The 56,817-nt window shown below is 59.5% G+C and carries 56 protein-coding genes, 5 tRNA genes and 1 pseudogene (1 of these 62 only partly in view); 10 read left to right on the forward strand and 52 right to left on the reverse strand.

Annotated features, from left to right (window positions below; translation table 11 throughout):
- The first annotated feature begins 90 nt into the window (after positions 1-90).
- The 3 genes from GTO91_RS09040 to GTO91_RS09050 all read left to right on the forward strand — a co-directional run bounded on the left by GTO91_RS09040 (position 91) and on the right by GTO91_RS09050 (position 3,795).
- Positions 91-693, forward strand: a complete 603-nt coding sequence (locus GTO91_RS09040; RefSeq protein WP_161258088.1) for a hypothetical protein — start codon at positions 91-93, stop codon at positions 691-693.
- 52 nt (positions 694-745) lie between these two features.
- The gene (locus tag GTO91_RS09045) at positions 746-949 is read left to right on the forward strand and encodes a hypothetical protein (protein WP_161258091.1); all 204 of its coding nucleotides are present in this window, start codon (positions 746-748) and stop codon (positions 947-949) included.
- A 71-nt stretch (positions 950-1,020) separates the two neighbouring features.
- A complete protein-coding gene (locus tag GTO91_RS09050; RefSeq protein WP_161258094.1) occupies positions 1,021-3,795 on the forward strand; it encodes a putative amidoligase domain-containing protein in 2,775 nt (924 codons plus the stop codon).
- A 105-nt stretch (positions 3,796-3,900) separates the two neighbouring features.
- Here the strand turns inward: GTO91_RS09050 and GTO91_RS17830 are convergent, their stop codons facing one another.
- The 3 genes and pseudogenes from GTO91_RS17830 to GTO91_RS09070 all read right to left on the reverse strand — a co-directional run.
- A complete protein-coding gene (locus GTO91_RS17830) occupies positions 3,901-5,733 on the reverse strand; it encodes a LysM peptidoglycan-binding domain-containing protein (RefSeq protein ID WP_207708996.1) in 1,833 nt (610 codons plus the stop codon).
- A gap of 384 nt (positions 5,734-6,117) precedes the next feature.
- Entirely contained in the window at positions 6,118-6,759 is a 642-nt protein-coding gene (locus tag GTO91_RS09065) for a YigZ family protein (protein WP_161258097.1), read from the reverse strand.
- Positions 6,760-6,877: 118 nt separating this feature from the next.
- Positions 6,878-7,360, reverse strand: a pseudogene (locus tag GTO91_RS09070) (VanW family protein); the annotation flags it as partial.
- Between the two features lie 266 nt (positions 7,361-7,626).
- On the opposite strand from GTO91_RS09070, the gene GTO91_RS09075 reads away from it, so the two are divergent.
- A complete protein-coding gene (locus GTO91_RS09075; RefSeq protein WP_161258100.1) occupies positions 7,627-8,094 on the forward strand; it encodes a TspO/MBR family protein in 468 nt (155 codons plus the stop codon).
- A 395-nt stretch (positions 8,095-8,489) separates the two neighbouring features.
- Here GTO91_RS09075 and GTO91_RS09080 read toward each other — a convergent pair whose 3' ends face one another.
- The 4 genes from GTO91_RS09080 to GTO91_RS09095 form a co-directional block, all read right to left on the reverse strand.
- On the reverse strand, positions 8,490-9,050 hold the full coding sequence (locus tag GTO91_RS09080; protein WP_161258102.1) for a rubrerythrin family protein: 561 nt from the start codon (positions 9,048-9,050) through the stop codon (positions 8,490-8,492).
- Positions 9,051-9,371: 321 nt separating this feature from the next.
- A complete protein-coding gene (locus GTO91_RS09085) occupies positions 9,372-10,490 on the reverse strand; it encodes a two-component system sensor histidine kinase NtrB (protein ID WP_161258105.1) in 1,119 nt (372 codons plus the stop codon).
- Between the two features lie 167 nt (positions 10,491-10,657).
- Positions 10,658-10,744 (reverse strand) — tRNA-Leu (locus tag GTO91_RS09090).
- A gap of 18 nt (positions 10,745-10,762) precedes the next feature.
- Positions 10,763-10,837, reverse strand: a tRNA-Cys gene (locus GTO91_RS09095).
- 72 nt (positions 10,838-10,909) lie between these two features.
- Here GTO91_RS09095 and GTO91_RS09100 point away from each other — a divergent pair.
- Positions 10,910-11,149, forward strand: a complete 240-nt coding sequence (locus GTO91_RS09100; RefSeq protein ID WP_161258108.1) for a hypothetical protein — start codon at positions 10,910-10,912, stop codon at positions 11,147-11,149.
- A 93-nt stretch (positions 11,150-11,242) separates the two neighbouring features.
- Here GTO91_RS09100 and GTO91_RS09105 read toward each other — a convergent pair.
- From GTO91_RS09105 to GTO91_RS09195, 20 genes are all read right to left on the reverse strand, one after another.
- A tRNA-Gly gene (locus GTO91_RS09105) sits at positions 11,243-11,317 on the reverse strand.
- 3 nt (positions 11,318-11,320) lie between these two features.
- Positions 11,321-11,396, reverse strand: a tRNA-Phe gene (locus tag GTO91_RS09110).
- Between the two features lie 4 nt (positions 11,397-11,400).
- A tRNA-Asp gene (locus GTO91_RS09115) sits at positions 11,401-11,477 on the reverse strand.
- Between the two features lie 68 nt (positions 11,478-11,545).
- Positions 11,546-12,385 carry a polyamine aminopropyltransferase gene (gene speE / locus GTO91_RS09120; RefSeq protein ID WP_161258111.1) on the reverse strand — a complete coding sequence of 280 codons (840 nt, stop codon included), beginning with the start codon at positions 12,383-12,385 and terminating at the stop codon, positions 11,546-11,548.
- 106 nt (positions 12,386-12,491) lie between these two features.
- Positions 12,492-12,950, reverse strand: a complete 459-nt coding sequence (locus GTO91_RS09125; RefSeq protein WP_161258114.1) for a pyruvoyl-dependent arginine decarboxylase — start codon at positions 12,948-12,950, stop codon at positions 12,492-12,494.
- A 169-nt stretch (positions 12,951-13,119) separates the two neighbouring features.
- Positions 13,120-14,367, reverse strand: a complete 1,248-nt coding sequence (locus GTO91_RS09130; RefSeq protein WP_161258435.1) for a glycosyltransferase family 2 protein — start codon at positions 14,365-14,367, stop codon at positions 13,120-13,122.
- Positions 14,368-14,561: 194 nt separating this feature from the next.
- A complete protein-coding gene (locus tag GTO91_RS09135) occupies positions 14,562-15,290 on the reverse strand; it encodes a DUF421 domain-containing protein (protein ID WP_161258117.1) in 729 nt (242 codons plus the stop codon).
- Positions 15,291-15,430: 140 nt separating this feature from the next.
- Entirely contained in the window at positions 15,431-16,009 is a 579-nt protein-coding gene (locus tag GTO91_RS09140) for a lytic transglycosylase domain-containing protein (protein ID WP_161258120.1), read from the reverse strand.
- A complete protein-coding gene (gene coaE / locus GTO91_RS09145; RefSeq protein ID WP_161258123.1) occupies positions 15,996-16,598 on the reverse strand; it encodes a dephospho-CoA kinase in 603 nt (200 codons plus the stop codon). Before coaE ends, GTO91_RS09140 begins: the two co-directional genes overlap by 14 nt.
- 102 nt (positions 16,599-16,700) lie before the next feature.
- Complete coding sequence (locus GTO91_RS09150; RefSeq protein WP_161258126.1) at positions 16,701-17,405, reverse strand: manganese efflux pump; 705 nt, start codon at positions 17,403-17,405, stop codon at positions 16,701-16,703.
- A 135-nt stretch (positions 17,406-17,540) separates the two neighbouring features.
- Positions 17,541-19,529, reverse strand: coding sequence for an ABC-F family ATP-binding cassette domain-containing protein (locus tag GTO91_RS09155; protein WP_161258129.1), 1,989 nt, complete (start codon positions 19,527-19,529; stop codon positions 17,541-17,543).
- Positions 19,530-19,560: 31 nt separating this feature from the next.
- A complete protein-coding gene (gene mutM, locus GTO91_RS09160) occupies positions 19,561-20,394 on the reverse strand; it encodes a DNA-formamidopyrimidine glycosylase (RefSeq protein ID WP_161258132.1) in 834 nt (277 codons plus the stop codon).
- Positions 20,395-20,407: 13 nt separating this feature from the next.
- Positions 20,408-23,239, reverse strand: a complete 2,832-nt coding sequence (polA, locus tag GTO91_RS09165; RefSeq protein WP_161258136.1) for a DNA polymerase I — start codon at positions 23,237-23,239, stop codon at positions 20,408-20,410.
- A gap of 154 nt (positions 23,240-23,393) precedes the next feature.
- A complete protein-coding gene (locus GTO91_RS09170; RefSeq protein WP_161258138.1) occupies positions 23,394-24,491 on the reverse strand; it encodes a sialidase family protein in 1,098 nt (365 codons plus the stop codon).
- Between the two features lie 197 nt (positions 24,492-24,688).
- Complete coding sequence (gene fdhF, locus GTO91_RS09175) at positions 24,689-27,571, reverse strand: formate dehydrogenase subunit alpha (RefSeq protein WP_161258141.1); 2,883 nt, start codon at positions 27,569-27,571, stop codon at positions 24,689-24,691.
- 14 nt (positions 27,572-27,585) lie between these two features.
- The gene (nuoF, locus tag GTO91_RS09180; protein WP_161258143.1) at positions 27,586-29,565 is read right to left on the reverse strand and encodes an NADH-quinone oxidoreductase subunit NuoF; all 1,980 of its coding nucleotides are present in this window, start codon (positions 29,563-29,565) and stop codon (positions 27,586-27,588) included.
- A 14-nt stretch (positions 29,566-29,579) separates the two neighbouring features.
- The gene (gene nuoE, locus GTO91_RS09185; protein WP_235919411.1) at positions 29,580-30,008 is read right to left on the reverse strand and encodes an NADH-quinone oxidoreductase subunit NuoE; all 429 of its coding nucleotides are present in this window, start codon (positions 30,006-30,008) and stop codon (positions 29,580-29,582) included.
- Positions 29,972-30,136: a hypothetical protein gene (locus GTO91_RS18115; RefSeq protein ID WP_235919414.1), complete on the reverse strand. Its 165-nt coding sequence runs from the start codon at positions 30,134-30,136 to the stop codon at positions 29,972-29,974. Before GTO91_RS18115 ends, nuoE begins: the two co-directional genes overlap by 37 nt.
- Entirely contained in the window at positions 30,109-30,690 is a 582-nt protein-coding gene (locus GTO91_RS09190; RefSeq protein ID WP_161258149.1) for a 5-formyltetrahydrofolate cyclo-ligase, read from the reverse strand. Before GTO91_RS09190 ends, GTO91_RS18115 begins: the two co-directional genes overlap by 28 nt.
- A gap of 266 nt (positions 30,691-30,956) precedes the next feature.
- Positions 30,957-31,634: a redox-sensing transcriptional repressor Rex gene (locus GTO91_RS09195; RefSeq protein ID WP_161258151.1), complete on the reverse strand. Its 678-nt coding sequence runs from the start codon at positions 31,632-31,634 to the stop codon at positions 30,957-30,959.
- Positions 31,635-31,896: 262 nt separating this feature from the next.
- Here GTO91_RS09195 and GTO91_RS09200 point away from each other — a divergent pair, with 262 nt between their 5' ends.
- From GTO91_RS09200 to GTO91_RS09210, 3 genes are all read left to right on the forward strand, one after another.
- The gene (locus GTO91_RS09200; protein WP_170294170.1) at positions 31,897-32,319 is read left to right on the forward strand and encodes a PadR family transcriptional regulator; all 423 of its coding nucleotides are present in this window, start codon (positions 31,897-31,899) and stop codon (positions 32,317-32,319) included.
- A gap of 232 nt (positions 32,320-32,551) precedes the next feature.
- Positions 32,552-33,538, forward strand: coding sequence for a 4Fe-4S dicluster domain-containing protein (locus tag GTO91_RS09205; protein ID WP_161258154.1), 987 nt, complete (start codon positions 32,552-32,554; stop codon positions 33,536-33,538).
- A gap of 2 nt (positions 33,539-33,540) precedes the next feature.
- Positions 33,541-34,221, forward strand: coding sequence for a formate dehydrogenase subunit gamma (locus GTO91_RS09210; protein WP_161258156.1), 681 nt, complete (start codon positions 33,541-33,543; stop codon positions 34,219-34,221).
- Positions 34,222-34,387: 166 nt separating this feature from the next.
- Here GTO91_RS09210 and GTO91_RS09215 read toward each other — a convergent pair whose 3' ends face one another.
- From GTO91_RS09215 to GTO91_RS09335, 25 genes are all read right to left on the reverse strand, one after another.
- Complete coding sequence (locus GTO91_RS09215; protein ID WP_161258159.1) at positions 34,388-35,104, reverse strand: metal-dependent hydrolase; 717 nt, start codon at positions 35,102-35,104, stop codon at positions 34,388-34,390.
- A gap of 622 nt (positions 35,105-35,726) precedes the next feature.
- A complete protein-coding gene (locus GTO91_RS09220) occupies positions 35,727-36,371 on the reverse strand; it encodes a class II aldolase/adducin family protein (protein WP_161258162.1) in 645 nt (214 codons plus the stop codon).
- 120 nt (positions 36,372-36,491) lie between these two features.
- Positions 36,492-37,541, reverse strand: coding sequence for a tRNA (adenosine(37)-N6)-threonylcarbamoyltransferase complex transferase subunit TsaD (gene tsaD, locus GTO91_RS09225; protein ID WP_161258165.1), 1,050 nt, complete (start codon positions 37,539-37,541; stop codon positions 36,492-36,494).
- A 13-nt stretch (positions 37,542-37,554) separates the two neighbouring features.
- Entirely contained in the window at positions 37,555-37,857 is a 303-nt protein-coding gene (locus GTO91_RS09230; RefSeq protein ID WP_161258168.1) for a hypothetical protein, read from the reverse strand.
- A 72-nt stretch (positions 37,858-37,929) separates the two neighbouring features.
- A complete protein-coding gene (locus GTO91_RS09235; RefSeq protein WP_161258171.1) occupies positions 37,930-38,508 on the reverse strand; it encodes a class I SAM-dependent methyltransferase in 579 nt (192 codons plus the stop codon).
- A gap of 22 nt (positions 38,509-38,530) precedes the next feature.
- Complete coding sequence (locus tag GTO91_RS09240; RefSeq protein ID WP_161258174.1) at positions 38,531-39,325, reverse strand: methyltetrahydrofolate cobalamin methyltransferase; 795 nt, start codon at positions 39,323-39,325, stop codon at positions 38,531-38,533.
- Between the two features lie 109 nt (positions 39,326-39,434).
- Positions 39,435-39,824 carry a CBS domain-containing protein gene (locus tag GTO91_RS09245; protein WP_161258177.1) on the reverse strand — a complete coding sequence of 130 codons (390 nt, stop codon included), beginning with the start codon at positions 39,822-39,824 and terminating at the stop codon, positions 39,435-39,437.
- 77 nt (positions 39,825-39,901) lie between these two features.
- The gene (gene rimI / locus GTO91_RS09250; RefSeq protein WP_161258180.1) at positions 39,902-40,447 is read right to left on the reverse strand and encodes a ribosomal protein S18-alanine N-acetyltransferase; all 546 of its coding nucleotides are present in this window, start codon (positions 40,445-40,447) and stop codon (positions 39,902-39,904) included.
- A 2-nt stretch (positions 40,448-40,449) separates the two neighbouring features.
- Positions 40,450-41,253 carry a tRNA (adenosine(37)-N6)-threonylcarbamoyltransferase complex dimerization subunit type 1 TsaB gene (tsaB, locus tag GTO91_RS09255; RefSeq protein WP_161258183.1) on the reverse strand — a complete coding sequence of 268 codons (804 nt, stop codon included), beginning with the start codon at positions 41,251-41,253 and terminating at the stop codon, positions 40,450-40,452.
- A complete protein-coding gene (gene tsaE / locus GTO91_RS09260; protein ID WP_235919424.1) occupies positions 41,217-41,771 on the reverse strand; it encodes a tRNA (adenosine(37)-N6)-threonylcarbamoyltransferase complex ATPase subunit type 1 TsaE in 555 nt (184 codons plus the stop codon). The genes tsaB and tsaE overlap by 37 nt, the downstream gene beginning before the upstream one ends.
- Before the next feature lie 179 nt (positions 41,772-41,950).
- Complete coding sequence (locus GTO91_RS09265; protein ID WP_161258186.1) at positions 41,951-42,520, reverse strand: uracil-DNA glycosylase; 570 nt, start codon at positions 42,518-42,520, stop codon at positions 41,951-41,953.
- Between the two features lie 142 nt (positions 42,521-42,662).
- A complete protein-coding gene (locus GTO91_RS09270) occupies positions 42,663-43,469 on the reverse strand; it encodes a Dam family site-specific DNA-(adenine-N6)-methyltransferase (RefSeq protein WP_161258190.1) in 807 nt (268 codons plus the stop codon).
- 148 nt (positions 43,470-43,617) lie between these two features.
- Positions 43,618-44,052 (reverse strand): response regulator, encoded by a 435-nt coding sequence (locus tag GTO91_RS09275; protein ID WP_161258193.1) that lies wholly within the window; start codon positions 44,050-44,052, stop codon positions 43,618-43,620.
- A 254-nt stretch (positions 44,053-44,306) separates the two neighbouring features.
- Complete coding sequence (locus tag GTO91_RS09280) at positions 44,307-45,524, reverse strand: amidohydrolase (protein WP_161258195.1); 1,218 nt, start codon at positions 45,522-45,524, stop codon at positions 44,307-44,309.
- Positions 45,525-45,528: 4 nt separating this feature from the next.
- On the reverse strand, positions 45,529-46,530 hold the full coding sequence (locus GTO91_RS09285; protein WP_161258197.1) for an asparaginase: 1,002 nt from the start codon (positions 46,528-46,530) through the stop codon (positions 45,529-45,531).
- Positions 46,531-46,562: 32 nt separating this feature from the next.
- Entirely contained in the window at positions 46,563-47,723 is a 1,161-nt protein-coding gene (locus GTO91_RS09290; protein ID WP_161258199.1) for an HD-GYP domain-containing protein, read from the reverse strand.
- Positions 47,723-48,460 carry a gamma-glutamyl-gamma-aminobutyrate hydrolase family protein gene (locus GTO91_RS09295; RefSeq protein ID WP_161258201.1) on the reverse strand — a complete coding sequence of 246 codons (738 nt, stop codon included), beginning with the start codon at positions 48,458-48,460 and terminating at the stop codon, positions 47,723-47,725. The genes GTO91_RS09290 and GTO91_RS09295 overlap by 1 nt, the downstream gene beginning before the upstream one ends.
- A 76-nt stretch (positions 48,461-48,536) precedes the next feature.
- Positions 48,537-48,887 carry a type II toxin-antitoxin system PemK/MazF family toxin gene (locus tag GTO91_RS09300; RefSeq protein ID WP_012282784.1) on the reverse strand — a complete coding sequence of 117 codons (351 nt, stop codon included), beginning with the start codon at positions 48,885-48,887 and terminating at the stop codon, positions 48,537-48,539.
- A 5-nt stretch (positions 48,888-48,892) separates the two neighbouring features.
- Positions 48,893-49,162 carry a CopG family ribbon-helix-helix protein gene (locus GTO91_RS09305; RefSeq protein ID WP_012282783.1) on the reverse strand — a complete coding sequence of 90 codons (270 nt, stop codon included), beginning with the start codon at positions 49,160-49,162 and terminating at the stop codon, positions 48,893-48,895.
- Between the two features lie 97 nt (positions 49,163-49,259).
- The gene (gene alr, locus GTO91_RS09310) at positions 49,260-50,501 is read right to left on the reverse strand and encodes an alanine racemase (RefSeq protein ID WP_161258203.1); all 1,242 of its coding nucleotides are present in this window, start codon (positions 50,499-50,501) and stop codon (positions 49,260-49,262) included.
- Between the two features lie 10 nt (positions 50,502-50,511).
- Positions 50,512-50,982: a CBS domain-containing protein gene (locus GTO91_RS09315; protein WP_235919426.1), complete on the reverse strand. Its 471-nt coding sequence runs from the start codon at positions 50,980-50,982 to the stop codon at positions 50,512-50,514.
- Between the two features lie 36 nt (positions 50,983-51,018).
- Positions 51,019-52,566, reverse strand: coding sequence for an NAD(P)H-hydrate dehydratase (locus tag GTO91_RS09320; RefSeq protein WP_161258205.1), 1,548 nt, complete (start codon positions 52,564-52,566; stop codon positions 51,019-51,021).
- On the reverse strand, positions 52,554-52,949 hold the full coding sequence (gene acpS / locus GTO91_RS09325; RefSeq protein WP_161258448.1) for a holo-ACP synthase: 396 nt from the start codon (positions 52,947-52,949) through the stop codon (positions 52,554-52,556). Before acpS ends, GTO91_RS09320 begins: the two co-directional genes overlap by 13 nt.
- A gap of 98 nt (positions 52,950-53,047) precedes the next feature.
- Positions 53,048-53,524 (reverse strand): chemotaxis protein CheW, encoded by a 477-nt coding sequence (locus GTO91_RS09330; protein WP_161258207.1) that lies wholly within the window; start codon positions 53,522-53,524, stop codon positions 53,048-53,050.
- Positions 53,525-53,587: 63 nt separating this feature from the next.
- Positions 53,588-54,106: an ATP-binding protein gene (locus tag GTO91_RS09335; RefSeq protein ID WP_161258209.1), complete on the reverse strand. Its 519-nt coding sequence runs from the start codon at positions 54,104-54,106 to the stop codon at positions 53,588-53,590.
- 355 nt (positions 54,107-54,461) lie between these two features.
- On the opposite strand from GTO91_RS09335, the gene GTO91_RS09340 reads away from it, so the two are divergent.
- Both GTO91_RS09340 and GTO91_RS09345 read left to right on the forward strand, forming a co-directional pair.
- Positions 54,462-54,800, forward strand: a complete 339-nt coding sequence (locus tag GTO91_RS09340) for a metal-sensitive transcriptional regulator (protein WP_268894839.1) — start codon at positions 54,462-54,464, stop codon at positions 54,798-54,800.
- Between the two features lie 28 nt (positions 54,801-54,828).
- Positions 54,829-56,817: the 5' portion of a heavy metal translocating P-type ATPase gene (locus GTO91_RS09345; protein ID WP_161258212.1), read on the forward strand. The gene runs 468 nt beyond the window's last position; only the first 1,989 of its 2,457 coding nucleotides appear in the window; its start codon is at positions 54,829-54,831; its stop codon lies off the right edge, out of view.

The following is a 56,817-nucleotide window of genomic DNA, read 5'->3' on the forward strand; positions in this document are numbered from 1 at the left end:
GGGATAACGGCTCCTATTGAAAAGAAACCTGGCTAAGGGACATCCCACCCTTTTCACCGGCATATATGGTGAACAAAGGGGGAATGCCCAATGAAATCGCCCGATCATGGCAAATCATGTGATTCCGCATGCCATCAGGCATTCCGGGAACTCATAGTGGCTTTTGCCTCAGAAGAGAAATCCCTAGCGAGCCTGCTCGAAGCCGAAGCGGCCCGGGCGCAGGCTGCCGCCAAAAACGCCCATGTCGGCATCGACCAGTTCATCGAACTGAACCGGAGCATTCGCGAGATCCTCTCGGCACTCCTCAAAAGGGAGGTGCTGATGCAGTTGAAGCTTGACCTCCTGCTTCGCTGGAGCGCAGATACAGACAAACCGGAGGAACAAACGCCCCTTCTCCCGACATCACAGTCACCGCAGGCACCCACCGTCCCCTACGCTTCAGGCCACGTGGTTTCCACTGTCCCTTCCAAAAGCAAACCGCATGATGCCTCTTTTCCTGATGCTTCGTCTCCTGGCGCCTCGCTTTCTGATGCCTCGTTTCCCTATGCCTCATTTCCTTCCGGCGGATTTCCGCCCTCTCTCTTTGCGCAAAGGGCTGATTCTTCCCCGCCGATCGTTGTGCGCTTTTTAGTCGGAAAAAAACGGGTTCGTCTGGCAAAGAAGAAGGATTGGCGCCTTCCTGACAAAGAATAGGGCGGCTATAGCAACCGGGTCATCTCATCCTTTCGTCGAAAGGGGAACAGCCATGGACAAACATACATGGCAATCACTGCTCGATTCTCAACGTCGCCTCTGGGAATCTCTCGTCGAACTGGAGAACGCCCTCGATCAACTTCCTACCGGCGCCGGCGCCTCGGAAACGCAGGCCGAATCCAGCCACCTCCGTTTCCTCCTCGATATCCGCCATGAAAAAATTGCAGCCATTCTTTTCCCCTCCCGCCACGGATAAAGAGCGAACCATTAAATTCCATACGCCGTATCTTAACAGTAAGCAGTGTGGTATGGGAGGTATTATCGTTCATGGTTGCTGAACAACCGCCTCATGAAGGAGAATGCCCTTTCTCCTCTATTGTGAACCCACCCCAGGCCGTGCTCAACGCTCGGGATAAGGAAACGACCATTCGTCTGCTTCAACTCAACCGGCTCCCCTGCCCGGACGTGGTGGAACCGACGCCGGAAACACTGTTTCCGATCCTGGGGCGCACCTACGGCCATCATCAGGGGGAAGATATCCGGGTTGTCGAGGATTATGAGTCCACCCGGGAACAGCCAAGTGATTATTATGTCCAGTTGCTGAACATCAAAGAAGATTACAGGATTTGCATCATCGGTCTGGAAGCGGTGGAGGCCTTCAAGGCGGCGCCGAAGCGCATCCAGAACCTGGAGTATCCGATCCGAACACCCGCTTTCGGCTGGTCCTATGAGGCGATGACCGCTACGGAAGAGATGATCACCCTGGCGGTCCGTTCCATCTACGCCCTGGGGCTGCGCTGGGGGCAAGTCGATCTGGCGCTGAACAACGAGGATCGGCTCGTGGTGCTCGATGTCAACGCCGGCGAAACGCTCCCGGAGGACTGGATCACCCGATACCCCACAGCCGTGCAGCGCCTCGCCTTTGATCTCCAACACGCGCCGCTGTCGTCCGACTTCACCTTGGGCTGTGACGTGGAATTCATGCTCCGTCAGACGCAGACCATGCGCATGCTTCCTGCATCCTTCTTTTGGCCCATGGAGGGTCCCATCGGCTGTGATGACCGGAGCCTGGAGAACACCAACAAGATTTTCCCCCTGGGGGAGATCCGCCCGGAACCATCCAAAGACCCCGACGCCATCATCGCGTCGATGGAACGGATCATGCGGATGGGCACCCAGGCCTGCCCCTACCGGAATGTGCAATGGCTGGCTGGGAGCATGCCTTTTGCCGGATACCAGGTGGGCGGGCATATCCATTTCGGCATCGTGCCCACCCTGGAGATGATCCGGGTGCTCGACAACTACCTGAGCCTCCCCCTCCTCTTTGTCGAACATCCCCAACGTGGTCGCAGACGTCACCGGACCAGACACGGCCAATTGGGCGCTTTCCGCGTTGCACCCCATGGTTTCCAATACATGACGACACCCAGTTGGATCGTCAATCCCGCCACCGCCCGGGCTGTGCTTCATTGGGTCAAAATCATCATCAAAAACTACCGGCTCTGTCTCTCCCGCCCGCTCACTTCGCCTGCTTTGCAGGAGGCTTTCTACAAAGCGAAGACGGATCTTCTCTATGACGACGTGAAAGGGATCCTCGACGAGATCGTCCGCCTCGATGATTTCGCCGAGCACCAGAACATCCTGCTCCCGCTGTTTGAGCAGATCCTGGCCCGCCAGACCTGGGACGACAGTTCCGACCTGCGCGCCGCCTGGGGGATCGCCATCCCCGACAAGTTTTACGCATCACCGGCCTTGGCCTTTTTGAGCGGTCCCCTCCGCTCCTGGCTGGGTGTCGGCAGAGGCGAAGGGCTGACGCTCCGAGCCGGTTCCGCTGTGGCGGAGGCACAGGTGGAGCCGGCGGCAGATCAGGAGAGCATGTATGTGCAGATTTCCCCGGAAACGGCGGAACTGCTGCAACTCCCGTCTTTGGAAAATCAAAACTTCAGTATTCAACGGGACGGCGTCCAGGCGATCCGCCTCGGCCCCTTCCTCGGCATCCTCGGTCCTCGCGCCCAGCATGGCGAACTGTTTTTCGGCAAGCAGACGAAGATCTACCGGCGGATCATCCGCTTGGCCCGAAGCAAGGGGATCTGCGCCTATGTGTTCAACGTGGACAGCATCGTCCCTGGGAAGCGCACCGTCCGCGGGTATGTGTCCACCGGCAGCGAGAACGAACAGTGGATCCCCCATGATTTTCCCATGCCTGACGTGATCTACGACCGCATGTTCGCCGACGAATACGCCGAGGTGCACCGCGCCAACGCGCTGCGCGAACGCCTTCAGTACCACTACAAAATCCCCTTCATCAACCCGCCGTCGCTGTTCAAGATCTCCGGAGATAAGTTGGTCAGCCACCAGGTGTTGCAGCGTTCTCCTGAGATCGCGCCTTATCTTCCGGAGACACAGCCCTTGATCGACGCCGGCCAGGTCCTGGAGATGCTCTTCCGTCATGGCGTCGTCTTCATCAAGCCGGCTGCAGGCTTCAGAGGAAAAGACGTCATCAAACTGCAGTTCGAGCCCGACAACCGTCTCTGCGCCCGTGGTCGGCAACTGGATGAACGGACGGCCTGGAAAGAGGTGTTCAACCCCAACGAGAAAGAATTGGCCGCCTTCATCAAGGAGATCCCCCGCAGCAGCAAGGCCATCATTCAGCAGGGCATCCCGGCCCTGCTCTACCGAGACCGGCCGGTGGAGACGCGATTTTATTACGTCAAAAACAGCAAGGGCGTCTGGCTGCGCTCAGGCCTGGTCGCCCGGGTCGCGCCCGACAACCTCTTCCCGATGAACGCCAACGTGGAATGGGACCTCCTGGCCAGCCGCATCCTTAAAGCGTCCATGGGCGTCGAACGGCGAGAGGCCTTTAAAGAGCGCGCCGACGCCCTCTGCCGGAAAGCGCTCGCCCTTCTGGAAAGCGAGGTGGGCCCCTTCGGAGAACTGGCCATCGACATCATCCCCAGTCGCTCCGATGCGCCCATTATCGTGGAGATCAACGCCAAACCGGACAATTTGTTGCATATGACAGGGGCTTTCCGCCGGCGGAACCTGTGCATTATGCGGCTGTTGGGGTATGCCAAGCGGTTGGCGGGGTTTGGGGAGGAGTAGGCGGGGGGTTAACGTAGAAAAAGCATCCGCTTCAACCCGAGGTTAAGATGGGTTGTGCGGATGCTTTTTCATGTTGTTATCGCTGCGGCGTTCTTTTTTCATTTTTTATCGCGCGCTAATAAACTCCTGCACCCAAGCGCCTTGGTAGTAACCGACGCCAATGGTGTCAAAGTTGGGGCTCAGGATATTGGCGCGGTGACCGGAACTGTTCATCCAGTCGTTCATCACCTGCTGGGCCGTGGTCTGCCCTTTGGCGATGTTTTCGCCGGCATAGCCGTATTGGATGCCGTACTTGTCCATCATGGCGAAGGGAGAACCGTAGGTCGGCGAGGTGTGGCTGAAGTAGTTCTTCTGAATCATGTCGACAGCCTTGTCACGGGCCATCCGGTTCAGGGTGGCGTTGTCGGCGCGGAGCGGCTTCAGACCGGCTTTCGCCCGTTCAGCGTTCACCAGTTGGACAACCTGCTCCGTCACGCTCGACGGTGCAGGAGCAGGTTGGGGCGCCGGCTGAGGGGCCGGCGCTTGGCTGGTTTGGGGAACCTTTAGGACTTGACCGACATAAAGCTGGTTAGCATCCACTCCGGGGTTGGCCTGGAGCAGGCTGTTCAGGGAAACGCCCAGCTTACTGGCGATTTTCCACATGGTGTCCCCGGCAACGACACGGTACTGACCGGCAGACGAAGCGGGGATCTGCAGCGTCTGACCAGGATAAATGGCGCCGGAGGTAAGGTTGTTGGCTTTCATCAGGTCAGTGACCGAAACGCCTTGGCTGCTGGCGATGCGCCACAGGGTGTCGCCGGATTTCACCGTATAGGTGTTGGTGACGCCAGCCACCTGGGTAGCCGGGGTCAGCTTCACATAGGTGGGCGAGTTGGTGACATAGCCTTTCGTGCCACTGGCGGTTTGGACATAGATCCACCAGTTGGGGTTTTTGGTCTGGGAGATTACTTTGACGGTTGTACCCGCCGAAAGGTACTTGATCGAAGAAGCGGTGCTGCTGGCATCGCTCTTCAGATAAGCGCCCTTGATCAGCGTCAGGGTGTCGCCAGGCTGCGCGTAAATCCGTCCCTCAATGCCGCCGGGAGGCGTCGTCGGGGTCGGGGTCGGGGTGGGCGTAGGAGCAGGAGCAGGAGTCGGGGCCGGCGCAGGAGTCGTGGTGGTGCCGCTCGGCATCACGACAGGCTTCTGCGGAGGCAGCACATAGGAAGCGGGGATGACCGGCGGCTTGGCCGTGTGACCGGTGATGGTCTGGCCGGGGGTCCAGGAGCCGGCGGGCAGTACCCTTTGGACGGAGAAGAAGTTGCTGCCGTACCAGTAACGGAAGTCGTTCACGGTGCCGAGAGCCGTGGGCCGTTTGTCCATGGTGTTGATGATCAGCGGCTGACCGTTGACCATGCCCATGAAGATGGCTGCGTGGCTGATATACTTATTGCCGTTGGCGTCAGTGGCGTAGAAGGTGAAGAGGTCGCCGGGAAGGAGCTTTTCCGTCCCTTTGATCGTCCAGTAGCTGCCCTCTTTGGCGGCGTAGACGCCCTGGACCTTCGTCCCAACGGAGCCATACTCGCGAGAGGTCGTGGTGATGTTGAAGCCGAAATCGCTGTAGACCAGCGAGGTGAAGTTCGAGCAGTCAACGATGCCATAGTCCTTGTACCCCTTATAGAGGTGGCCATAGACCGTGTAGCCATGGTCCATGTACCAGACGGCCCGTTCGATCAGTTGGTCAGCTAGGCTGCCCTTGATGCTCTTGTACTGTTCCCGGTACTGGTTGACCCGGGGAACGTCCGTGTTGGTGTAGGTGCTCAGGTACTGGTTGTAGTTGGCGATCGCCTGTTCAGTAGTGAACTTCTGATAGAAGGCGGCTGCCGGGGAGATGGTTCCGGTGAAGAAAATCACGCCGGCCAGCAGGCTGGCGGCAATGGATGCAATCTTCCTTTTCATGTTGCGTCACTCCTTTCGCCAAAAAAATAAAGTCGCTATCGGGATAACGACTTGAAAAAGAAGACGTGTAGGAGTATAACGCACAATCAAGGATGAAGCAACCCATTTTTATTAATTACATAGAATTTCCGGACTTTCCTACATTCTGTAACGCGACAAATAAAGTTATACAGATAGTTTTAACACATCATAATTCTCTCTCAACACGATGAATACTTCTATTATCTCCATCTACTACAGCCGAAAATCTCTATTGCATCACTATCCATGTAATCATATTATTTCAGCACATTCTTGCAAGCAGTGCTCTTATGGCACATCCTAGGCCAACTCACCCTATCCCCGCGCCGTATCCAGCACCGTATCTAGCGTCGTTTCTAGCACCTATCCCCCGTTCACCCTGCTGTCCACATAGACAGCGCCCCGGCGCGACAGTTCGGCGCAGCCCGAGGACCAATCAGCAGCCATTCGTTCTAAGCGCTCCTCCTGCCCCGCCTCTTCCAGGGCGGTCAACGTCACAGCGGCGCCAAACTGGGTCTCCTGGATGCGGTAGCCCCGCAGACGCAATTCCTGTTCGAATTTGCCGTACAAGGCATAGTCGATCTCGATAGCAATAGGGGTGAAGAGCCGCCGTTCGATTACCCCGGCTGCCTCTAACCCCAGGCTAGCGCCCTTGCCGTAGGCGCGGATAAGACCGCCCGCCCCCAATTTGATCCCGCCGAAGTAGCGGGTCACGACAACAACGGTGTCTTTGAGCCCCGTCTTTTTAATCACCTCCAGGATCGGTTTGCCCGCCGTCCCTGAAGGTTCGCCGTCGTCATCGGCTTTCTGCGTTTCGTCTCGCTCTCCACAGACATAAGCGGCGCAGTTATGGGTGGCGTCCCAGTGTTTTTTCCGGATCGCGGCGATGAAAGCCTGGGCGGCTTCGGGCGTCTCTGCCCGATCGACGTAGGCGATAAACCGCGACTTCTCAATCTCATAAACGGCTTCTCCGTAACCGTTCACCGTTCGATATTGTTCCAACATGCTGTCATCCACCTCAAGTAAAAACATACCCTGCTTTGCTCCCCCAGCAAGGGCGAGGCAGCGGCAGAGACCAAGCGCGGACGGACGCCCACTGCCCCACTACCAACCAAGCGCTGGCTCAATACAAAACGCGGCAGCAGTTATGGGCCGCCAATTCCTCTTTACGCAAATCCCCATTAAGGTCTTTGACCATCCGGTAGATCCGGTTCTCCCGGTAGCGTTGCCCTCCTGCTTCGAAAAAGCGATGGTCCCGCTCGATCACCGAGACAGTAAAATCGAGGGGGCTGTCGGCATAGACCTCGCCGACCAGTTCCGTATCGGTCACAAAGATGCGGAAACAGTAGGTCCGGCGGTGGGGGTTTCGAAACTGGAAGTCGATATAGTTGTAGGCGATGGTGGCCCCGCAGGCAAAGGGGATCGTCCGGTTCACATCGGGGAAGTAATCGTAACTGTGGCGGTGACGCTCGACGATCTCCATGTCCAGATGCAGCGCGATCCAGTAGAGCAGGTTGGAAAACTGGCACATGCCTCCGCCGACGCCGGCTTCAACGCCCTGCTCCCGCAGGATCATCCCTTCCTTATATCCCTTGCGGCGTGTCGCCTTGCCGGCGAGAAACCAGCCAGCGGAGGTAGCGTTTCAGCCGGAGCAACCACACCTTGCATTGAAAAAGCAGATCCCCCATCAACGGCTCACTCACTTCGCTCTGGACTTTGGGTCAGGCATCATAATTATCATTTTTGACAGCAGTCGTTCTTTTCCTTTATTTGCTTCCCGATGAACCGCCATCAACGCAGGGATATCCAGAGAAGGGGTTGCGTAAGACTAAGGCAACCCCAAAAAATCACAAGGAAAGGGAGAATGGCACGATGGATCGGCTTTCACCGGTTGCCGTTTTCTTTCTCAACTACGTCGCCTTTACCGCCCTGAGTTGGATTTTTCCGATGGACCGCAAATGGCTCGCATCGCTAGAGAAGCCCTCCTGGTCCCCGCCGGGGATGGTCGTCGGCATGGCCTGGATGATCATCTTCGCCCTCATCTCCCTTGCCGTGGCGCTTCTCTGGGACAAGGTGGGCCTGCGCCGCATCGGCCTCTCCTGGAAGGCTGTCTTTCTCGCCAACTGGTTTTTCAACCAACTCTTCTACATCGGTCAGTCCTTCAGCAGGAACCTCTTCTATTCCTTCCTCGACACGGCGGCCATCGCTGTCACAGCGACCCTGCTGGTCTTTGTATCCTGGCCTTACTCCCGCGCGGCGGCGCTGCTTTTCGCCCCCTACGCCCTCTGGTCATCCTTTGCCACGGCCCTCGCCTGGGCGATTTACCGCCTGAACCGGTGACACAAAAAAAGAGAGGTTCCCCTACGGCGGAACCCTCATTGTTACATGATCATTGTTTTTATTGTCCGGTTTTTAGTCGGTTTCCAACCGTTCTTTCACCATTGTTTCGTCCAGATGCTTCATCTGGTTGTTCGTTCCTTTGTTTCTGCTACATGTTCCGGACCTTGTCTTACACCGCCGGCGTCAGCCATTCCTCCGATTGATGGAGGAGTGAAAGCAGATCGTCTATCTCGTCTTTGGTCAGCAGTTCAGCCCAGATTTTGGGCAATTCCGATGGATCCCAAGCCATCCAACATCCCCTCCAGAAACGAATCGTCACCTGCTACCCTTATTATCGTATCTATTCTATAAATTATTGATGCTTCCTGCTTCTGTCGGAAAAAAATTTTTTCGCTTCATGCGGCGAAGGTGCGGAACTGTTCCTTTTTTGCGCCGCAGATGGGACATACATCAGGGATCCCCTCGACGACGGTGTGACCGCAGATCTGACAGATATGCACCGGCCCCAGCGCCATGTCCATCCCTTTTTCGGCCGATTTTCGCGCCTCTTCAAACAGCCTGGCATGGATCTTCTCCGCCTCAAGGGCGTAGTGGAAGGAACGTTCAGCGCCTTTTTCGTTCTGAAACCGGGACGATTCGAGATAGACGGGATACATCTGCTCAATCTCATGCAACTCGCCGTTGCGGGCGCCGATCAGGTTGTCCACCGTTTTCCCCATTCCGAAGACCGCGCCGGCAGGAACGGTGAAGTCGCCTTTCTGTTCCCGCAATTCCTGAAAATGATTGCGCGCGTGGGCCCACTCGGCATAGGCGATCGCCCGAAAAAGCCGCCCGATGTTGGGCATGTTCTCTTTGTCAGCTACATCAGCCCAGATGGTGTATCGCATATGGGCCATGCTCTCGCCACCGTAGGCGGAGCGCAGGAAGTCGGCGGTCATGGCGTTTTCCAAAGGCATGGGCCATCTCTCCTTCAGCAGCGAAAGTACACCGTCAGTATGGCCCCGGCGAGCTTTTTTAAACAAAAAAACCCCCGACTCTTGAGTACAGAAAGAGCCGGGGATTGCTTTACCTTTGCGGCAAAGCAACTCATTATTGTGCCCACGTACATGTTACCACAATGTACGTTTCCGTACAATCAAAAGTGACAAAATACTGTCAAAATATTGTTTAAACAGCGGAGTCAAAAAAGCCCCGCCGGTCTTTTGGCATTTTTCCAAAAAACTAGCGAGGCCTTTTTTTATTAGCCGTTACATGCGGATAGACTACAAAACTGATTTTTACTGTACAGCCACGGCGCCGGATGAGACAGGACCAGGAAAAAGGACATAAAAGGTTGTTCCCTGAGCGCCTGTTTCAAACTCGATCTTGGCGTTGTGGCGTTCGGCGATGCTGAAGCAGACAGCCAGCCCCAGCCCGGTGCCGCCATCCTTGTTCGTGACGAAAGGCGTCCCCAACCTTTCCGCAATTTCCGGTGATATTCCTTTCCCTTGATCCCGGATTTCCAAGACAGCCTGACCGCTTGCCAGCGTATAGGTCCGAATGGTGAGGCTTTTCCGCTCCTCCATCGCCTCCAGTCCATTTTGTGCGAGGTTGAACAGCATCCGGCCGATCTCTCTTTCATCGACCATCACCATGGGAATATAGTCCAGGGATATTTCCAGATGTTTGTTCTGGCTGAAGGCGCGCGCGTGCAACAATGGGGCCATCTTGTGCACAATCAGATTCAGGTTCTTCAATTCCAACTTTGACGACCGCGTTCTTGCTAGGGAGAGGACCTCAGAAATAATGGCGTTGGCCTGATCCAACTCGTTGATCATCAATTCGAAATGCGGCCAGTCCTCCCGGTAGATCTCCTTCCGTTGGAACAGTTGAAGGAAACCCCGCACCGTTTGCAAGGGGTTCCGGATTTCATGACCGATCCCGCCGGCCATCTGACCGATCAGGCTCAAACGATCCAGCCGGGACAATTCTTTTTCCATCCGGCGTTGGTCAGTAATATCGACTAAGCTCGAAAAAAAACAGTCCTTTCCGTTCAATCTGATCATGGAACCTGAGACAAGACAGATCATTTCTTTTCCCTGCTTTGTCCGCAATCTCGTTTGCACATTCTTGAACGTTCCCTGGATGGAGACGGTTTCTCTTAGCTTCAACAACTCATGGGCATCGATCATCGCCATTTCTAACGGCCGATGGCCAATGACCTCTTCCCGCCGGTAGCCCATGGCTTCTAGCCAGGCATGGTTCACATCAATAAAGGCGCCGTCAACGCTCGATGTGATGGACAGCAACGCTGGGTTGCAATGAAAGGCTATGTTGTAACGCTCCTCCGACAACCCATCGCAACAGATATCGCTTTTTGCTTGCTCTCGCCGCAGTTTCCGCTGTCGAATAAGCATGTTTGATCCCGCCTTACGAAAGAGTACATGCCCATTTTACGGAAAACTGCAGTTTATGTCATGGTGAAAACTGTCGATAATTGCCAGGTAATTGAAATTATTTTTCGTTATTTTTTTATAAAAAACAACCCCAGGAGAGTGCTCCTGAGGTCGTTGCCGCTTACGTATGGTGCCGGTGGCCGGACTCGAACCGGCACGGTCTTGCGACCGAGGGATTTTAAGTCCCTTGCGTCTACCAATTCCGCCACACCGGCAGGTCAATGGCGTATGTCTGGAGGCGGCACCCGGATTCGAACCGGGGAATAAAGGTTTTGCAGACCTTTGCCTTACCACTTGGCGATGCCGCCATAGGTAACTTAAATTTTACCAGCTTCAATGGCCTTTCGTCAAGAGAGACTAAAGTGGAGGAGGTGATTTGCTTGGTCGACTTCTCCACCGACGTGGGTGATATCGTCTATCCCGACGATATCCACCGCCTGGACCGTTATGTGAACCAACTCCGCGACGGCGATGAACTGGTGATCTCCGTCGACGCCAATGACGCTCATCAGACCGATTCCATCCTGACCTTTCTGCGTAAAAACGGGATGAAATTCCACACCGAGGGCTCCCATGACGGAAAAGAGTATTACATCGTCGCCCGGCGCAAGCTTCACTGATTCGCTAGCCGCTGAGACAGCGCGCCGGCGGAGAAAAGCATTCCGGAGAATAGGAACGCCACCCTGCACCGGGGTGGCGATTTCTGATCAATCTGGAGCGGGAAACGAGATTCGAACTCGCGACCCTCGCCTTGGCAAGGCGATGCTCTACCGCTGAGCTATTCCCGCAGGTGGTGCCTCGGGGCGGAATCGAACCACCGACACGAGGATTTTCAGTCCTCTGCTCTACCGACTGAGCTACCGAGGCAAGATGGCGGAGCAGACGGGATTCGAACCCGCGATCTCCAGCGTGACAGGCTGGCATGTTAGGCCTCTACACCACTGCTCCGTGCCGACAAGGGATATTTTATCGTAAATCGCCCTTGCCGTCAATGCTTTTTTGTCTGGAATTTTGTTCTACTCTTTAATCAGGTCCTGCACAAACTTGGGCAGGCAGAAGGCGGCTTTGTGCAGCGCCGGCGTGTAGTAGCGCGTCTCCATTTCGGGGATGGCGCTCACATCAACCGCCTCAGGGTCATACTGCTTGGAACCCATGGTGAAGCTCCAGAGACCGGAAGGATAGGTCGGGATGGAGGCCAGGTATAACTTGGTAACGGGGAAGATGGAACGAATATCCTTAAAAACGCGGCTGATCAGGTCGGCGTTGACGAAGGGGGACTCGGTCTGAGCGACCATGATGCCATCGGGCTTGAGGGCGCGATAAACAGCCTGGTAGAACTCGGCGGCAAAGAGCCCTTCAGCAGGACCGACCGGTTCGGTCGAGTCGACCATGATCACGTCATACTCGTTCTCGTTCTCCTGGATATGTTTCACGCCGTCAGCGACGAGCACCTCGACCTTCGGATGACCGAAGAGAGCCGAGGCGATCTCGGGCAGATACTCCTTCGATGTCTCGATGACGCGGCCGTCGATCTCACAGAGCACAGCTTTTTCCACCTTCGCGTGTTTGACACACTCGCGGATAGCGCCGCCATCGCCGCCGCCGATGATCATCACTTTTTTCGGGTTAGGATGGGTGTTCAGGGCCACATGGCTGATCATCTCATGGTAGACGAATTCATCCTTGATGGTCGTCATGACCATGTTGTCGAGGACAAGCATGCGCCCCCACTGGACCGTGTCGATCATGGCCAGTTCCTGAAAGGGCGTCGTTTCCGTATGGAGGGTCTGGGTGATTTTGCTGCTGTAGCGGAGGTTGGGCGTCTGCTCTTCTGTATACCAAAAACCGGAGGACATGCGGTCATTGCCCCTTTCCAATCGATTCGCAGGCGATTCGCTCAGGCGAAGCCAGAAGAAAGAAATCACCTGCCGCTTGCGGGCAGGTGAAGGAAGTCGAAACGGTTTAGTACCAAAGGGGAGCGGCGGCGAAGGCGCAGCCGATCTTCTCCACCGTGTGGTCAACGGCTTGGACCTTGATCTCCTTCAGTTCCATGCCCCGCACCTCAAAGGCTTCCTGAACCATGCGGGTGATGCGGGCTTCCGCCTCTTCTTTGGTGAACTTGCCCGTCAGTTCCATGATGACGCCAAAGCTGTCCGGTGATACGCCAACAGCGATGGCCGCCGCGATGGTCTCACCGGGGATGTCGGATACGATGGAGCCGTAAGCGGTCGGCACAAGGGCGCCATAGGGGATCTTCATGCCGGGCGTATACTCGCACTCGGGAGGCAGGATACTGCTAACCCGGACCAGGTTTACATTGCCGATCCCGGCTTTTAACAGGGCGTTGTCGAACGCCGTCAGTTTGCTTTTCCCTTCCGCAGCAGCCGCTGTGATAAAAAACTTCTTCGGCACGGGCAGCATAAGCATACCTCCAATGATTGTTTTTAATGTGGTCGCAAACCTCGTTTATTATACCAGACAGGCAGAAAAAATAAACAATAATTTTGCATTAAAATTGAAGGCAAGGAAAGCCTGCGCCTCCCTTGCCTCGGAACGGTTTCTTACCCTTTATTTGCGCCCTGCGGGCGGATTACTTGATCACCTCGTTGTAGGAGAGACCGCGCGTATGCAGGGTGTGGCTCCATTCCCGCTTGTTGCGGTGCCAGAAGCCGAGGAAGACGATGGGCACCCAACTGTAGACGAAGACGGGATAGACGAGGATCCACTTCCAGGCGCGCCGGTCGACCTTGTCCAACATGAGGGCGACAAGGGGCATGGCGAACTGAATGTAGGAAAGGAACATCCAAACCTGCTGGTGGATGGTCGAACTGAACAACTGGGTAAAGCTGAGGCTGATCGGCTCAACGACGCTGAGGATCATGAACAGGGAGACCAGCACGACCAGCGCCGGCTGAAAGAGATGCAATGCGCCGTCGAGCATGGAGAAGTTGCCTGTCGTGAGACCGCGCCAGAACAGTTTGGGGAAGTAGCGGAAAAAGATGTCGACGTGGCCCTGGGCCCAGCGCTTGCGCTGCCGCCAGGACTGCATGAAGGTCAGCGGCTTCTCGTCATAGATGACGGCCTCATGGCTCCAGGAGGTCTTGATGCCATTCATCAGCGCCTTCATGGAGAACTCCATATCCTCGACCAGGGAGGTGGCGCCCCAGCCGTATTCACGGAGCAGGTTGGTCGAGATACACATCCCAGTGCCGCCGAGCAGGTTGGAGAGGCCCAGGTTGTACCGCGCCAACTGGAGCAACCGGTTGGTGTGCCAGAAGGCGATGGAGAAGGTGGCCGTCACCCAGGTGTCAAAGGGGTTTTTCGAGTCGATGTAACACTGGACGATTTGGTGGCCTTCCACCATTTTTTTGTTCATTTCCATCAGAAAATTGGGCTTGACCAGGTTGTCGGCGTCAAAGATGCAGATGCCGTCAAAGTGGCGCTCCATGCGGAAGATCTTCTCAAACATCCACTCCAGCGCATAGCCTTTGCCCCGCTGTTGGCGGTTGAACCGCTCATAGACCTGAGCGCCGGCGTCGCGCGCGATGGCCGCCGTCCGGTCGGTGCAATTGTCGGCGACGATGAAAATCTCGTAGAGTTCTTTGGGGTAGTCGAGGTTCTTCAGGTTCTCCACCAGGGGACCGATGACGAATTCCTCATTATGGGCGGCCACGACAAGGGCAAAGGTCTTTTCCGGCGACGCCGGCGGCCCTTCCTTCTTCCTCCAGAAGCCGAAGACGGACAGGGTCATGTAGTAGACGGTGCAGAACACGATCAGCAGTTGTAACGGAACCATAATGAAGTCGTACTTCTGGGCAAACAGAGTCTCCCATAACATCAAGGGTCAACTCTCTCCTTTCTCTGCCCTCACTGAGGGAAGAGGGTCTCTTGCAACAGATTATGGAAAAACCATCGACCATCCAAAGGTAATTGTACCGAAAACTAGACCCAACCGTCAATGATTGTTATGTAAGGGCGATAAAACCCTTCTGACAGCATCCCTCCCTTTCCCGGCAAATGCCCTTTTCTGACTTAGGGACTTAACTGCGCCGCCTTTGGTTTTTGACCGTAGACAGGCGCTTTCTGACAGATATAGAACTCTCCCTTTGAGTCCAGGGAAGCGAAGAAAACCTGATCGACCGCAGTGACTCCATGTTTTTGCAGTTCTTTGATCAACCACTCCTCATCCAACTGGATGGATTGCAGGTTGCGACGATCCACTTTCCCGTCGAGGATCAGCGGTGTGGGCAAACCCTCATAGGCCGTGGGAATTTGCAGGTCCTCGGCGTTGACGGGACGCTTTTGCGATTTGGGGATGACGCTAAGCTTGCCCGACGTTTCCAGGATGGCAAACTCCACATCGTTGATGTTATACACGTCTTTTTCGCGCAATTGGGCCAGCAGGTCATTCAGGTTGTAACGGGTCCGCCGCATCTCCCCCTCCAAGAGGCGCCCATTTTCGATGATCACCGTCGGCGAACCGTTTAGCCAGTCGCGGGCGACGGGCGATTTCATGGAGAGGTAAGAGAAGCCCACTTCGGCAAGCACCAGCACACCGATCGGAATCAGTCCGTGGAGCAGGGGTATGGAAGGGTCCTCCATCGGGATAGCGGCCAATTCAGCGATCATGATGGCGACCACCAGATCAACAGGCGACAGCTTCCCGATCTCCCGCTTGCCCATGATCCGCATGATGACCAGCACGGAAAAATAAACGATGAGGGCTCTCAAGATGATGACCAACACTTCTTGCAGTTCCATAGGCGCACCCCCGTCTATTCAAACCCCTATTATTATGACCTTGTAGGATGCGAATATGAACGGCGAAGCGCGCCAACACCGGCAATGATTGCCCCTTTCGGATAAACCAGCGCATCCACCGCCGGAGCGGCGAAAACACCCTAATCGTAGAGTTGATGATACATGGAGTAATCGTGAAGGACGCCCTTGACGTAGGCTCGCGTTTCCGGAAAGGGGATCAATTCCAGGGTCTGTTCCTTGCCTGTCCATTTTTGTTCCCGAAGCCACTGGCGCACGTTCCCCCTGCCGCCGTTGTAGGCGGCGATGGTCAAGGGTATGTTTCCGTAAAACTCCTGTTTCAGGTTAGCCAGGTACCAGCACCCCATGCGGATGTTAGTCTCCGGATCATGCAACATCTCCGGCGTATAACCGCGCAGGGGGATCTGTCCGGCGATCCACTCGGCCGTCTGGGGCATCAGTTGCATCAAACCCCTGGCGCCCCGTTCGCTCTCGGCCCAGGGCAAAAATTTGCTCTCCCGGCGAATGATCGCCGTCACCAGATAGGGATCCATCTGGTATTCGGAAGCGTATTTCATGATCAGTGCCTTATGGGGAACAGGGTAGAAAATTTTCTGCACCCAAGGGCTGTACCAGAGGAGGTTGCCCACAACGGCCAGGAAGAGGACGGCGAGAGCCAAGCGGGGGATGGATAGCGCCCTGATCGGTTCAATCCGCTTCACGAGCGGCCTCCTTCCACAGCCCTTCAACCTGTTTCAACATGTCAGGCAGGGGTTGGCCCGCATCGATGATCCGGTCGGCCCGCTTGATTTTTTCATCGAGCGGCATCTGGGCGGACATGCGCGCCCTGGCTGCGTCCTCATCGAGGTTGTCCCGCTCCATGACGCGGCGGACCTGGGTCGCCTCGTCGACGACAACCACCCAGACCTCGTCGGCCATCGTCTCCATTCCAGCCTCAAACAACAGGGGCACATCGAGGACGGCCACCTTTGACCCTTGCCGGGCCAGTTGAGCCAGTTCCCGTTGAAATCGCTCGTTCACCCGGGGATGGACGATCCCGTTCAGGCGCGCGCGCGCCTCCGGGTCGGCAAAGACGATTCGCCCCAAGGCAGCCCGGTCAAGGGCGCCGTCAGGGCGGAAAACAGCGGGACCGAAGGCGCTCTGAATATCCCTCCAGGCCGGTTCTCCCGGCTCTACAACCTCACGGGCCACCACGTCGGCATCGATGACAGCGGCGCCCAACCTGCGCAGGCAGGCAGCCACCGTCGTCTTCCCAGTGGCAATGCCCCCGGTCAAACCGATTACTTTCACTAGGCTGCCTCCATTTCCATATTTATGCATCGAACGTATGATTTAGACAGAAAAGTCTCCGGCTCTCTCTCGTTTTTCTCTTCGGGCCGGGACACAGCGTTGTCAAGAAATGATCTTGGCAAAACCGAGCCCCATCAGCACCAATCCCGCGCCATAAGCAAGCCAGGTTCCACCGGCCCAGCGGGCCTGCATCCGGCCAAAGTAGAGGCCGGAACAGACGAAGACAAGTTGGGTCAGGGCGACCACCGGCGGCGCATAGAGCGGCAAAGCGCCCACCATGGAAGCGCCAAAACCGGCGGCGATAGCGTCCATGTTCAGCGCCAAGCCGAGGAGCAAGGCCTCCTGCGGTCCCAGTTCGCCCGAATGATCCAGGTCCGCCTGGGTCGGTTCGCGCAGGACCTGGATGACCAGTCCGAAGGGCCGCAGGGTGATGGACAGCACCTCTTCCGCTTTCACCTCCAGCGTTTCACCAACTGCCATCGCGATTGCCGGCGCCGTGGCGGTGGCCTCCGCTCCCGATCCCAGGTTTTCTTGTGAACGGTCTTCCCTGGCGACATTGAACAGTTGAAACAGGCCTAACAGGATCAGGATGCCGCCGCCCAGCCTGCCGGCCCACTCGCCGGGGATCAGCACCGTCAACCCCCGACCGGCGAGAAGGGCGAGCGCCATAGCCAGGGCGGAACAGAGGCAGATCACGAACAAGGAGCCCAAGGGAACGCGGATGCGCTTGATCCCGTAAGCGACACCGGCCCCGAATCCGTCCAAACTCAAGGCGATCGCCAACCCCAACAATGACCATGCTGCCAAGATGGGTCCCTCCCGGGTTGAACTTTTCCCGATATACTATGCGGTCCTGGGAAAAGGTCCACTGAAAGGGACTAAAGGGCTGAAGCCGGATTCCACTGACTCAGTTGGGTTCCGGCGACAGGTTCCGTGGCGAAACTACATCGATTCGACAACTGCCTCCCATTGGGCGTAGGCGTCAGCCAGTTCCTGGCGAACCTGTTCGTACTCCTCCTGGGTGCGGCGAGCCTGCTCTCCGTCCCGGTAAGTGCTTTCATCCGCCAAGGCTTCCGTCAGGGTTTGCAGCCGTTCCTCCAGACGGGTGATGCGGGATTCGGCCTCCTTCAAGGCCTGTTCCCGTTTCCAGGGATTGGTGATCTTCGCCCCTCCGGATCTGGCGGCCCCGCCGGAAGCGCCTGTGGAACCGCTGTTACTACGGGCGCCGCTGTTGACGGTCGTCTGCCCATCGCTCCGCCCCTGCGATGACGTCATCGTGGCGCGCTGGGCCGCTTCTTTTATCGCCGCTTCCCGTTCGGCCTTCTTGGCCCGGTAGTCGGAGTAATTGCCCAGATACTGGGTAAAACGCCCATCGGCCAGTTCCAGCACCCGGTCGGCCAGTCGATCCAGGAAAAAACGGTCGTGGGAGATGACGAGGAGGGTGCCCGGAAAATCAGCCAACGCCTCTTCGAGGGCTTCCTTGGCGCCGATGTCCAGGTTGTTCGTCGGTTCGTCGAGTAGGAGGAGGTTGGCGCCCGTCAAAAACAACTGGGCCAGGACGAGGCGGCTCTTTTCGCCGCCGCTCAGCACGCCGACCGTCTTAAACACATCGTCGCCCCGGAACAGGAAGCGCCCCAAGAGAGTGCGGGCCTGTTCCTCCGTCATGGGCCGCATGCCCCGGATCGCCTCCAGCAGCGTGTCGTTGCCGTTGAGGTGTTCCTGCTCCTGGGCGTAGTAGGCCGGCTTGACGCGGAGGCCAAAGATGACATCGCCGCCGGCCGGCGGCAGTTCGCCGAGGAGGATGCGAAAAAGCGAGGTCTTCCCTGCGCCGTTTTTGCCGAGGATGGCGATGCACTCGCCCCGCTTGACCGTCAAGTCAAGGCTTGAAAAAAGCGGCCTTCCTGGGTAGGCGGCAGCCAGATCGCGGAGGACCAGTACCTGCTCGGCGCTGGAGGTCTGGGGGACAAACTTAAGATCCTGGAGGCTCATGCTCTCCACCGGCTGGGCGATCCGCTCCCGCCGGGCGAGCAGCGTTTCCCGTCCCCTCGCCTGCTTGGCGTTGACGCCGGCCTTGTTGCGCCGGATGTATTCCTCGATGCGGGCGATCTCCGCCTGGTCCTTCGCATAGGCGCGTCTTTGCGCCAGCAACGCTTCTTCGCGGAGTTGCAAGAAGCGGGAGTAATTCCCGGGGTAGACATCGAGGCTGCCCCGTTCCAGGTGGAAGATGCGACCGCAAATTTTATCGAGAAAGTACCGGTCATGGGAGATGACCAGGACAGCGCCCCGGTAGTCGCGCAGGTAGTCTTCGAGCCACTCGGTGGCGGCGATGTCAAGGTGGTTGGTCGGCTCATCGAGCATGAGCAGGTCATAGGGGCGCAGGAGCAGGCGGGCCAGGGCGAGCCGCGTCTTCTGGCCGCCGCTGAGCACCTCTGCCGGCAGGGAAAAGTCATCCTCGCCGAAGCCTAGCCCGCGGAGGACGGAGCGGACCTTGGCCTCGGCGCCGTAGCCGCCCCCCTCTTCGTAGCGGTGGATAAGGTCGGCGTACTCTGCCATGACCTTTTCCAGCGCCTTCTCGTCTGCCAGGGTCTCAGGGCGCTCCATCTCCTGTTCGAGGCGGCTGATCTCGGCGCGCATGGCCAGGATGTCGGCCAGTTCCTCCAAGGCCGCCGAGAAGACCGTCTGCCCCGCCGGCGGGGTGCGCACCTGCTGCAGGTAGCCGACACGGACGCCCTGGGTCCAACTGAGGATGCCTTCCGAAGGCTCCTCCGAACCGGTGAGCGCGCGAAAGAGGCTCGTCTTCCCCGCTCCGTTGGGTCCGACGAGACCCACCTTGTCCCCCTCATGGATGATGAAGGTGACATTCTCGAAAATGCGACGGACCCCGTAATTGAGGGCCAGGTTTTTGCTCTGTATGATAATCCGGTTGCTCATTCTTTCCATTTTCCCTTTTATTTTTTGGCGCTTATTTTTGACAGCGCGGGCAGAAATGGGTGCTCCGCCCGGCGCGCTTTTCCCGAACGATCTCGCCGCCGCAGCGGCGGCAGGGGTTGCGTTCCCGACCGTACGCCCACAGCTTTTCCTGGAACTCGCCCTTGCGCCCTTCGCCGTCGACATAATCACGGAAGGATGTTCCCTTGGCGTCGATGCCCTCTTGGAGGACGGTCCGGATGCAGTCATAGAGCCGGCGGCTTTCCTCGTCGTCAAGGGCGTCGGCCGTCCGGTCGGGGTGGAGCCCGGCCCGGGCGAGGGCCTCATCGGCATAGATGTTCCCCAGCCCCGCCAGGAAGGACTGATCGAGCAGCAGCGGTTTCAGTTTGGTCTTCCGCTTGGCAAGGGCGTTGCGAAAATCAGGGAAGGAAAAGTCCTCGGCCAGCGGTTCAGGACCGAGACGCCCCTTCCCCGGCTGTTGCAAGGCCGCTGCTGTCGCCATCAGGGTCAGCGTGCCGAACTGGCGCACATCGGTGTAGCGAAGCAGACTGCCGTCATCGAGGAAGAAGACGGCGTGGGTGTGGGCCGGCTCCGGCGCTCCCCGTTCCTCGGGTCGGAGGTGGATGAGCCGGCCGGTCATGCGCAGGTGAATGACAAGGGTCTCATCGCCGTCGAGGTGAAGCAACAGATACTTCCCCCGCCGCCCCAGTTCGATGATCCGCCGCCCCCCGAGGGCGTCGGTGAAAAGCGTGCCCGGCAGGGCAATGGCGATCTTGGGCAGGCGCAGTTCGACCTTTTCGATGGTCAGCCCGGTGATGCGGCCGGCCAGGCTGCGGCGAACGGTTTCCACTTCCGGCAGTTCGGGCATGATCATCCTCCGTTTATTGATAGGGTTTCATCTCATACCAGTTCGGTCCCGTCTTCACGTCGACGGTGAGCGGCACGTCGAGGCGGATCGTCTGTTCCATCGTATCCCGAATCAGCGCGGCGGCCTCGGAGAGTTCCTCCATAGGCGCCTCAAAGATCAGTTCGTCATGGACCTGCAGCAGCATGCGGGTCTTGAATCCTCGGGCTGCAAGCAGTCCGGGGATTCGCACCATGGCCGCCTTGATGATGTCAGCGGCGGTCCCCTGGATGGGCGTGTTCATGGCCGCCCGCTCGCCGAAGTTCTGGCGGATCTTGTTTTTGACGAAGAGATCGGGCAACCGGCGCCGGCGTCCCAGCAGGGTCGTCACATAACCCTGGCGGCGCGCCTCGGCGATGATCTCGTCGATATAGCCCTTGACGCCGCTGTAACGGTCAAAGTAGCCGTCGATGTACTGGCGGGCTTCGGCGCGAAGCACGCCCAGATCGCGGCTGAGACCGAAGTCGCTGATGCCGTAGACGATGCCGAAGTTGACGGCCTTGGCGCGACGGCGCATCTCGCGGGTCACGTTCTCCATGGGCACGCCGAAGACCTCGCTGGCTGTGCGGGTATGGATGTCCTGGTTCTTGGCAAAGGCGTCCTTGAAGGAGGGATCGCCCGACAGGTGAGCCAGGATGCGCAGTTCGATCTGAGAGTAGTCGGCGGCCAGCAGGGTCCAGTCATCGCCGGGGGCCGTAAAGGCCTTGCGGATGCGGCGACCCTGTTCGAGCCGGACCGGTATGTTCTGCAGGTTCGGTTCTGTCGACGAGAGGCGTCCCGTCGCCGTCACCGCCTGGTTGAAGCTGGTGTGGATGCGTCGGTCTTCGCCGTCGATCAGGGGAAGCAGTCCCTCCACATAGGTCGACTTGAGCTTCATCAATTGGCGGTATTCGAGCACCTTGGGCACGATGGGGTGCCGGTCGGCCAGTTCCTCAAGAACCTCCACGTCGGTGGAATAGCCGGTCTTCGTTTTTTTGATCACCGGCAAGCCGAGCTTTTCAAAGAGGATTTTGCCAAACTGCTGTGTCGAGTTGATGTTGAAGGTCTCTCCGGCGAGATCGTAGATGTCCGCCTGCAACCGGTGGATGTCAGCGCCCAGTTCGCCGGCCATCTCCTGGAGAACGGAAGGATTGACCTTGACGCCGGCCCACTCCATGGCGCCCAGGAGCGGCGCCAGCGGAAGCTCCACATCCCGGTAGAGGGAACTCAACCCCTCTTCGCCGAGTCGAGCCTCCATGGCCGGGGTCATGTGAAAGAGTGCGGCGGCGGAGCGAGCCGCTTCCTCCGGCGGAAGAACGCTCCGGCCGGCATCGGCGTCGACTTTCCACCCGATCCAGTCGTGTGCCGTTCTGGCCAGGCTGTAGCTGTTGGCGAGCGGGTCGAGCAGGTAGGCGCCGATCAGCCCGTCGCCATCTATGCCTTCGATGACCGTTTCCTCCCGGCGGGCCAGCAGCCAGAGCGACTTGACGTCGAAAAAGAGCTTGCGATGGTCCTTCGATGTCCAAAAGGGCCGCGTAGCGGCAAAGATCGCGCCAGGCCGGTCGATGACCCAGACGCGCGGCAGGGCGGGAAGGGCGTCCTTGCCTGCGGCGAGGACGAGTTGCTTCAATTCGCCGGTCCGCGGCGAACCCTCCCAGGCGGCCAGCACCGCCGTCCGGCAACCGGGCTCGGCGCCAATTTGCATCAGTTCCGTCAGCATTGCACCGATGGTGGTCTCATCCTCCACGGCGGTGTATTCCACCGCGAGGGGCGCCTCTACGTCCACTTGGACCGACTGAGCGGGTCTGACCGCCTGTCCGTCGCCAGGTTTGTCACCCTCTGCGGCAGAGAACCGGCCGGCGTCACCACCGGCGGTTCCGGCAGCACTCACCGGATCGACGGCGCTGCCGGCTTTCCCATCCAATCGGGCAAAGAGGCTGCCGCCTTCGGCCCCGCCATCGGCTTCATCACCGGGGAGGTGGCGAAGGAGGCTGCGGAACTCCAAGTCCTTGTAAAGGCCGCGCAACGCCGCGAAGTCGGGCGACGCCGCCCGGCAAGCCTCCCAGTCCGGGTTGAGGGGGATATCGCACTTGATCGTCGCCAGTTCTTTAGAAAGGAAAGCCTGTTCGCGGTGGGTCGCCAGCTTTTCCTTCAGTTTCCCTTTAACCTCATCGAGCCGTTCGTAGAGGCTGTCCATGTCGCCGAACTGTTCCAGCAGTTTGAAGGCCGTCTTCTCCCCCACCCCCGGCACACCGGGGATGTTGTCGGAGGCGTCCCCCATGAGACCTTTCCAATCGATGACCTGCCGGGGGGTCAAACCGATCTTCTCTTTCAGCGCTTCCTCATCATAGCGTTCGAGCTCGCTGATCCCTTTGCGGGTGAAGAGCACCTCCACGCCGGGCGAAATCAACTGCCAGGCGTCCCGGTCGCCGGTGACGATCAGGCTGTAGATGCCCTGTTCCTTGGCTAGGCAGACGAGGGCGCCGATCAGATCGTCCGCTTCATAGCCCCCCTCTTCGAAAAGAGGAATGCCCCAGGCGGCGAGGACCTCCTTGAGCAGGCCGAACTGGGGGCGCAGTTCCTCCGGCGTCGCCCCCCGCTGGGCCTTGTAGGCTTCATATCTCTGCGTCCGGAAGGTGATGCGGCTCTTGTCCAAACAGACGGCAAGAAAATCCGGTTTATAGTCCCGGCGCAGCCGTTCCAGCATTGTCAAAAATCCGTAGACGGCGTTGGTGTGAACGCCTTGAGAAGTGGACATGGGAGGCAGCGCGTAAAAAGCCCGGTGAAGCAGACTGCTGCCGTCGATCACCATGAAAACAGCATTGCGCACAGGTTCGGTGCTCCTTTAATCACATTCTGAGTCCATGACCGTTCCGGAACCGTGACCGTCTAGGTTCACGACCGTTCCGGGTCCATTAGGTTAATGAAAACATCGTTACGAAAGGTTCCCAAATTTGTTCTCGCTTTTCGCCATCAAACCCTGCTTATTCCCTATCCCTTTCGGCGTCGATTAAAACATCCAGTTCCCGCCAGGGCAACGCCGCAGCGCGGATGGAAGGTTCACCCTCTTCATTTCCATGGTAATAGACGATGACCAGGTCATCATCGACAAGGCCGAGATCGGTGTATCCCCCGTCATAGGGGTTGCCTTCGTAATGGTCAATCGTCAGACTCGGCGCATCGATTCGCGCTGGCTCGTCCCGTCTGTCGCTATTGCCATCGGAGCCGGCAGCGCAACAAGCATCCCCAATGGGCGTCTCGCCCGATCGCAGGAAGCGAACCGCAACAGCGCTCTTCTCCTTCGCCAGCAGTTCCCGGTAGGTCAGCGCGATGCCGCCCGGCAGGGTGACGGCCATGGGCGCGTGGGCTCTTGAAATCATCCTTCGAGGCGTCGACCAGCGCTGGAGATCCTCCGATTCAGCCAGCCAGATGCCGAAGGGCGAAATGTCCTGACGGCTGAACATCTGGTAGCGGTTGCCGTCAAAGACGACAGTGCTTTCGTTCAAGACGGCGCCGTCGATGCCGCTAGGCAAATAAGATAGAAGGTCCCAATGTTCAAAATCGTCAGTCACGATGACGAGGGGTCGGGTAAACCCCTCCCCCTTCAGAATCCCGTAGGCGGGAAAGATAAAGCCCGCCGGGCTTTTGACGGCCTTTCCGTAAAAAACGATCCACTCGACGCCTTTTAATTCGACAGCACGGCGTTCGGTGAAACGAGGCTCGTCAGCGACAGAGACGAAGGCCGGACAAATCCTCCCCCGCATGTATGTACGGGTGCAGAGGGTAAAAAGGTCCTCGTCGAGCCGGGAGACGATAGCGTCAATCTCGTTCTCACTGCGGAAGACAACGTCGTCTTCCCCGGCGTCGAGAAAGCCCTCCTCGGATTCATGACGCATCCGTTCCAAGAATTCGCCCTTGTCCAGTTGCAGACAGCGCACCGCTCCATCCACGCCATGGCACTGGCGGGCGCTGGTCACTCCCTGGCGGTAGAAGACATAGATCTTGTCCCGGTATTCCGTAAAAGTCGGAAAAGCGGAATAGAGGTTCCGCTGCCTCGGCACCAGCGTTCTCCGCGCGATCATCTCGATCCCTCCACTGCCACAGCCCTGTTCGGCTACGCTCATCTATTGGTGATTATACCCCTTCGGTTCCGTCGAAACGCAAAAAAAGCGCCTGGTCCCGCGATTTTTTCGCGGACCAGGCTTCGCGTTGCTTAACACTGGCATTGCTTTAGAAGACGCGCTTGACAGGAGACCTCATTCGCTTCATTCAGCAACAACTATACCAGGACCCGCTTGCCCACAGGCGGCAGATATCCGCTGGGCGGATCGACGATTTCGACGCTGCAGGCGCAAACCTTCAGTTCCGGGATTTTGGCCACAGGGTCGACGGCGCTGTTCGTCAGGGCGTTGACGGCTGCCTCTGAAAAGTGGAAGGAGGTGAAGACCGTTCCCGCGATGATGCCTTCTGTCAGCCGCACAGGGAGGGAGATGGCGCCCCGGCGAGTGGAGAGGCGGACCCAGTCTCCGTCCGTCAGTCCAAGATGGGCTGCGTTATCGGGATGCATCTCCAGGTGTTCCTCGGGATAAATCGCCTCCAACTCAGTCCGGCGGCTCATCGTCCCCGTGTGGTAATGGAAGAGGCGGCGGCCGGTCGATAGCACGAGGGGGTACTCTTCATCGGGCGCTTCGGCCGGAGGCAGGTAGTGGACGGCGTGGAATCGGCCCTTCCCCCGGGTGAAGCGCTCCACATGCAGGCGAGGCGTTCCGGGGTGATCGGTCGCCGGGCAGGGCCAGCAGAGCCCGCCTTCCCTGTCGAGACGGTCGTGGCTGATCCCGGCGTAGGAGGGCGTAAGGCGGGCGATCTCCGCCATCACCGCCGCCGGGTCAGCCAAGTCAAAGGGTCTACCAAGCGCAGCCGCGAGATCGACCACGATCCGCCAGTCAGGCCGCGACTGGCCGACGGGGTCGATGGCCTGCCGCACCCGCTGCACCCGCCGTTCCGTGTTGGTGAAGGTTCCTTCCTTTTCGGCGAAGGAACAGGCCGGCAGCACCACATCAGCCAGTTGAGCCGTCTCGCTCAAAAAGATGTCGACGGCAACGAGGAAATCGAGCCGTTGCAGCGCTTCCACAACGTGGGCGCTGTCCGGGTCGGAAAGGACCGGGTTCTCCCCGACGATCAGCATCGCCTTGAGTTCCCCTACAAGGGCGGCTTCGAGCATCTCGCCGACGGTGAGGCCCGCCTTGGCCGGCAATTCGGCCGTGTCGAGGCCCCAATCGGCGGCGAACTTGGCCCGGACAGCCGCGTCTCCCACAGGCTGGTAGCCAGGGAAGACGTTGGGCAGCGCGCCCATGTCACAGGCGCCCTGCACGTTGTTTTGACCGCGCAAGGGATTGACGCCGCTCCCCTCTTTGCCGATATGACCTGTCAAAAGGGCCAGGTTGGCGATAGCCATCACATTATGGGTGCCTGTGCGCTTTTGGGTGATCCCCATGGTGTAGAAGATGGAGGCCCGCTCGGCCCTCGCATACCGCCGGGCCGTCTCCCGGATGACCTCCGGCGCGATCCCTGTAAGCGACGCCGCCCATTCGGGCGAACAGGCGACGACAGCCGCTTGCAATTCTTCGAATCCTTCCGTCCGTTCCTCGATAAACCGCCTGTCCTGAAGCCCTTCGGCGATGATCACATGGGCCAGGGCGTTGAGCAGCGCCAGGTCGCCGCCGGGACGGATGGCCAGGTGCTCCGTCGCAGCCGCCGCCAACTCCGTCTTGCGCGGATCGATGACGACGCAGGGCGTCCCCCTGCCGATGGCCTGCAGCAGTTTCTGGGCGAGCACAGGATGGGACTCGGTCGTGTTGGACCCGATGACGAGGAGAAAGTCGCTCTTGGCGATATCGGCGATGGGATTGGTCATCGCCCCGGAGCCGAAGGCGGCGGCCAGGCCGGCCACTGTCGAGGCGTGGCAGAGGCGGGCGCAGTGGTCGATGTTGTTGGTGCCCAGCACGCCCCGAGCAAAACGGTTGATCAGGTAGTTCTCCTCGTTCGTCGCCTTGGCGGAAGCCAGCACGCCGAAGGCGTCGCCGCCACAATCGCTCTGAATCGCTTGAAACCGCTCCGCCACGACGTTGAGCGCTTCCTCCCAGGAGGTTTCGACAAAGCGCCCCTCCTTTTTCACCAGGGGACGCCGGAGCCGCTCGGGATGATGGATGAAGGAGAGGCCGAAGCGGCCTTTGACACAGAGGTGGCGGCCGTTGACCGGCGCATCGACGGCCGAGGCGACGCCGATGACCTCCTCCGGCTCGCCGGCGATAGGCCGCCGGATGACCTCCAGGTCGAAGTTGCAGCCGGTGCCGCAGTAGGGGCAGGTGGTCCGCACCTTGCGGCGAACATCCCAGGGCCGGCCCTTCCCGGCCTTTGTTTTTTCGGTGAGCGCGCCTGTGGGGCAGAGGGCGACGCAGGATCCGCAAAAAACACAGTCCGAATCGCCGAGCGGCTTTTCAAAAGCAGGCGCCACCGTCGTCGCGAAACCACGGTGCGCGTAATCCAGGACATGGCGGCCCTGGATTTCGGCGCAGACGCGCACACACTTGCCGCAGAGGACACACTTGTTCATATCCCGCCGGATGAAGGGGTTGGAATCATCGACGGGATCGCGGCGGCGCTCCCCGTCGAGGGCGGAACCGGCGACGGGGAAGTCGGCGCCATACTCGTAGGCGTAGGCTTGAAGCCGGCAACTTCCCGCGCGCTCGCAGCGCAGGCAGTCTTTCGGGTGATTGGCCAACAGCAGTTCCAGCACCGTCCGGCGCGCCTGCACAACCGTTTCCGTGCGGGTGCGGACGACCATCCCCGGTGAGACGGCGGTGACGCAGGATGGGGGGAGGTTCCGCATCTTCATCATCCCGCCTGCTGTCGGGACTTCGATTTCTACGACACAGAGGCGGCACGAGCCGGGGTTGGTCAACTCCGGATCATGGCAGAGGGTCGGGATGTCGATGCCGAGTTGCCGGGCCGCCGCCAACACGGTCGTGCCTGCCGGAACAGAGATGGACTGTCCATCTATCGTCAACGCGACGTTTTCAAGGTTCGCTTGATCCTTCGTCTGCGCCTCGGGCTGAACTTTGGTCTTGTCATTTGTCAGAGCTTGGGCGCTGCCTTGTTTCATCGTCGTCTCTCCTCCTAGCGGCGTATGACAGCGCCGAACTTGCAACGTTCCAGGCAGACGCCGCACTTGACGCAGCGGGTCTCGTCGATCACATAGGCCTCCCGCGGCTTGCCGGTGATGCAACCGACAGGGCAGTGACGGGCGCAGAGGGTGCAACCGCGGCATTTATCCGCGTCGATGCGGTAGGTCAAGAGGGCCGCGCAGAGGCCGGCGGGACAACGCTGGTCGTTGATGTGGGCCTCATACTCGTCCCGGAAATAGCGCAGTGTCGTCAAGACAGGGTTGGGCGCAGACTGACCGAGGCCGCAGAGCGAGGTGGCCTTGATCACGGCGGCCAGCTTTTCCAGCGCCCCCAGGTCTTCCTCACGCCCTTTGCCTTCGGTGATCCGCGTCAGGATCTCCAGCATCCGTTTCGTCCCTTCCCGGCAGGGGGCGCACTTGCCGCAGGACTCCTGCTGGGTGAAGTTCAAAAAATACCGGGCGATGTCGACCATGCAGGTGGACTCGTCCATGACGACGAGACCGCCGGAGCCGACCATGGCGCCGGCTTCCAGCAGGGTTTCATAATCGACAGGCGTGTCGAGGAGCGACTCAGGCAGACAGCCGCCGGAGGGGCCGCCGATTTGGACGGCCTTGAAGGCCTTCCCGCCCTGGATGCCGCCGCCGATGGCGAAGATGATCTCCCGCAGGCTGAGGCCCATGGGGACCTCGACGAGTCCCGTGTTGTTCACCTTGCCGGTGAGGGCAAAAACCTTCGAGCCTTTCGACCGACCGACGCCCATGGCGGCGTACCAATCTGCGCCGCGGCGCAGGATGTGGGGGATATTGGCAAATGTTTCCACGTTGTTGATGTTGGTCGGCTTGCCCCAGAGCCCCTTGACGGCGGGATAGGGCGGCCTGACGCGAGGCATCCCCCGGTTGCCTTCAATAGAGGTGAGCAACGCCGTCTCCTCGCCGCAGACGAAAGCGCCGGCGCCGGCTTTGACGTGAACGCGAAAGGAAAAGCCGCTGTGCAGGATGTTCTCTCCGAGGAGGCCGCAGGCTTCCGCCTGGGCGATGGCCCTTTGCAGGCGGCGGATGGCGAGGGGGTACTCGGCCCGAACGTAGATGTACCCCTCCCGGGCGCCGATAGCGTAACCAGCGACGAGCATCCCCTCCAACACGGCGTGGGGGTCGCCCTCCAGAACCGAGCGGTCCATGAAGGCCCCCGGGTCGCCCTCATCGGCGTTGCAGACGATGTACTTCTCTTCTCCCGGCGCGCCGGCGGTGAACTCCCACTTCTGGCCGGTCAGAAAACCGGCGCCGCCGCGTCCGCGCAGGCCGGAACGCTTCACCTCTGCGATCACAGCGGCCCGTTCCATGGCAAGGGCCTTGAGAAACCCCCGATAGCCCTGGCGAGCCAGGTACTCGCCCAGGTCCTCCGGGTTGATGTGGCCGCAGTTGGCCAGCACGATCCGGTGCTGGCGCGCATAAAAAGGAATCTCCGGGTAACAGGTTACGGCCTCCCCCCCAGGAAGCCGGTAGAGCAGCCGGTCCACCCTTTGGCCCCCGGCCAAGTGGGTATCGACGATATCAAGCGCGTCGGCTGCGCTGACGCGGCGGTAAAAGGTTTTGCCCGGTTCAACGACGATGATCGGCCCCTGCTCGCAAAAACCGTGACATCCGGTGAGGGCGATCTCCACCTGACTGGACATCCCGCGTTGCTCTACCGCCTCCCGGAGCGCCGCCACGACGGGAGCGCCGCCGGAGGCGATGCAACCGGTGCCGGCGCAGACGAGCAGCCGCCAGCAGGGGGACTCGTTGATTTGATTTTGCGTTGGCCTTTGCGCCTGGGCTGCCCCTTCGACAGCCTCGATGCGCCCTTGCCGGGCCTTCCGGCATTGTTCATCGTCATGGCAGAGAGGACCCTCGGTCCGACAGCGCAGGTATTCCCTACAGGGTGTCTCCGGTCGATGGGCGCACCGCTGGCAACAGGGATCCATCAAACTTTTCATGTCAGGGGGCCTCCTCATTCGTACCGGGCCAGGATGCCCGGCAGGCTCTCCGGCGTCAATCGTCCATGGGTGTCGTCATCGATCATGATCACCGGGGCCAGCCCGCAGGCGCCGATACAGGCCACCGATTCGAGGGTATACCGCAGGTCCGCCGTCGTCCCGCCGTCCTCGACACCCAACTGCCGGCGGAGCGCCTCAAAAATCCGGGCGCCGCCGCGGACATGGCAGGCCGTGCCCAGGCAGACGCGGATCACATGGCGTCCGCGCGGCGTAAAATGAAACTGGGCGTAAAACGTGGCCACGCCATAGACCTGGGCCGCAGGCAACCGCAGCGTCCGGGCGATCCGTTCCATCGCCGCTCCCGGCAGATAACCGTAGATCTCCTGCGCCCCTTGCAACAAAGGGATCAAAGCGCCTCGCTCTTCCCGATATTTTTCCAGCAATGCGGCAAGGCGCCGGTCTTTTTCGGTTTCCCTTTTTGTTTGATCTGTTTGGCCTGTGTGATCTGTTTCTTCTGTTCGATCTGCTCGACAGCACCGGCATTCAGCCATGGGCGCGTTCCTCCCTGCAATCGATGACCCCGCTCTCGGTGATGATCCAATCCATGGGGATGTCGTGGTCATCGGGGCATATCTGATGTGCGATCTGTAAGTCAAAGGCGAGGGCGATTTTCTGCGCCTCCGGGCGCAAAGAAGGAAGGAAACGGTCATAATACCCGGCGCCGTAACCGAGCCGGTTGCCCTGCCGGTCAAAGGCGACGCCGGGCACGATCACCAGATCCAGCGAAGCGGGTTCGACAGGAACCACCGTCGCCGGCTCCAAGATCCCCCAGGTTCCCGGTTGCAGATCCTCCGGGTATCGCTCGATGCGCCCGGCGGTCAGACGGCGCGCGCCTCCTTCACAGACCGGCACCGTCACCTGCTTCCCCCTGTTCAGGCTATGAGCAAGGATTTCCCCCGTTTCCACCTCTCGGCGGAAATCGACGTAAATCATCACCGTCGAAGCTGACACATAGGCCGGCATCGCGAACAGGCGTTGAGCGATCAAACGGCTTTTCGAGGCAATCTCCTCCGGTGTCAACCTGTTGCGTCCATGCAATGCCCTCTGGCGCAGGTTCTCTTTCAAACTGCCACCCTCAATTCGACAAAATCATGTCATGTTCATTAAGATTCGTCGTAAAGCGCTCAATCCCTCGTCCGGCTAAGTGACGTTTTATGGTTCTTAACCATGGATGCAGGCGCTCGTGCAGCACTGCTAATCAAGGCAGCCGCCCATCCATTAGCCAACGACAAAGAGAGGGCAAAAGGCAAAAAAAAAGAAGGCCCCATGGCCTTCGGAACGCTCGGAACAAACGAAAGGAAGCAGGAAACCGAACAGGGTTGCGAGAAATATTAGCGAACGGCGATCCCGCGCGTGTTGGACGCCTGGGGTCGCAGACCGTTGTCGTTGAGGTTTTGCGTGAACCGCATCAGGTCAAAGTAGACCGTCAGGTCGACGTTTTGCACCTGCGCTTTAGAAGGCCCTTTCAAGATGATGGGCGAGAAGTTGAGAATCGCTTCGATTCCGAGATCGGTCAGTTGCTGGGCAACCGCCTGGACAGCGTCAGCGGGCACAGCCAGAATCGCCATGCGAACGCCGTGCTCTTTGACGAGCTTTTCCGCTTCTTCCCAGGAGACGACGGTTTTGTCTATGATGGTAGAACCGACTTTTTCAGGATCCGTGTCCACCAGCGCAACCACGTCGAATCCACGTTGACGGAATCCCGGGTAGGCGGCCAGGGAGGAACCCAAGTGACCGGCGCCGACGATGATCACGGGCCAGTTGCGATCTTGGCCCAGGAGCTTGCGGATATTGTCCCGCAGTTCCCGCACATTGTAGCCTACGCCGCGAACACCAAACTCCCCGAACATGGACAGGTCCTTGCGGACGACGCCCGAATTGATCCCCACGGCATCACCCAACTCCACCGAGGAAATGATCGGGACACCGCGTTCTTCCAACTGTTCAAGGATCCGCGAGTAGAGCGACAAACGCATGATTGTCGGCTCAGGCACCTTGAAAAACTTCACGTCCTCATCCCCTTCATTGATGTCAAATTATGTGCGTTGGGTTTACCTTGGATATCGTTTGTCCGATATCCTATGAATGTTTGTCTATCTGTAATTTAACTATACATGCGATAGTTTCCACATGCAATACCTTTTTTGCAACTTTTGCGTAAAGTTTGCAACATTTTTTTTAATCCCCTTTTTGACATCTCCTATCGGATGATCATAATATAGAGATGGGGGTCTATTCCCCTGTGATCTGCTCGAAAGGAGACCATGGGTTATGTCCCGGCTTGTTGATTCTTGTCAAGCGGAGGTGAACTCCCTCCCTTACACGGTCGGACGCATCAACCGCTTCGTCCAACCGGCGCTGCTCCTGCTGCTCTCGGAGAAGCCGTCCTATGGCTATGAACTCATGGAGCGGATCGGCGAACTGGTGCTATTGGATGGACCCACCGACCCTGCCCTGATCTACCGCACCCTGCGCCGGATGGAAGAAGAGCAGTTGGTGTGTTCCAAATGGCAGACCGGGGAAAGCGGTCCGGCCAAACGTTGTTACGAGTTGACCGACAGAGGTGTCGTGACATTGCATAGATGGGCCCGGGAAATCGCGCGACACCGCAGCGCCCTCGATGACTTCCTCTTCCGCTACCGCAGCCACTTTGATCAATCCTCGCAAAGAGAAAACATGCAGGACATCGGTTGAACGATGTCGCAACTCCGCTCTACGAGCGGAATTTTTGTTTTAAACACTTTTCCCTTGCCATACTGGGTTTGGGTATAACCCGGGGGCTGCTCAACACTTCTCCCTGTTATTTGTAAAATCATGCCGCCTGGCTTTTGAATCCATTGACACGATATACCCCTATGGGGTAGATTAAAAGCAGCGAGGGCCCTCTCGGGGCGCCCTGATTGTTCACATCAAGGAGGGAGCCCGTATGACCGATGTAAGCCGGAGAACCTTTTTCCGGCGCGCTATCGCCTCCGGCGTCGCCGGCGCCGGCGTGCTGACCTTTGGCCCGAACGGACCGGCCTTCGCCGGCGCCGACGCTGTGGGAACGATGATCGACCTGACTCGCTGCGACGGCTGCGCCGGCGAAAAGACGCCTCGTTGCGTCGCCGCCTGCCGCCAAAAAAACCAATCCCGTTTCCCGGAGCCGCAGAAACCGATCGAGAATTACTGGCCCCAGGACAAGCATGAAGACTGGTCAGATAAGCGGCAAGTGACCAACCGGCTCACACCTTATAACTGGACCTACGTGCAAAAAGTGACGGTGCAGCATGAGGGGAAGCAGCAGGACATCTATGTGCCGCGCCGCTGCATGCACTGTGACAATCCCCCTTGCGCCGACATCTGCCCCTTCAGCGCCCAGACGAAAAAGCCTGAAGGGCCTGTCATCATCGACAAGGATCTCTGCTTCGGCGGCGCCAAGTGCCGCGACGTCTGTCCCTGGGGCATTCCGGCCCGCCAGGCCGGTGTGGGCCTCTACACGAAATTGCTGCCCAAATACGCCGGCGGCGGCGTCATGTTCAAGTGCGACCTCTGTCTCGACCGCATCCGCCAGGGCGAATCGCCGGCCTGTGTCGATGCCTGCCCGAACAAGGCCATCTCCTTCGGGAAAAAAAGCGAGATGCGGGCAAAGGCTCAGGAGCGGGCTCAGCAGATCGGCGGCTACATCTACGGCGAGAAGGAAAACGGCGGCACCTCCACCTTCTACGTCTCCGCTGTGCCCTTTGAAGCCATCGACCAGGCGATGAAGGAGCAGGCTGTCGACGGGAAACCGGGCCGCCCCGCCATGCCGGTCAACGCCAAGAACATCATGGACAGCGCCAACGGCAAGGTCACCGGCATGATGGTCGCCCCGGTGGCCGGCGTCATCGCCGCCGGTGTCGTCGCCTACCGGACCATGAAGGGAGATGAGTGACGATGGCGGGAAAAACGCAGAAGAACTTCCCTGCCTCCGGCAAGGTGCGCCGTCACGGCCTGATCCCCCGTTTCGTCCACTGGCTGGCTGCCTTCTCCATCTTCTCCCTCTTCTTTTCCGGCTTCGGGCAGATGCCCCTCTACAAACGCTATATGCTCACTGAGGTTCCCGGCATGGCCTGGTCAGGCAACTTTGAAATCACCCTGAACATGCACTATGCCGGCGCCGTCCTGCTCATGTTCATCGTCGCCTTTCACCTCACCTACCACATTGTCCGGCGGGAATTCGACATCTGGCCGAAACAGGGCGATGTGGGTGAGTCCTGGCTGATCATCAAGGCCATGTTCACGGGCGGGCAGGAACCGCCCTCGGAGAAGTACCTAGCCGAACAGCGCGTGGCCTACGCCTTTATCGGGGTGAACGTGATCGCCCTGATCGCCACAGGAATGTTCAAGGTGGCCAAAAACATCCCAGGCGTGGAGATGTCCGAATCACTCATCTACGTATCGACGCTGTTGCACACCTTGACCTCGATGCTGCTGCTGATCGGCATTATCGCCCACCTGCTCGCCTTCGCTGTCCCGGCGAACCGGAATCTCCTGCCCGGCATGTTCAGCGGGCTCATTGACGCCGAATACGCCCGTCACCGGCACAGCAAGTGGTGGTCACGGATAAACGGCTAGAACGCTAGTAAGAAACAAGGAATAAGTAACAAGGGATAAGTAGATAAGGATAAGAAAACGAGGAAAAACCAATCGAAAAATAGGGAAAGCCCCGGAGACCGACGCTGGTTTCCGGGGCTTCTCTATTCAGTCCTTTTGTATCATCCGTTTCATTTTCATACTTGCCTTACCGTCCGTTGCCGTTCAAGATCAACGTCTCGCCTGGCGCCAGGACATGGCATTCTGAATCGGTCAGTTCCGTCACCACCCGTTTGAACGCCACGGCATCTTGCTCGATGACCGGGAAGGTATTGTAGTGCATCGGCACAACCATGCGCGGATGCAGCATCTTGGTGGCGTAGAGGGCGTCGTCCGGGCCCATGCCAAAGTTGTCGCCAATGGGCAGCAGGGCAAGGTCGAGGCGTCCCCCTTTCAGGAAACACATGTCGATGAGTTCCATATCACGAGTCAAACCGGTGTCACCGGCATGATAGACAGATTTGCCGCCCATATTCACCAGAAAGCCACAGGGATTGCCCACGTCAAGATGATTATCCCCTTCGACGATACCCGAGCCGTGAACGGCTGCCGTCAAGCGCACCCGGCCGAAGGGGAAATCCCGTTTGCCGCCTATAGCCATCCCATGGGCTTTTACCCCTTTTCGCTGACAGTAGCCGGCTAGCTCAAAGGAACTGATGATAGTGGCCCCGGTGCGTTTGGCGATGTCGATCGTGTCGCCGAAGTGGTCGCCGTGACCGTGGGTGACCAGGATGTAATCGGCATGAACGGTTTCCGCCTTCACCGGACAACTGGGGTTGCCTGTGAAAAAGGGGTCAATCAACACCTTCGTCTGCCCGTCATCAAGCAGAAAATTGGCATGACCAAAAAAAGTCAATTGTAACATGGTTCTATCTCCCTTCATCCAATCACTTACATCTAATGTTAACTTGTTCCATTCGCCAATCCCGGGAAAAATCCTCCCTCGGACAAGTTATCGTTCCGTTAAGGAACAAACATTTTTATCACTGGGCTGTATGTTTGAATCAAACGGCATTGCACCTATGGCTGAACCTTTGAGAAGCAACCGCAGCGAACATACTTTTGTTCGGGCAATTGCTTCTACCATTATGAACCGTCGAAGGTGGATTATACTCGGAAGAAAGCAAAAGGTTGCCTTGTCAAGGAGAGAACACTGTTATGAACAAATCCTTTTGCTTTACCGGAGTATGCTTTTGACTTTTCCACAATGTTTTCCCCAGAATCCAGGCTTATAGAATAGGGTTTTTGGGGATTTATCCACTGTATCCACAGACATCCGTTCTTCCATCCCGGTCCGAGCTTTCCACATGAAAAATCCCTGTTAAATAAGTAATCAACAGACTTATCCCCATTATCCACAGTTTTTTCATCCACAGTGGGGATAAGTCGAAGATGTGTTTGCCCCTTGACAAAAAAAGTTCCGGGACTGCATTCCCGGAATTTTCGTTCACTTATGACACGCTTTGCGAACCATACTCGACAGAATATTACCTTTGGCCATAACGTCCCAGCAGCCAGGCACGTTCCCGCTCGACCACCTCAGGCGCAAGCGCGACGGGTCCGCCGGCGAGGAAGGAGAGGAGGTAGACCATGGCGCACTCCTCCAAAAACTCTGCCAGAGAGAACGCCTGGGCAAGATCCTTTCCTACGGCGACCCCCCCATGGTTGGCTAACAAGGCGACAGGCGCATCGCCGAGGGCGCGGACGGTGTATTCGGCCAACTCGGGCGTTCCGATGGGGGAATGCTCCGCCGTCCTGACACCGCCGCCGAAGTTGACGACCATGTTGTCCAGAAAGGGGGGGATATCCTTTCGTGTGGACGCGACTGCGGTGGCATGTCTGGAGTGGGTATGGATGATCGCCTTGACATCGGGGCGGGCTTGATAGATCGCGCGGTGCAGGCCCTGTTCAATCGATGGGCGTCGCGCGCCTTCCAGGACTTCCCCGCTGTCGATGTCCACAACGACCAGGTCCTCCGGTGTCAACTGATCGTAGGCCATTTGGCTGGGGGTCACTAGCATCCGGTTTCCTTCGGGCAATCGGCAACTGATGTTCCCGCCCGATCCGGAAACGAGCCCGCGCTCGATCATCAACCGGCCATAGTGCAGTATCTGGCTACGAAGGTTCTCCATCTTGATCGTATCCTTTCCGGTCAAGGTAAAGCCCGTTTACAGCAGCATGCTTTCACCGCGAGCTTCCACAGGGCAATTTTTCAATCTGAGTCTTTGGGGGTACCTGTAATGACGCCTCCGTCACGTGCCCAAAGGCCAATCCGCCACGGCATTTAAATCAGCCGCCGCCGTCTCCCCAGCCATCAGCCGGTGATAGCCGGCACAAGCGATCATGGCGGCGTTGTCGGTGCAGAGGATGACCGGCGGCACCACTAGCCGTCGTCCCTCCGCCGCCAGGGCCTCCACAAGGCGCAAGCGCAAATATCCGTTCGCCGCCACGCCGCCGGCGAGCAGGACCGTCGATGCGCCCGTTTCCCGGGCGGCCCGTCGCGTTTTTTCAACCAGCACGTCGACGACAGCCTCCTGGAAGGAGGCCGCCAGGTCCGCCCCGTTGATCGTCTCGCCTTTTTGCTTGGCGCGGTTGAGCAGGTTGAGGACAGCCGACTTGAGGCCGCTGAAACTGAAGTCATAGCTGTCTTCCTGCAGCAAGGCGCGGGGAAGCGGATAGGCGCAGGCTTCGCCCTCGCGGGCCAGCTTTTCCACAAGCGGGCCGCCGGGGTAACCGAGCCCCAAGGCCCGGGCCACCTTGTCATAAGCTTCGCCGGCCGCGTCATCACGGGTGGCGCCCAGGATGCGGAGCTCGCCGTGGCCGGTCAGTTGGACGAGATGGGTGTGCCCCCCCGAAACGACGAGGCAGAGCAGCGGAAACTGCAAGTCCGGCTCTGAAAGAAAGTTGGCGTAGATATGCCCCTCGATGTGATGGACCCCCACCAGGGGCAGGTTCCGGGCCAGCGCGGCGCCTTTTGCGTAGGCGACGCCGACGAGCAGCGCCCCGACCAGACCCGGACCGGCAGTAACGGCGACAGCCGTCAAGTCGTTCCAAGTGATCCCGGCTTCCCGCAAGGCTTCATCGACAACGACGGTGATGTTCTCCATGTGCTTCCGTGAGGCGATCTCAGGGACGACGCCGCCAAAACGCTGGTGCGTCGGCACCTGAGAGGAGATGACATTGGACAGGATGACGCGGCCGTCCTGAAGCACCGCCGCCGATGTCTCGTCACAACTCGTCTCCAGCCCCAAGATGAAACGACCGGCCGCATGGGCCGGTCCGCGCAGTGAAAATATCGACAACTCGACTACTCCTCTACAAGACCCGCACGTTTTCCACATCAAACTCGCCGTTTGACCAGCGGCCCGCCTTTTTGACCTGGGCAGGCTGATCGGCGTCGATCAACTGGAGGACGCGCGGGTAATGAATCGTAAAACCCTCTGCCTGTCCTGTCAGGTAATACTCCGGCTGATCCGGCAAACCGGGCCGGAGCACAGGGTAGTAGATGTCCATACAGGAACATCCCCCTGATGCGCAGATCCGCGTCAGTTCCACCGTAAAAACCTCGCCCCGCTCGGCCAGTGTTTCGCGGATATCCTCGTCAATGACCCACTGCATCCTTTATTCCCCTCCTATGTTCCCCCATAGCCTTTATCATCATTATACCCCTTACCCCTATTGGCGCAACAGTCAGGCCGGTTTTTCCCCCGTGACGATGTAAAAGCCGGCGCTGACCGCCCCGATGGAGATGTGCGAAAAGCCGGCAGCCTCCAACAGTCTCGCCGCCGTCTCAGCGGGAACGCGGTGATCCCCCGGAGGCCCCATCTCGGTAAACCCGGGCGTCCAGTCGACGATCCCGATCCGGCCATGGGGCCGCAGGACGCGGTAGGTTTCGGCCAGGAGTTCTTCCCGTTGCCTGATCTCGTGAAACACAGCGACCATGGTCAACCGGTCCACGAAAGCGCCGGGGAGCGGGATATGCCCTTCCGGGTTGAGGATCCAAGCGACGTTGCGGAGACCGGCGGCCTCGCTGCGACGGCGCGCCTCCACCAGCATCCGCTCCTGCAGGTCCATGGCGAAGACATGACCTTCCGCCCCAACGACTGCGGCAGCGGGAAGGGCCAGATAGCCTGTTCCGCAGCCGAAATCGGCGAGGCGTGACCCCGCCGTAACGCCCAGACTTTCCAGGATCGACTCCGGCGGCAGCAGTTCTCGCCGGCGCGGGTTGTCCAGTTTGGCAAAGCTTCCGCTGTCAAAGACGTGGCTCATCGATTCACCTTCTTTGTAGACGTTACGTCAGCAACCCTTCCCGAAACGCCAGCAGGTAGCGCCGGAAACCGGGATCCTTTTCTAGGAGCGTCTCGGTGCTGCGCAGCGAGGCCATCAGCCCCTTGTTTTCCGGATCCAGGATCGCTCCGTCCAGGCCGGCGTAGATGGCCAGTGTCAGGAAGGTGCGGTTGAGGAGCGACCGCGCCGGCATGCCGTAGGAGATGTTGGAGATGCCGCAGAGGATGTGCACCTTCGGAAACTCCTCGCGGATGCAACGGATGATCTCGAGGCCAAAGTTGCCCCAGTGTTCATCCTCCCCGATGGGACGGATGAAGGGGTCGAGATAGATGTCCTCAAAATCGACGCCGTCGCTGACAAGTCGCTCCACAAGGGAACGGGTGACTTGCAGTTCTTCCTCCACCGTGTTCGGCACACCCCCGTCATTGAAACAGAGAGCCACCACCTTGCAGCCATAGGCCTTAACGAGCGGGATCAGCATCTGGTAGCGGCTCTCTTCCGCCGATATGGCGTTAATGATGGCCCTCCCCTTGTGAACCCGCAAGGCGGCTTCCAGGGCGAGCGGGTTGGGGCTGTCCAGGCAGACGGGCTCGTTGACAACCGTTTGCACCGTCTCGACGAGCCACCGCAAGGCGTCGGGCTCACGATGACGCAAAGTGGTGCAGTTTAGATCGAGCACATCGGCGCCGCAGAGCTTCTGCCGCAGCGCCAGGTCCTGAATGAAAGTCACGTTCCTCGATATGACAGCGCCTTCGATACCGGGGCGCGCTGTGTTGATCTTTTCCCCCACGATCAGCATCTTATCATCCCTTCTCCACTTCTTGCGGCTGCGCCGCCGCGAATCAGGGGGTTCTCTGCGGACGCGAAACCAAAAAACCCTGCCCGCGGCAGGGTGTGTCCGTTATCTGTTACTGGCCGGATTCAAGCAGGTCGGCGCATAACTGGAGGATGTCGCTCACGGAGAGGATGCCGACCACCTTCTCCCCGGCGACGACAGGCAGGCAACTGACCTTGTAGCGTCGCATCATGCGGACGCTGTCAGCCAGGGGCATCGTGGCCTCCACATAGACAGGGTTTTTGGTCATCACCCATTCCACCGGCGTCAAGGGGATCACGCCGGGGGAGCGCATGGCTTTGTCGATGTCATGAAAAGCGACGATGCCGACGAGGCGTTCCTTGTCATCGATGACCGGCAGGCGCCGGATGTTTTTCTCCGTCATCATCCGCAGGGCGTCCCGGATCGGTGTGAATATGCCGGTAGTGATTACTGGGGCGACCATCTTGTCCCGAACGATCATGGCGGCCAACCTGCCTTTCCGAATGTTTTGAAAGACTGGGTGGTAATCCATTTCGGCAAAGGCGGAGGAAATCCTCCTTACCCCTCCCCGTTCCGGGAGCGGTTTTTTGGGATGTCCAGTTCGCGCCACATGATGATGGCGTCTTCCCCCGTGTCGGTGTAATAGCCTCGCCGGCAGCCCACTTCCTGGAAGCCCCGCTTGCGGTAGAGCGCCAGCGCGTTCGTGTTGGAAGGCCGGACCTCCAGGGTGATCCGCTCCCCGCCGAGTTGGGCCGTTTCAAAAAAGATGTACTCCAGCAGCGCCTCGCCAAGTCCTTCTCCACGCCGCTCCGGGTGAACGGCGATGGTGGTGATGTGCACCTCGTCAAGGATGATCCAGACGCCGGCATAGCCGATCACCCGCTCCCCCTTCTCCGGCTCAGCGGAGAAAAGGGCGACGCGCGCCTCCTTTTCCGCCGGTTCGACACAGACCCAGTAATGGGAGAGGCGACTCTCCGTCAGTTCAGTTACAAAGGCGCTGCGGCTCCAAGGCGTCGGGAAGGAGACATGCTCGATCGCCAGGACCTCGTCCACATCCTTGACCGTCATGGGCCGGAAGTAATAGTTGACTTCTTCGTTTCCCATATCTACGCCTCCGGCGCAACCCGGCAAGCAACCGGATGCGTTCCATGCTTTTTCGCCCAGTTGACCTCCGCCTCCGACGGACGGATATACATGGGGGCCAGGTTGTGCAGGTCGTCGACGTCGCCCTGTCGCAGGCGCCGCCAGCCGAGGCGGGCCACCTGGCTGCCGCGGGGGTAGCGGGTTTCGGCGGGAGCGAAGAGGGCGCTCTCGCCGAGGGCTTCTTGAAGTAGTTCCCGGTAGACGGGAACGGCGTCGCCTAGAAAGAGGACCTGCCCGCGTGTTTCCGGCGCCTGGGGTGCTCTAGATGCTCCCGATGATTCCGGCGTTACCGGCGAATATTCCATCCGACGGCGCAACTGTTCCAGAAGTTCCTTCGGCGCGATAGCCTGGTCTTCGCCCACCTTCTCCAGGCCCCCTGCCCCACCCCGGTAGAGGCTGGTGTAGACCTCGTTCTTGCGGGCATCGAGGATTGGGCAGATGTATCCCTGAAAGGGCCAACCATTCCAGACCAGCGCCTCCAGCGTCGGCACGCCGACGACCGGCAGGCCCAGCGGGTGGGCCATCCCCTTCACCGTCGCCAGGCCGATGCGAAGGCCTGTGAAGGAGCCGGGACCGATGGCGACGGCCAACCCGGCCATGTCGGCCAGCGACAACTCCGCCAGGGCAAGCAGTTGTTCGATAGCAGGCAGCAGCCGCTTCGAATGGGGCCGGTCATTATGTAAAAAGGTTTCCGCCACCACCTGCTCATCGTCGACGACGGCCAGCGCCGTCACGCGGGTGGAACAGTCGATCCCAAGAACGTACACGTTTCTCTCCACTCCTTCACCAGGGCCTCCGGCCGCTCTCCGAGGCCGGTCAATTCAACGATTCGCCCTGCGGCGACGTTGCCCTCGACTTCGTTCACCCTTACCCCAACTGTTTCCCCTTCCTCATCCAGGTGGGAGAGTCGGATTGTCAGCGCCTCGTCGGGAATCAGGCCGCCGAGACGTTCCGGCCATTCGATACAGAGGACGCCCTCGCCGCGCAGGTAATCGGCCCAACCGATTTCCCAGACCTGATCAGGCTCGCCCAGCCGGTAGAGGTCGAAATGGTAGATGGGAACGCGTCCCTCATATTCGTGGACAAGGGTAAACGTCGGGCTCGTCACCCGTCCCCCATAACCGAGGCTGCGGGCGAGGCCGCGAACGAGCGTTGTCTTACCGGCGCCCAGGTCGCCGTGAAGCAGCAGGATATCCCCCGGTTGAACCCGTTCGGCCAGCCACCTCCCCAGTTCCTCAGTGGCCGACTCATCGGGCAGGATTGTCTGCCATCGTTGTTCCGTCAATGCGGTGGTTCCCTCGCAATCTATCCAAAAGCGTTTATAATATGCCTTTTCAAATGCGCCTTTTCGAATGCGTCTTTTCTAGCAACGTTCCTATCGTTTGTACCAGTATTCCCCTTAATCGGCGCCGACAGCCCTGTTTCTCCCTATCCTGTCTAGGCCTTTTGTCAAGACCGCCTTAATCAGATCACGGCATTGTCGTGATAAACGGCCATCACCTTCTGGATGTCCTCCCAGACCGGACGCTTTTTTGCAGGATCCCGCAACAGCGCCGCCGGGTGAAAGGTGGGCATGATCAGGCGACCATCCTTGCGCGCCCACTTGCCCCGGTCCCGTGTGATCCGGGCATTGGGATCGATCAGGGTTTGCGTGGCTAAGGCGCCAAGGCAGATGATGATCTGTGGGTTGATGATCTCGATCTGCCGATCCAGGTGAACCCGGCAGGCTCTTACCTCGTTCGGAAGAGGCAGACGGTTTCCAGGCGGGCGGCATTTCACCACATTGGCGATGTATACCTCGGGACGTGGGAACTTTCCCGCGATCAATATCCTGTCCAACAATTGACCCGCCGCGCCCACAAAAGGACGGCCCAAGCGGTCTTCTTCCGCCCCTGGCCCCTCGCCGACGAGCATCAACCGCGCTTCGGGATTCCCCTCGCCGAAGACGACCTGTCTGCAACCATCCCGCAGGGGGCAGGCGCGGCATTCCTTCACCATGGCTTCATATTCTGCTAATTCGGCTCGACGGTTCATATAGACACCCCTATCCCATCGTACACGAAAAAATCGGATATGGCAAAAGGACAATCATCAGAATAGCGCCTATCCCATCAAAAGCACAAAGCTGGCACCGTACAAAAACGATGCCAGCTTGTGTATAATCGCATACGCTCTCTTAGCCAAACAACGCCAGCAGTTCCCCCGCCTTCCCCCGGTTGGCGCCGTCACAACTGACAAACCGTTGCACATGGAAGCGCTCGATGCGGGCAGCGTCGTAGGCCTTTTGCGTAAAATCGGTGTCGTGATTGGAGATGAGCACAGAGACGCCCTGTTCGGCCAACCGGCGCGCCAGTTCGGCCAGTATCCATTGCTCCGATTCGCCGAAGCCGCCGGCGCTGTAGCTGGTGAAGTTCGATGTCTGGGAGAGGGGCACATAGGGCGGATCGCAGTAGACTACATCGCCGGGACGAGCTGTCGCCATCGTTTGGGTGAAGTCCTGGCAGAGAAACTCAGCGTCACGGGCTTTTTCCGTAAAGAACCGGAGTTCCCGTTCAGGAAAATAAGGTTTCTTGTACCGTCCCACCGGCGCGTTGAACTTGCCGCTGGCGTTGTAGCGACAGAGGCCGTTGTAGCCATGACGGTTCAGGTAGATGAAAAGGGCCGATTTGAGGACCCCATCGTCTGTGGTGTTGAAGCGTTCTCTGAATTCGTAGTACCGTTCCGGCTGGTTATTCTCCTCCGTGAAAAAGGAACGGCAGTATTCAATGAAATCTTCTCCGCCCGTTTTTACCGTCTGGTATAGGCGGATCAGATCGTCGTTGCTGTCAGCCAACAGGTTTTCCTTGAAACCGGTGTTCAGGAAGACGGCGGCGGAACCGGCGAAGGGTTCAATCAGCCGGTTGCCTGCGGGGAGGACGGCCTGGATGCGGTGGATGATCCGGTACTTGTTGCCTGCCCATTTCAAAAAAGGTCGCTGTCGCATCTACATGCACTCCCTTTGCGAATACCTTTCAGTTCGTCCCTGTCGCCCTTATCTCCTCCATTCCCTATGATTGTGAACAGATAGACGCAAAAAAAGCCCCCAAAAAGAGGGAGCTTACTCGTTAGAAAAAAGACAGAGGACGCTTGCGTTACGTTGACGTCCCGGTCTTCCGGCTCTCTGCCCCACCAGCGCAGATCAGCCAACCGCTGCCGATGGTGGCATTCCACATGCGGTCGATCCGTTCACGCAATTGGTACACATCAAAGGGCTTAGTCAGGTAGCCGATAGCGCCTTCCTGTAACGCCTGCTGGATGAGGTTTTCGTCGGAAAATGCGGTCATCAGCACAACTTTGATGTCAGGATTTTGCTTCATCATCTGCAACATGGCCTGAAAGCCATCCAGTCCAGGCATACGCACATCCATCAAGACAAAAGGGATGTCGCCCTCTTCCACTTTGCGAACCGCTTCGATGCCGTTGACGGCGGTGTATACTTTATATCCGGCGTCTTGGAGGATGATCCGCAACAGCGACCGGACACCGGCTTGATCATCAACAACGAGAATTCTTTTCCCGGCTTCCATTGGTGCCTCACCTCTCGACAAAATCCGACAATCAATTTACAGCTTATCATGTATTTACCAATTCTCCTTACTTCCGCAAATTCCTGCCGAATTTTGAATTTCCACCGGGAAAAGAGACAATTTTTTCCGAACTTTTTTGTTTTAAAATCCTCGTCATTGAACCTTTTCGGTCGACCTATCTGCTTTTCCGGCCGTTTTATCTTCTTTTATGGATACTTTTTCCTCTTTTGGGTTAGTTTTTCTGCCTTTTGCGTCTACTTTTCGGTCGAATATACCATCCTTCCCTTGATCCAGACCTGGGTGACACTGCTGCGCGTATCAAAGGGATGACCGTCCCAGAGAACCACATCGGCCTGTTTGCCCGCTTCCAGGCTGCCGACGGACCCCTCCAAGCCGAGAATGCGGGCGGCATGGAGGCTGATGGCGCGCAGTGCCGTCTCCTCGTCCATGCCGTGGCGCACGGCGAGGCCGGCGCAGAGGGGCAGGTACTGGATGGGGATGACAGGGTGATCGGTCATCAGCGCCACCAGGACGCCGGCGGCATGGAGGATGCCGGCCGTGGCCGGTGTGATTTCCCGCATCTCCACCTTGGCCCGGTTGACGAGGGAGGGGCCGACGATAGCGGGGACGCCGGCCTCAGCCAGTTCGCCGGCGATCAGGTGGCCCTCGGTGCAGTGCTCCAGCACCGCCTGCAAGCCATACTCCCGGACGATGCGCAGGCCTGTGAGCAGATCATCGGCCCGGTGGGCGTGCAGGCGCAAGGGGACCTGCCGCGCAAGCAGCGGCTGCATCGCTTCCCAGCGTAAATCGAGTTCTGGCGCTTTGGATGGCTCGCCTGCTGTCTCCGACCGCCTGCGCCCATACTCGCGCGCCCTGGCCAGCGCCTCCCGCAGCAGCGCCGCCGAGGCCATGCGGGTGATCGGCGCCTTCTTCCGCTCCGTGTAGACGCGCTTCGGGTTTTCCCCGAGGGCGGCCTTGACGGCGGCGCCGTTGCGGACAACCCGCTCGGCGAGGGGGCCGGCCGTCTTCATGATCACGGCCTGTCCACCGATAATATTGGCGCTGCCCGGCAGCACACAGACGGTCGTCACGCCGCCCCGCAGGGCGTCGGAAAAGGCGGGATCGACCGGGTTGATGCCGTCTAACGCCTGCAGGTGGGGCGTCAGCGGATCCGACGTTTCGTTCAGGTCATCGCCCTCGACCGGCGCCCCCTCTTCGACGATGCCGAGATGGCAGTGGGGGTCGATGAAACCGGGGAGGACCCGTTTCCCTCGGGCGTCAATCACCGCAACGGGCCCAGAAAGCGCAAGTCCCGCCAGTCCCACCGGCAACCTGCCATCACCGGCGTCGCCTTCAACAGCGTCGGGCCCCACAGCGATAATCGTCCCCTCATCGTCAAAGGCAACAAAGCCGGGGGAATAGTTCTCCCCGGCCAGTGTGATCACATGTCCGCCACGAATCACTGTCGCCATGGCGCTACCCTTCCAATGTAAAGGCCGCGCGCGTTTCGCCGACGACCTGTTTGACGTTGTTTTTCACGGCATAGCGGTCATGGGCAGCCAAGGCCTTGCGCTGCTCCACTGACAGGACGCCCATTTGGCTCAAGGCCTCCAAAACGATCGGTCCGAGGACCTTCATGTTGCCGTCTTCGACCTTCGCCGCCAGGCCCCAGCCCTTCTCCGGCACGGCCAGCGCATAGACGCCGTCAGCGCCGATCTTGGCGACGACGGCCCCTTTTGTCACCGCCATCAGGTCCGTATCGAGCCGCCCTGTCCCGGAGATCAGGAAGGGGTGATCGACCATGGCCTGGCGGATGCGGGAGCAGGCCTTTCGCCGTTCCGCCGTTCCGTGGTTGGCCAGGCCCAAGCGGGCGAAGGACAGGGCGATGTTCTCGAGCGGCATGCCGTAGACAGGGATGCTGCAGCCGTCGACGCCGATGACCACATCCTCCGGCTTGACGCCGGCCATGTCGGCAACGGCGGCCAGGATCTCCACCTCGGCGGGATGCTTCGGGTCGAAGTAGTTGTCGATGGGCAAACCCTTGAACAGGGCGTAGGCGAGCACGCCCGTGTGCTTGCCCGAACAGTTACAATGGAGCACAGTCGGCTTCTGCCCGGCCGCCCGCAAGGCATCGGCTGTTTTGCGATCAAAGGGGGTGTGGGTGCCGCAGGCCAGGGCGGTTTCAGCGAGGCCGATCCTCTGTAGCGATTCCAAGACGACGCGGCGGTGCTCCTCCTCGCCGGCATGGGAACTGGCGAAGATGGCCAGGTGTTCATCGCCGAGACCGAAGTGTTCCAGTCCCCCCTGTTCAACGAGGGGCAGGGTCATCAGCGGTTTTGACGAGGAACGCATATAGGTGAGGGCCGGTTCGCCCACGGCGGCGACGCGGCGCCCCTCTCCGTCGACAACGACAATCGCGCCCCGGTGACGGTTTTCCACCATGGAGCCACGGACAACTTCGACAAGTACTGCGGACATGCTGACTCTCTCCTTAGTTGTATGTTCACGTGTCAACCGTAGGAACGGACGATGCAGAGGGTCGTATGGGAAGGTTGGGACAGATCGACGGTGTGCTCATGGCGCATAGGCATGCGCCGTTCATCGAAGACGATGCGCACGACAGGGCGCGAGGGCAGTTGCGGGTTCGCTTTGACGACGATGCCGGTTTCGCCGTTGCTCAGTTGGACGGCCGAGCCGATGCGGTAGATGGTGATGCTGTCCAGCAGCGCTTTGACGATCCGTTCCGGAAAAAGGGTGCCGCTGGCGCCCATCAGATACTCGACGATCTCGACCGGGTTGTAGCCCGGACGGTGGTTGCGCGTGGACGTCATCGCCTCAAAGACATCGGCCACACCCACCAACTGGCTGAAGAGGTGGATCTGCTTCCCCTGCAATCGGCGGGGATAGCCGGAGCCGTCCAGCCGCTCGTGGTGCTGCAACGCCATGAGGGCGATCTCCTCAGGCAGCGCTGTATCCCGGACGAGGGTGTCATAGCCGTGCTCCGTATGCTCCTCGATCCGGCGGCGGCTCTCGGGGCTCAGCGCCCCATCGGCGAAGAGGACCTCCGGCGGGACTTTTTTCTTGCCGATATCGTGCAGAAGACCGCCTAGGGCGACCATGCGCAGGCTTTCCTCGGACAGCCGCATCGCCAGCCCTGTCAGCACCGCCAAAACGGCCACATTGACGGCGTGTTTAAACGTAAAGGCGTCCGTCGACTTCATTTCCAGCAGGTGGTTGATCCGGTTGCGTTCACGGAGCAGACCGCCGAACAGTGCCAGCAAATCGCTCATTTCACGGTCATGGCTCCCCTGCTGGGAGTAGTGGATGACGGCGCTGTTCACTTGCAGCAGAAGATCCTCCCGCAGCAGATCATAAAAAGCCCGTTCCTCCGGCGGCTCCTGGTCATGAACAGAGCCTGCCCCGTCGGGGGCATTCTCGTGATCTCCCGCGCCCGCCGTCGTTCGGGTCAATCGCCCCGAGGCGCCTTTGGCGCTTTTACGCGCGAGCTTTGAGGTGACCTCCACCCACTCTACGCCGAGGTTTTTTAAAAAGTGGATGCGTCGTTCATCCAGGACGGTCCCACGGGGCAAGAGCAAGGCCCCAGTCTTAGTATAGATGGGCTCGTCCAAAATCAATCCTTTTTGGACAGCGTCGATGTTGATCCGGCTCATCAACCCCCACCCCCAACGGATTCTCCCCTTTTTGCCATTTCCCCCCTACAAGCTTCGGCAAAGAGGCGGAACAATCCTCTTGACTCGGGTTCACAGTGACACAAATCTTCCGGGTGCCACTGCACCGCCATGATGAAGCCGGGCCCGATCCCTTCGAGGGCTTCGATGATCCCGTCCGGAGCGGCGGCGACAGGCCGCAGTTCCCGGCCGACGCGGTCGACAGACTGGTGGTGGAAGCTGTTGACCCGGCCGAATCCGGGGGGATAAATCTCCCGCAGCCGGCTGCCGCCGGTCACCTCAATCGAGTGGGAGGGGTGCCAGCGGGGCGCCTTCTGCTGGTGGCGCAGGGCGATCGGGCGCTGGCGAGGGATATCTTGGATGAGCGTCCCGCCCAGAGCCACGTTGAGAACCTGCATTCCCCGGCAGACGGCCAGGACGGGCAGTTGCCGCCGCAACGCCTCAGCGGTAAGGGTAAATTCCAGGGCATCCCGCTCAGGGTCGACCTCTCCCAAGGCGGCGTGGGGCTGCTGGCCGTAGCGCGCCGGGTCGATATCGCCGCCGCCGGAGAGGACGACGCCATGAGCCATGTCCAGGTAGTTCCAGGGTTCCTCCGCTGCTTCGAGCGGAACGGGCCAAACGGTGAGGCCGGCGCCGGCGAGGGCACGGCAGTACTCCCGGCGAAGCGACAATCGGCCTCGCTCAAAGGACGGCGTGAGCAACACCCGAGGTCTGGACATCGGCCTCCCCCTCCTGCTGGACATGTTTTGGAGCAAATAGAAAAACCCGGGGGCAATTCCCGGGTTTTTGGTCCCTTCAGATGTCGACGAGCCCCAGACTGATCTCCAGCGCCCGTGCGACTTTATCCATCATTTCATCATCGAGCATGCCGATTTTTTCACGAAGGCGGGTCTTATCGATGGTGCGGATCTGTTCCAGCAAGACGACCGAGTCCCGATCCAGCCCGCTGCGGCGGGCTGGCACTTCCACATGAGTCGGCAGTTTGGCCTTGCTGATCTGGGAGGTGATGGCGGCGACGATGGTGGTGGGAGAGTATTGGTTGCCGATGTCGTTCTGAATGATCAAAACGGGGCGGGTTCCTCCCTGTTCCGAGCCGACGACCGGGTTCAATTCGGCGTAGTAAACTTCTCCTCTTCGTATGGCCATGGGGGCTACCTGGCCAACCTCGCCTCGTACAGGCGCTCCACATCCACCTCGGCGACGAAGCCTTCCAGCGCGAGTTCCAGGTTGATGCGGGCCATTTCGGCATAGCCCCTGCGCATCTGATCGCGCAAGACCTTGCGCTTGTGCTCGCTCATGTATAAATTCACCGCTTCCCGAATGAGTTGGCTGCGGTTCATCTTCTCGGCCATCAATACCCGGTCCAGTTCGTCCAACAATGATTCCGGCAAGGTAACCTGGATGCGTTTCAACTCGGGCACACAGTGCACCTCCCAGGGATAATCCGCCTTCGTACTCCATTATAGTAATTGTGCCCCAAAGTGCGCAAGGGTAACATAGCGCCCCTGCTCATCCAATTTATGGCACATAGTGACGAGGCACCCGCGGCGAGAGGACGCTCAGGATCTCATAGGAAATCGTCCCGTCCGCCCGCGCCCAGTCCTCGACAGGGGCCGTCCGCCAGGCGCCGCCTTCCTGCCAGCGTCCGAAGAGCGTCACCTCGTCCCCTTCCGCCAGTTCGGCGTCGCCGATGTCGATCATGAACTGGTCCATGCAAATCCGGCCGACCTGGGGAAAATAGCGATCTCCCTTATAGGCGCCGATGCGGCCCGACAGGGTGCGCCGGATCCCGTCGGCGTAGCCGAGAGGGAGCGTGGCGATGCGCGTCCGCCGGGGGCAGCGGTATGTACAGCCGTAACTGATCGGCGTCCCGGCGGCGACCTCCTTGATGAAGACGATGCGGGCCTTCAGGGTCATCACCGGCTCCAAGGACGCCCCGTCCCGCCTGACCCCATCAAAGGGGGATGAGCCGTAGAGGGCGATTCCCGGGCGCACCCCTTCGAGATGGGACTCGGGGAGGTCAAGGATGGCTGCCGAGTTGGCCATATGCCGCATCGGGATCTCGAGGCCGGCCTGTTGCAGCCGTCCGGTGATCGTCAAAAACCGTTCCAACTGTTCCCGGGCGAAGGACTTGTCGGGCTCATCAGCCGTGGCGAAGTGGCTGAAGACGCCCTCGACGGAGATCCCCGGCAGCCGGGCGATGGCCAGCATCTCCCGCACACCCTCGTCACCCTGAAAACCGACGCGGCCCATGCCGGTCTCCACCTTCAGGTGGATCCGCGCCGTCCGTCCAAGCCGCACGGCCGCCGCCGAAAGGGCTTCCGCCACCGTCCGGCAGTAGACGGACTGGCTCAGGTCTTCGGCGACAACGCGGTAACAGGCTGACGGCGGGGTGTACCCCAGGATCAGGATGGGCTGTGTGATCCCGGCGTCGCGCAGTTTCAACGCCTCATCCAACAAAGCCACGACAAAGCGGTCTACGCCCTGACGGAGGGCTTCCCGAGCCAGCGCGACGGCGCCGTGGCCGTAGCCGTCGGCTTTGATCACCGCCATCAGGCGAGCCTGCGGTTGAGTCGCTTGGCGCAAGACCCGCAGGTTATGGGCAAAGGCGCCGAGACGGATTTCCGCCCAAGCGGGACGCCCATCGGCAGGGTAAGCTCCAGCGGGTTCTTTCCCATCCACTGTGTATCCTTTAGCCTGGGAGCCGACGGCTATGGGGAAGTTATTTTCGTCGATTTCGCTTTCCAGCGCTGTGTCCATTCGTCGCCCCTCACTCGAAGTCGGTGACAAGCGCCCGGAGGATGTCGGCGCGGGTGACGATCCCGACCAGTTTGCCGTTCCGAAGCACCGGCAGGCGGTTGACCTGCTGCTCCGTCATCAGGCTGGCCATTTCCGAGACCCGGGCCTCTTCCTCGACGGTGATCACGTCGCCCGTCATGATTTCTTCAGCCCTCAGGGCGATGGACTTACGGAATTCCTCTTCAAAGCGCTTGGGGCTTTCCAGGTAGATCATGCCGCCCAGGAGGGAGATGAAGCTGGGGTAGCGGAGGTCTTTATCCTTAAACAACAGGTCCCCTTCGGAAATGATCCCGACAACGCCGCCCTGACGGGAAATGACAGGCACACCGCTGATCCGCTTCTCGATCATCAGTTTGACCACGTCAGCCACAGGGGTATCGGGGTAGACCGTATACACCTCCCGGCTCATGACCTCGGAGGCTAGCAAATCTTTCGAACTCATCAGGCACCCGCCTTTCTCATCCACTGCGTCCCTTTGTCAGGCCGGCTCCAGTTGCAGCCAGGCCTCAGCCAGACTGCCAGCGATATCGCCGGCGTTCATGGCGCGCTGGCCAAGCCGCCGGGCCGAACAATCGCCGGCCAGTCCATGGATATACGCGCCAAGCGCGGCCGCCCGCTCGGCGGCAAGCCCCTGGGCAGCCAGCGCGCCGATAATCCCGGCGAGGACATCGCCGCTGCCGCCGGCGGCCATCCCCGGGTTCCCCGTCGGATTGACGTAGACCTGCCCGTCCGGCGTGGCCACCAGGGTGCGGGCGCCCTTCAAAACGATGACACAACCCCATTCCCGGGCATAGCGCGTCGCCACGCCAGCCCGATCCGACTGGACCGCGTCTGTGTCGCATCCGGCCAAACGGGCCATCTCACCGGGGTGGGGCGTCAGGATGACGGGCCCTCCCGCCGCTGCCAGCAGGTCGATGTTGCCCGCCAGGACGTTGAGGCCGTCGGCGTCAATGACGACCGGTCCGGCGGCGCCTTCCAGGCAGGCGAGGAGGAAATCGGCCCGTTCCGCCGCCCGTCCCAGCCCCGGCCCGACGACAGTGGCCGTAAAGGCGCTTCGATCACGCTCCTGCAGGGACTGCCCGGTCAGACCGCCGGCTTGGTCAGGCAAAGACCAGGTCATCGCCTCGGGAACCTGCGGGGCGACAAGAGGGAGGATCGTTTGCGGGACGGCGACCGTCAGCAGACCGACACCGGCTCGCAACGCCCCCAGCACCGCCAGCACGACGGCGCCGGCCATCCCTGCCTGGCCGCCGGCGATCAACAAATGGCCGAAGTCCCCCTTATGGGCCGTCGCCGGCCGCCGCCGGAGCCAACTCCGGCAGAGTTCCTCCGTCAAAAGCGCCCGAGGGATGTGGGTGCTCTCGATCATCTCCCGTGGCAGGGAGATGTCGGCCACAACGATCTCGCCGGCTGCCGACGCGCCCGGTTCCACAGCCAACCCGAATTTCGGCATCCCCAAGGTGACCGTGACGGTCGCGCGCAAGCAAGCAGAAGGGATTTTGCCGGTATCGGCTTCGAGCCCGGAAGGGAGATCGACAGCCACGACAGGCAGTCCCGCCTCATTGATCATCTCAAAGGCGCGGCCCGCCAGTTCCGGTGTCGAGCCGGCAAAACCGGTGCCGTAGACGGCGTCCACCACCAGATCGGTTGACAGGATCGCCATCCGCAACGCGTTCAGGTCCTTGGGATCCATGAGGGCATAGACCTTCCCGCCCATGCGCTGATAGATGGTGAGATTGGTCAGCGCGTCGCCGCGCACCTCCCGTTCAGAAGCCAGCAAAAAGAGTTTCACCTCAGCGCCGCTGTTGACCAGATGCCGGGCGGACACAAAACCGTCTCCGCCGTTGTTGCCCTTGCCGCAGAGGATCAACACCCGTTTTCCCCGGATGCCGCCGGGGAATTGGCGGGAGACCTCGCGGGCGACCTGAATGCCGGCGTTTTCCATCAGAAGCAGCGAAGGGATGCCAAACTCGTCTGTAGCCCGTGCGTCGAAACGCCGCATCTCCTCCGCCGTCACGAGTCGCATCGCATCGCCTCCTCCCGCTTTGTCCGCCAGGCGATCACGGTGGCGATGGCATGGTCCCGGTCATGGGACAGGCTCACAGACCAGCCGTTCCAGCCTGACTTTTCCACAAGACCTGCGGCAGCGCCGGTGAAAGAGATCCGCGGTTTTCCCGCAGGATCGCGCAGGACCTCCATCTCTGTCAGGGCCGGCGAGCAGCCTGCCGGCAACGCCTTGATCACCGCCTCCTTGGCGGCGAAGCGAGCGGCAAAAGACTGCCAGGGGTTGGGCCGGCTCTCGCACTCGGCGATCTCGGCCGGTGAAAAGACACGCCGCAGAAAACGCGGATGCCGCTGCGCCGCCTCGCGGATGCGCGAAATCTCTACGATGTCACAGCCCACAGCCATGGAATCCACGGAAATCGTCGCCTCACAGTTGTTCTAAAATAGTATATCCTGAGAATAAATGCCAAAACCCTGTTTGACATACAGGGTTTTGGCGTTTTTTACAACGGTCGGGCTTGCAGTTCGGCTTTTTCCCGTTCCGTCAAAATTTTGTCGAGATCCAACAAGATAAGCAGGCGTTCGTCCACTTTGCCGACGCCTTTTAGGTAGTCCGAAGAGATGGTGCTGATCATCGGCGGCGGCGGTTCAATGGCGCTCTGGGGCATCCGCAGCACCTCGGTGACGGCGTCGACGATGATGCCCACCGTATGGCGTTCCACATTGACAACGATGATCCGCGTATTCGCCGTATGTTCTTCCTGGGCGAGGCCGAAACGTTTTTTCAGATCGATAATCGGGATGATCTTGCCCCGCAGGTTGATGATCCCCTCGACAAAGGAAGGCGCCTGCGGGATCTTGGTCGGGGTCAACAGCCGGTTAATCTCCTGCACCTGCGTGATGGGCACCCCGTATTCCTCCGTGCCAAGCCGGAAGACGACCAATTGGATCTCACCCGAATCGCCCTTGATTTGGCTCATATGCCGTTCCTCCCTTCACTGCCTGCCTCCGGGCAGGCCCCTCGATCAACGTATCGCCGCAGGTTATTCCCCGCGAAGGTATTTTACGAGCCGGATCGTATTGCCATTTTCATTGAAGGTCACTTCATCCATGGCGGCCCGGATGAGCAGCAACCCCCTCCCCGTCTCACTGAGCAGATCAAAGGCTGCCACCTTTCGGGGATTAAACCCGTCGCCTTGATCGGAGATCTCCACCCAAAAATGGTCCTCTCCCACCGAAAAGCGGACGGTCACCTCTTTTTCCGGACTTTCCCTGTTCCCATGGACCACTGCATTCACGAGCGCTTCGATCAGGGCCAGCTTGATGAAGTCTAGGTCCATCGCCTCCCAGGGGAGGGTTCTCACTTCGCCGATCACCCGCTCAACCGCTGCTTCCACATGGGCCAGGGAACTGGCGAATCGTACAAGTTCTATCGCCGCCATCAGGTTCTCCCTTCCTTCGGACGATTCACTTCGCTTCCGAAGCCCCCCCCTCCCGAGCACCGGCGCATCGAGCGCCTCGTCTCGGTCCGCATCAAAGGAAAAGCATGGTTTCCTCATCATGAATACTTGTCGCCGCGGTTCGGATTCTCTTTTTCCAATGCACCTATTCGAGTCGTCGGGCCGGATATCCTCCAACACCGCCTCAACAGGAGCAAAGGCGTCTACTTCTCAATTCTGCAATGCCTGCAACGTTAACCTTTCCCGGATTCGAACCATTGAATCTCGGGCATCCAGCGGCGTTCGCGATGGTGCATTTCTTGGTGTACCCGTTTTATTTCGCCACAGGGGGCCAGATTCCTTTTGCCTCTGTGTAATCCCTGTCGAAATCAGAAATACTTGTTGACAGCCTTTGTGTGATAGGGTACATTTTGACCAGATACCCTACCGGGGGTATCGTAATGAAGGGAGGCTGCCGATGAAAACGAGCGACGACAGAGAGACGTCCGGGGAATCTTCCTCTCTCATCGATGGGGCGAACAGTCCGCCGCTGCCGGCGCGAAACCGGCAAGACCTGATCAACCGCATGCGCCGGCTCGAAGGGCAGGTTCGCGGGATCACCAAGATGATCGAAGACGAACGCTACTGCGTCGATATCCTCTTCCAGATCAGCGCCGCCCGGGCGGGCCTGCAAAAGGTCGGTCTTTCCATCCTGGAAAACCACACCCGAGGCTGTGTGACCTCCGCCATCAAGGAAAATCGCGGCGACGAGATGGTGGCCGAACTGATCGATGTGCTTGATCGCTTCATGAAATAACAAATCCCAACGGAAGGAAGGATTGTCCATGACGGACAGTTCCGGCGGTGACAACGCCGCAGTCGCCAAAGTAACCCTGCCTGTGTCCGGGATGACCTGCGCCGCCTGTTCGAGCCGGGTGGAACGAGGCTTGCGCAAACTCCCCGGCGTGACGGCCTGCAACGTCAACCTGTCCATGGAGAAGGCCACCGTCGAATATGACGCTTCCGCAACCGGCGTGGACCGCTTCGTGCAAAAGATCGCCGACCTGGGCTACACAGTGCCGGCAGAACGGATCGAACTCGCCCTCGGCGGCATGTCCTGCGCCGCCTGCGCCAACCGCATCGAACGGAAACTGAACCGCCTCCCCGGCGTGATCAATGCCTCTGTCAATCTGGCGACGGAAAAAGCCGTCGTCGAATTCTACAGCGGCGAAGTGGAAGCCGGCGATCTGATCGGGGCCGTTGTCGCTCTCGGCTTTCAGGCCCGCCTGGCCGAAGCGGTCGAAAGCGCCGACAGCGAGCAGGAGGCGCGGCAGCAACAGTTGCGCCGCCAGTGGCTCCTCTTCGGGGCGTCGGCGACCCTCTCGCTGCCCATGCTGCTCGTGATGATCGGCGAAATGACCGGTCTTTCCCTCCCCGCCTGGCTGATCGCCAAGCAGACCCAGTTTCTCCTGGCGACGCCGGTCCAGTTCGGCGCCGGTTGGTCCTTCTACAGAGGCGCCTGGAAGGCCCTAAAAAACGGCGGGGCCAATATGGATGTTCTCGTCGCCCTGGGCACGTCGGCCGCCTACTTCTACAGCGTCTATTTCACCTTTTTCAGCCCTGCCGCCCACCACACCTATCATGTCTATTACGAGACCAGTTCCATCCTGATTACGCTGATCCTGCTCGGCAAGACCCTCGAAGCCGTGGCCAAGGGCCGCACCTCCGAGGCGATCAAAAAACTGATGGGCCTCCAGGCCAAAACGGCCCGTGTCATCCGGGGCGGCCGCGAGTTGGACATCCCCGTGGAAGCGGTGCTCGCCGGCGATCTGGTCGTCGTCCGCCCCGGCGAAAAGATCCCTGTCGACGGCGTCGTCGAGGAGGGCGCCTCCGCCGTCGATGAGTCCATGCTGACCGGCGAGAGCCTGCCTGTCGACAAGCAGTCCGGCGACACCGTCATCGGCGCCACCCTCAACAAGCAAGGCAGCTTCAAGTTCCGGGCCACCAAGGTGGGCCGCGACACCGCCTTGGCCCAGATCGTCCGCGTCGTCGAGGAGGCCCAGGGCTCCAAGGCGCCCATTCAGCGACTGGCTGACACCATCTCCGGTTACTTCGTCCCAGTCGTCGTCTCCCTGGCCGTCATCACCTTCTTTATCTGGTATTTTGCCGTTGCGCCGGAAAACTTCACCCGGGCGTTGCTGAACTTTACGGCCGTGCTGGTCATCGCCTGCCCTTGCGCCCTCGGCCTGGCGACGCCGACATCGATCATGGTGGGCACCGGCAAGGGCGCTGAAAAAGGCATCCTCTTCAAGGGCGGCGAACACCTGGAAAACGCCCACAAGGTCACGGCTGTAATCCTCGATAAGACGGGGACGATCACAAAAGGCAAGCCCGAATTGACCGATCTCATCGGCCTCGGCGGCTGGGCAGGCCGGGAAGCGGAACTGCTGACCATCGCCGGACGGGTGGAAAAACCCTCAGAGCATCCCCTGGCCGAGGCGATCGTAAAAAAGGCCTCCGAATCGGGTTCCCCCATAAAGGATCCGGAACGCTTCCAGGCCATCCCCGGCCATGGCGTCATCGCCACCGTCGACGGGCGGAAAGCGTTGTTAGGCACGCGCCGCCTGATGGCGGAACAGGGCCTTTCCTACCAGGAGCATGAGACGCTCCTGGAAAGACTGGAAAACGAGGGCAAGACGGCCATGCTGCTCGCCCTGGACAGCCAGGTGATTGCCGCCATCGCCGTAGCGGACACGGTCAAGGAATCATCGGCCCAGGCCATCGCCGAACTGAAGGCCATGGGGATCCAGGTCTGGATGATCACCGGCGACAAC

Source organism: Heliomicrobium undosum, assembly GCF_009877425.1.
Lineage (GTDB): Bacteria > Bacillota > Desulfitobacteriia > Heliobacteriales > Heliobacteriaceae > Heliomicrobium > Heliomicrobium undosum.

Coding starts and splice junctions, on each gene's coding strand:
- GTO91_RS09040 (WP_161258088.1), top strand. CDS start 91: ATGAAATCGCCCGATCATGGCAAATCATGTGATTCCGCATGCCATCAG.
- GTO91_RS09045 (WP_161258091.1), top strand. CDS start 746: ATGGACAAACATACATGGCAATCACTGCTCGATTCTCAACGTCGCCTC.
- GTO91_RS09050 (WP_161258094.1), top strand. CDS start 1,021: ATGGTTGCTGAACAACCGCCTCATGAAGGAGAATGCCCTTTCTCCTCT.
- GTO91_RS17830 (WP_207708996.1), bottom strand. CDS start 5,733: ATGAAAAGGAAGATTGCATCCATTGCCGCCAGCCTGCTGGCCGGCGTG.
- GTO91_RS09065 (WP_161258097.1), bottom strand. CDS start 6,759: ATGTTGGAACAATATCGAACGGTGAACGGTTACGGAGAAGCCGTTTAT.
- GTO91_RS09075 (WP_161258100.1), top strand. CDS start 7,627: ATGGATCGGCTTTCACCGGTTGCCGTTTTCTTTCTCAACTACGTCGCC.
- GTO91_RS09080 (WP_161258102.1), bottom strand. CDS start 9,050: ATGCCTTTGGAAAACGCCATGACCGCCGACTTCCTGCGCTCCGCCTAC.
- GTO91_RS09085 (WP_161258105.1), bottom strand. CDS start 10,490: ATGCTTATTCGACAGCGGAAACTGCGGCGAGAGCAAGCAAAAAGCGAT.
- speE (WP_161258111.1), bottom strand. CDS start 12,385: ATGTCCTCCGGTTTTTGGTATACAGAAGAGCAGACGCCCAACCTCCGC.
- GTO91_RS09125 (WP_161258114.1), bottom strand. CDS start 12,950: ATGCTGCCCGTGCCGAAGAAGTTTTTTATCACAGCGGCTGCTGCGGAA.
- GTO91_RS09130 (WP_161258435.1), bottom strand. CDS start 14,367: ATGTTATGGGAGACTCTGTTTGCCCAGAAGTACGACTTCATTATGGTT.
- GTO91_RS09135 (WP_161258117.1), bottom strand. CDS start 15,290: ATGGAACTGCAAGAAGTGTTGGTCATCATCTTGAGAGCCCTCATCGTT.
- GTO91_RS09155 (WP_161258129.1), bottom strand. CDS start 19,529: ATGAGCAACCGGATTATCATACAGAGCAAAAACCTGGCCCTCAATTAC.
- mutM (WP_161258132.1), bottom strand. CDS start 20,394: ATGCCCGAACTGCCGGAAGTGGAAACCGTTCGCCGCAGCCTGGCCGGC.
- GTO91_RS09170 (WP_161258138.1), bottom strand. CDS start 24,491: ATGATCGCGCGGAGAACGCTGGTGCCGAGGCAGCGGAACCTCTATTCC.
- fdhF (WP_161258141.1), bottom strand. CDS start 27,571: ATGAAACAAGGCAGCGCCCAAGCTCTGACAAATGACAAGACCAAAGTT.
- nuoF (WP_161258143.1), bottom strand. CDS start 29,565: ATGAAAAGTTTGATGGATCCCTGTTGCCAGCGGTGCGCCCATCGACCG.
- GTO91_RS09200 (WP_170294170.1), top strand. CDS start 31,897: ATGTCCCGGCTTGTTGATTCTTGTCAAGCGGAGGTGAACTCCCTCCCT.
- GTO91_RS09205 (WP_161258154.1), top strand. CDS start 32,552: ATGACCGATGTAAGCCGGAGAACCTTTTTCCGGCGCGCTATCGCCTCC.
- GTO91_RS09210 (WP_161258156.1), top strand. CDS start 33,541: ATGGCGGGAAAAACGCAGAAGAACTTCCCTGCCTCCGGCAAGGTGCGC.
- GTO91_RS09215 (WP_161258159.1), bottom strand. CDS start 35,104: ATGTTACAATTGACTTTTTTTGGTCATGCCAATTTTCTGCTTGATGAC.
- GTO91_RS09220 (WP_161258162.1), bottom strand. CDS start 36,371: ATGGAGAACCTTCGTAGCCAGATACTGCACTATGGCCGGTTGATGATC.
- GTO91_RS09230 (WP_161258168.1), bottom strand. CDS start 37,857: ATGCAGTGGGTCATTGACGAGGATATCCGCGAAACACTGGCCGAGCGG.
- GTO91_RS09235 (WP_161258171.1), bottom strand. CDS start 38,508: ATGAGCCACGTCTTTGACAGCGGAAGCTTTGCCAAACTGGACAACCCG.
- GTO91_RS09240 (WP_161258174.1), bottom strand. CDS start 39,325: ATGCTGATCGTGGGGGAAAAGATCAACACAGCGCGCCCCGGTATCGAA.
- GTO91_RS09245 (WP_161258177.1), bottom strand. CDS start 39,824: ATGATCGTTCGGGACAAGATGGTCGCCCCAGTAATCACTACCGGCATA.
- rimI (WP_161258180.1), bottom strand. CDS start 40,447: ATGGGAAACGAAGAAGTCAACTATTACTTCCGGCCCATGACGGTCAAG.
- GTO91_RS09265 (WP_161258186.1), bottom strand. CDS start 42,520: ATGAACCGTCGAGCCGAATTAGCAGAATATGAAGCCATGGTGAAGGAA.
- GTO91_RS09270 (WP_161258190.1), bottom strand. CDS start 43,469: ATGCGACAGCGACCTTTTTTGAAATGGGCAGGCAACAAGTACCGGATC.
- GTO91_RS09275 (WP_161258193.1), bottom strand. CDS start 44,052: ATGGAAGCCGGGAAAAGAATTCTCGTTGTTGATGATCAAGCCGGTGTC.
- GTO91_RS09280 (WP_161258195.1), bottom strand. CDS start 45,524: ATGGCGACAGTGATTCGTGGCGGACATGTGATCACACTGGCCGGGGAG.
- GTO91_RS09285 (WP_161258197.1), bottom strand. CDS start 46,530: ATGTCCGCAGTACTTGTCGAAGTTGTCCGTGGCTCCATGGTGGAAAAC.
- GTO91_RS09290 (WP_161258199.1), bottom strand. CDS start 47,723: ATGAGCCGGATCAACATCGACGCTGTCCAAAAAGGATTGATTTTGGAC.
- GTO91_RS09295 (WP_161258201.1), bottom strand. CDS start 48,460: ATGTCCAGACCTCGGGTGTTGCTCACGCCGTCCTTTGAGCGAGGCCGA.
- GTO91_RS09300 (WP_012282784.1), bottom strand. CDS start 48,887: ATGGCCATACGAAGAGGAGAAGTTTACTACGCCGAATTGAACCCGGTC.
- alr (WP_161258203.1), bottom strand. CDS start 50,501: ATGGACACAGCGCTGGAAAGCGAAATCGACGAAAATAACTTCCCCATA.
- GTO91_RS09315 (WP_235919426.1), bottom strand. CDS start 50,982: ATGAGTTCGAAAGATTTGCTAGCCTCCGAGGTCATGAGCCGGGAGGTG.
- GTO91_RS09320 (WP_161258205.1), bottom strand. CDS start 52,566: ATGCGACTCGTGACGGCGGAGGAGATGCGGCGTTTCGACGCACGGGCT.
- acpS (WP_161258448.1), bottom strand. CDS start 52,949: ATGGCTGTGGGCTGTGACATCGTAGAGATTTCGCGCATCCGCGAGGCG.
- GTO91_RS09330 (WP_161258207.1), bottom strand. CDS start 53,524: ATGAGCCAAATCAAGGGCGATTCGGGTGAGATCCAATTGGTCGTCTTC.
- GTO91_RS09335 (WP_161258209.1), bottom strand. CDS start 54,106: ATGATGAGGAAACCATGCTTTTCCTTTGATGCGGACCGAGACGAGGCG.
- GTO91_RS09340 (WP_268894839.1), top strand. CDS start 54,462: ATGAAAACGAGCGACGACAGAGAGACGTCCGGGGAATCTTCCTCTCTC.